The organism is Erysipelothrix aquatica, assembly GCF_009828775.2.
Lineage (GTDB): Bacteria > Bacillota_I > Bacilli_A > Erysipelotrichales > Erysipelotrichaceae > Erysipelothrix > Erysipelothrix aquatica.
Genome location: NZ_WTSY02000017.1, coordinates 1 through 46196, shown reverse-complemented (window position 1 = coordinate 46196; position 46196 = coordinate 1). Strand labels below are relative to the sequence as shown.

Genomic DNA, 46196 nt, shown 5'->3' with positions numbered 1-46196 from the left:
TGGTCTTTTATTTTTTTATTTAATTGCTTATACTTCATATGGGAGCTCCTTTTAGTCGGGTGGGCTCCTTTTATTATACAAAAACAACCGCACCTTGGTGGTGCGGTTGAGATTTGAATTTAGGAAAAAGTAAGTGTCCAAAAGGCACTTACTTTTTTTAGTCGTGAAAACGAACAATTGTTGCTGTGAGTGGATCAAGAATCAAGGTTTGACCCTTAAGTAAAACGCCATCAATAAAATCCAAACCGTTGAGGTTAACGTTTGTACGGTCTGCAATTATGGTTCCATTCGAAAGATTTCGAGCATACCCTGACAAATCAATATAACGTTCAATACTGTCTGCATTTACAACAACAAGATACTCACAAAGACATTTAGGATCATATGCTGAGTAGGCAATAACGAGGTCATTTAGACCAATGCAGTTCGAACTGATGAGCCGCACGTTTTCATGAATGGCTTCTTTGGTCGCGTGTGTAAATGCATGTGTGCTCTTTCGAAGTGCAACCAGTCCAGCTGTATAATTCATGGTTTTGACGTGCTCAGGGTAATTGACGAAGTCTGTCACCTTACGCCACTCAAAACGATTAATGAGGTCACTGGCTTGATAAGAATCATGTACAAAATAAGGATTCTCGAAGGGAGTACCATCTTCGTTATGCATCATGGTAGATTTATAGGGAATTTCTGAAACGGTATCAAGAATTTGTTTCGTACGTCCGTACTCTTGACCAGCATGTAGAAATGCGGTTCCTTGAGCGGTAAGAATCATAAGATTGCCAAGTCGTTGTCGTTGCAAGATTTCGTTCTCGTAGAATTTTGGATCTTTCCGTATTGATTGGGCGAGGACATCGTGCAACGTGAGGTTATCATGGGCTGCGATGTAGTTAACAACATCCCCTGGATCATCGGCATAAAAATTACTAGGATTCGCAATAAGATTGTCATAAATAGTGTGAATATTACGAGCGCCACCTGTGAGGAAACGTGGTTGCCCTTCACTCCCATATCCTGACTTTAATTCATTTCGCATTTCATCGGAGAAAGATCCAACTGCTTGGGTGTATTGCATCCATTGCTGATCCGCGGCATGGTCAATACGGATGCCCTCATCACCTGCATAGGAAAGCCAACCTTCACCAATCATTAAAACATTCGGGTTGATGACTTTTGCTGCGTCAAAGGCATTTTGGATGGTGGTGGCATCATGGTCACCCATCATATCGAATCGGAATCCATCAATTTTAAAAACTTCTGTAAAATAACAAATTGAATCGATTAAGAGGCGTCGGCTCATTGCGTGAGTCGTTCCAAGACGACCACCACCGAAACTCTCTCGAGGTGATGCATCCAGATTCATAAAATGATAGTAATTGGGTTCAATGTCCTCGAGGATGTGCATTTGGGCTGTATGGTTGTAGACAACATCCATGGTAACGCCCATGCCACGATTGTGGATCTCTTGAATAAGATTCTTGAATTCGATGATGCGTAGCTCGGGGTTGCGAGGGTCTTGCGAGTACATTCCGCTTAGTGAGAAATAACTATGTGGATCATAACCCCAATTATAATTGTTGTTGGCAGATGTGTAGTTTAAAATTCGATCGCGGTTAAGTTCGTCAATGAAGTAGTAACTCATAACAGGTAAGAGTTGAATGTGAGTTACACCTAGATTTTTAATATAATCAAGCTTCTCAATGAAGGCTGCGAATGTTCCGAACTCGGCTTGAAGTGTTTCCGAAATATCAGGGTCTGAAGTAAAGTCGCGAACATGGATCTCATAAATGATGGCATCCTCACGTGTTTCATATCCTTGAATGGACGCAAAATCAAGTTTTGGACCTAACTGCTTGGCATTTACAATGGCGCCTTTACCAATAGTAGAATCGGTATCGCTCGCCCATGCTGCCATGGATTGAGCATAAGGATCTAAAGTGAGATAGGTTTGTCCATCACGAAGGATTTCAAACTGATAAAAGAACCCACGAACTGAGGGGAGTGATGTATTTTCGCTATTCAGAAGACTATGCCATACCCCATGCGTTCTTCTAGCCATTTCAAAACGTCCAATGACAATCTCTGGGTTATCTTTATCGTAAAGAACAAGCGTAACCGTTTCTGCACTTGGTGCCCATAAGTAAAAATCTGCGGTTCCGTCAGGGTACAAGAAAGCCCCCAAAGGTCCATCATATTGATAAAGTTCGTCTTTGAGCTGCCAAGCCATGATAACGGGATATGTCGCGCCACCAAGGGAAATATGTGTTGGATAGTTAATATCATAATCGCCGATCAAATACACAGTATGTTGATCATATTCGATTTGAACATCGACAGGTTTGAATTGCATAGATTTGTTTGTAAGCATAAGCTTCTCTAAAATATTGTCAGTGGTAAAACCTGCGGTCGTTGTGAACTGGAGAATAACAACACTGTCATTAACCAGTAGTGCACTTTTTATTATTGATTCAGAGTTGTGATCGGGTTCGGGATACATCATAAAATCACCCTTTCTAAATTATTCAACATGAAACATGTTACGGTTGAACAAAATTAAGCCTTTAAAGTATACGGCAAGAATTGCAATTCATGCAAGTTATGCCATAAAAAGAGAATCCAAAGTCATCAATAAAGCCTAAACGACTAATGTTGACTTTGGATTCGTGGTGAGATTAATAATTCTTGGTATCGGGGTCTGGTGCTGTTCCCGCAACGCCATGTAAAGCATCAATGCGTGCCATATCCTCGTTAGAAAGTTCAAAATCATGGATTTGGAAGTTTTCTTCGATGCGTGAAGGTGTTACCGATTTGGGCAACGGCAAGAATCCGTGCTGTAAGGACCAACGGAGTGTTACCTGTGCAACGGTGCGGTTATACTGTTTCGCTATCGCAATGAGTTCCGGAACTTCGAAAAGATTCCCAGTTCCCAATGGACTGTATGCTTCTGTAAGCATGCCGTGGTCAGTATTATACGCTACAAGCTCGGCCTGCATATCACTAGGGTTTAAGTAAATTTGATTAACCATAGGCTTGATCCGAGCTGTTTCGTACAATGCTTCAAGATGATGTTGGTGGAAATTAGAAACACCAATCGCACGAAGTTTGCCTTGATCGTATGCATCCTCAATAGCACGCCATGTTTCACTGTTAATGCCTTTCCAGTCATCACGATATGCGACAGGGTTGGGCCAATGGACTAAATACAAATCAATGACATCAATCTGTAATTTTTCTAAAGAGGCGTCAATCGCAGTCATAACCTCGTCATAATGACGCATATCATTCCATAACTTTGTAGTGATAAAAAGGTCGTTGCGATCAATGCCACTTTCTACAATTGCATCCCCAACACTTTGCTCGTTACCATAAATGGTTGCAGTATCGATGTGACGGTAACCGACATCCAGAGCTTTAAGCACAGATGCTTTAGCAACGTCGCCATCCGGGGTTTGCCAGGTTCCAAAACCGATTGCAGGTACTTCAACGCCATTCGTTAATGTATAGTTTTTCATGTGTGATCCTCCTACATGTAATTATACGTTATATTTAAACAGAGATAAATTAAAAGCCTCTTGGAAGAGGCTAAAAGTTGAAGAGGGTTTTAATGATATTTCCACCCGCAATAAATGTTCCAATTGAACTGAGCAAGTTGGTGAGTAACAATACGAGTAAAATACGTAAGACCTTATTTTGAAACCAGCGTTTCGGCTTTGAGATGTCGTCTGCCAAAGCGTTAAAATCCTTCGTGGTCGGTGGGCGTTGATAGGCTTCCATGAGACCTGCGAAAATTCCAACTGCAAGAAAGGGGCTTAACGTTCCGATTGGCGCAGTGACCAACGTGGTGAGGATAGTGAGTGGGTGTGCTCCGGCAATGATCGCCCCCAGTGTTGCTAGTCCGGCACTTAGACCCATCCACACAAGAAATTGCTGTAGTCCTACTTGTGGGTTTCTAAAAGTAAGCAGTGTCACAAGTAGAATCAAGATTCCAGGAACAAGCCATTGAACCCAAGAATTCTTTTTCTTAGGCGGCACAACATTGAGCTCGCTTAGCGAATGCGTTTCATACAAAGCTTCAATAATCCCCTCGGTATGAGCGGCACCAATCACAACAACTAATGTATCGCCATAAACGGCTTTAATCTTCTCGGCCATGTAGTAGTTGCGTTCGTGCAAAAGGCGCAACGAAACATCCGGCAGGTGCTCATCCATTTCCCGTACAGCTTCAAAAAGTAAGTCACTTTGTTTTAGGGCTTCAATATCGGCGCCATCAACAGTGTCATCTGTAAAGAAACTTGTGATTAACGTTGCAATTAAGTTAAGTTTCTTCCAGAATGTCAGATTACGCCATATGCGCTGAAATGTCACTTGAACATCACGGTCAATCATATGTGTTCGTGCACCAACCACTTGGGCACTTTCGATTGCCTGAAGCATTTCTTGACCAACTTGTGTGTCAAGGTCATCAGCCATGCGCTTCTGATAGGATGATAGAATCAAGTTGGTTACAAACGATCCGACTTTCTTATTTTTAATGACTTGTTTGATATCGATGTCTTTTTGTTCATCACGATGCTGTAGACTATGTGCACGTTGCGCATCGAGCTCAATACAGACGGCATCGGGTTGCGTTGTTTCAATCACCATTTTAACTTCTTCAACGGATTCTTTTGATACGTGGGCAGTAGAAACAAAATGGATCACTTTATTTTCAAAATTTATCGTTTTCATGCAATTACCTCTAGCCATATGATACCAAAAAATACTCTAAAATTGGAATTTTTAAATAAATTGCGAAAAGTATGAATAAACTTGTGAAAAAGCATATTAAAATGCGTAAAATCATGTATAATGAAACGCGGTGATGGAAAGATGTTACATTTTAATTTAAGAAAAATTAGAAAAGAACTCCGTCTAACACAGAATAAATTAGCTTCACGTATAAACTATTCGCAACAAGCTGTTGCGAAATGGGAAAGTGGGAACTCGAATCCTGATATGAGGAACCTCATTCGTCTTTCAAATGAATTGAAAGTAACGATTGATACCCTGGTTCGAGAGGTACCCGACGCAATCGATCAAAAGCATTGTGCAGTGAGTATTAAGAGAAATTTATTCCACGTTGTTAACAACGTGAGTTCACACGAAGAACTAGGTGTTGATTTATATAGCCTGGATGAAGCTGACAAGCTTTTACTTGTCGATGAATTGTTCGATTGTCTCGTCAATAGTTCGGTAATCGCAAGAAACACAGCAGAATAACAACATAAGTGTTTGATGGAAGGAGCGAAAGCTCCTTTGTTTGTGTTAAAATCGAGACAACAGAAACGAGGCAATATCTATGAAAGTTGCGGTAATTAGTGATATTCATTCGAATTTGAACGGATTAAAGTGGGCGATAAGTGATGCTCAAAGCCGAAATGTTGATCAGATTATTTTTCTCGGCGATTATATTACAGATGGCTATCAAGATAACGAAGTACTTGATTTGGTAATGAAATATGGAGGAATCCAAATTTCTGGGAATCGAGAGCGCATCTTTGAAACGTTTGACTTCAATCATGTTCCGATTAATCTGGAACCAATCGCATGGACGTATGCGAATTTAACCCAAGCAAATCGTAAATACATAAAAGCATTGCCTAAAGTTGAAGAAGTAAAATTGGGTAACTATCGCGTTCTTGTAGTCCATGGCGATGGCTTTGAACACTATCCGTCAATTGAAAAGGCGTTTGATAATCTCATAAGGGTTTATGACTTTGATATTTGTCTATTTGGTCACTCCCATGATGCTCAAAATTATTACTATGGCAATAAATACTTTATCAATCCTGGGTCTGTGGGGATTCCGATTACACAAGATGGGTACCAATACAAAATTGTGACCGTTTACCCAGAACTTTCGATAGCAACTTACAATAAACAAACATATCATCATTTATCGACGGTTGTGGAAGACTATAAACAGTCTGAATACTATCGCGATAATCCGCTATGGGCATCTCTCATCCTCCGAAATATAATAACGAGTGAGGATTTCGGTCCAAAGTTTTGGCGATGCTTCGATGAAATCGCAACAACATACAATCATCTAAGTCTGAGCGATCAATGGCAGCTCACGTTTGCACTCTATAATACACGCCATAATAAGTCGAAACACCGATGTATCCCTAAAATGCCTGATAATAGTCTCTAAAAAACAGCACATCAACAAATATGTAATACTTTCTAGAAATAAATGGAAAAAATGTCGCGATAAGATTGACATTCGCTCAAATGTTGGTAAAATACTAGTGTTATCAAAATATGCCAAAGACAGCAACGGCCTAGCGCTTAATCATGTTGCCGAGGTAAAAGTATAAAAAACTTTTAAACCTACGTCTTTGATGTGGGTTTATTTATTTGGTTATAATTTGATTTCCGCGAGATCGAATGGAGGTGAATCATTTGCGTAACGAAGTCTTAGAAAATAAGAAAGCAGTTGTTGCAGAGATTCAAGATAAGGTTAAAAATTCAGCATCATCAATTATTGTTGAGTATCACGGATTAGACGTTGTACAAATTACAACACTACGTCGCCAACTTCGTGAAGAAGGAATTGAGTTCAAAGTTTACAAGAACAAATTATTCCAACGAGCAGTTGAAGGTACAGAATTTGAAGGCTTAAAAGATGAATTAGTAGGACCTAACGCTGTAGCGTTTGGTACTGATGCAGTGGCACCTAGCCGTGTACTTGCACAATTTGCTAAGAAAAACAAAAAATTAGTCCTCAAGGCTGGTGTAGTTGACGGAAACATCGTTAACGCTGAAGAAATTAAAGAACTTTCAGCATTACCAAACCACGATGGCATGATTTCAATGTTACTTGGTATGTTCCAATCACCAATCCGAAGCTTTGCATATGCTGTGTCACAAGTGGCAGAACAACGTGCAGAAGCTGAAGGAGTTGTTGTTGAAGAAACAGCTGCTGAAGCAGTAGCTGAAGAAGCTACAGAAGAAGTAGCAGCAGAAGCAGTTGTTGAAGAAACAACTGAAGCTTAATTAGAAGGAGAAAATTTACAATGGCTAAATTAACATCAGAAGAATTAATCGCTTCCCTAAAGGAAATGACAATTCTTGAATTAAACGAATTAGTAAAAGCAATCGAAGAAGAGTTCGGAGTTAGCGCAGCAGCTCCAGTAGCAGTTGCAGCAGCAGGTGCTGAAGAAGAAGCAGAAGGACCAAGCGAAGTTTCAGTTTACATCAAAGAAATCAGCGGTTCAAAAGTTGGAGTCATCAAAGCACTTCGTGAAATCACAGGTCTTGGTATGATGGAAGCTAAAGCATTAGTTGACAGCGCACCAGCAGCAATCAAAGAAAACATCAAACCTGCAGAAGCTGAAGAGCTTAAAGCTAAGCTCATGGAAGCTGGCGCAGTTGTTGAAGTTAAATAATTCAAAACTGATTGAAGATAATCTGTGAGTCATTACTTTACAGACAATTCAGATCTAAAGCAAAACCGGAAAGAAGTTCCTTTCCGGTTTTTAGACATTGAATATGTCGTTCATTCAGATGATGGTGTGTTTTCTAAAAATGGTCTAGATCGAGGGACCGAAGTCCTTTTGAAAGTTGTGACAAATCAAGAATTAACGGGAAATGTTGCGGATTTAGGAAGTGGCATTGGTGTGATTGGCGTTATCTTGTCATCATACTTTGATATCAATATCACAGGGGTTGATGTTAACCCACGTGCAGTTGAACTCGCAAACTTAAATTTCAAACGGCATGATGTAAAAGGAAAAAATATCGTTCAAGATGGGTTGACGGGAACGTTTGATGCAGTCATAAGTAATCCCCCAATTCGTGTTGGAAAAGAAAAATTATACGAATTATTCGATTCGGCGTACGAATCACTTACTCGCGGTGGGTCATTCATATTTGTTATGAGAAAATCTCATGGTGCTAAAAGTGCGCAGGCAAAATGTGTCGAATTATTTGGTAATTGCGAACTACTAAAAAAAGACAAAGGTTTTTATGTCTATCAAGCCAAAAAAGATTGACTTATGGATCACGAAGTGATAACATATAAAATTGCATAATAGTGGATTTATGCGCGTTTTTTTGGTTGTTGTAAAAGTACAGGAAAGGATGGCATAAATGGGAAAAAACCAAGTATATAGTGTAAAGAAATTTGGTAACAAAGCGACACGTCGTGACTACTCACAAGTTAGTGGAACTTTGGAATTGCCAAATTTAGTAGAAATTCAAACGGAAGCGTATGAATGGTTTAAAAATGAAGGTCTCGATGAGGTTTTCAATGAAATCTATCCTATTCAAAGTTATAACGAAAATGTAAAACTGAAATTTGTTGGTTACTCATTCGGAGAACCGAAATATGATGTAGAAGAGAGTCGATCACGCGAGGCAAACTATGCCGCGCCTTTACGTGCTGTCATGCGTCTTGAAATAATTAACAAACAAACAGGTGAAGTTATCGAAAAAGAAGAAGAAGTCTTTTTAGGCGATCTTCCTTTAATGACAGATAACGGAACATTTATCATTAATGGTGCAGAACGTGTAATCGTATCACAAATTGTTCGTTCACCAGGGGCATACTTTAAGTCCGAAACAGATGATAAGACTGGCCGTGAGACATTCATGTCAGAACTTATCCCAAGCCGTGGTACATGGTTAGAATTTATGAGTGACGATCGTAAGGCTGCTAACGGACGTGTTTTAAACATGAAAGTTGACCGTAAACGTACAATCGTTTCTACAATTCTATTCAAAGCATTTGGTCTAAGTTTAGACTTACAAGAAGGTGAAGATACTTTTGATGTTTCATCATTCAAGACATTCTTACGAACATTGGACTTACCAGTTCATGATGAGTGGGAAGAGTTAGATAGTGAACGTCGTGAGTTCTTGACATTGTATGCACTACTTTATACTGCATACTTCGGAAACTATCCTGAACTTGTAAATACATTAGCATTAGACAAAACCGTAACATTCGAGGATTCATTACGATCAATGTACGAAAACCAACGTGCAGATGAGATTCCTACAACGGATGGTGCGATTAACTTGATGAACGCGAAGTTTTTAGATCCACGTCGTTATGACCTTAACAAAGCGGGACGTTTCAAACTTCATAAAAAACTTGAAATCTTTAACCGTATTAAAGACACATATCTAACAGAAGATTTAGTAGATCTTCAGGGAAATGTGATTTTTGCAAAAGGAACACACATCACACACCGTGATGATGTCAATAAAGTTCGTGATGTATTACGCCAAGGTGGATACATGAACGTGTTCCCACTTCGTAATATCTTCTCAGCTCCAGGTGTAGATACATTTGAAGTTACTGAAGACATTAACTTAGTAGGACGTATCCTTGCAAAAGATATCTACGAAGAAAATTTTGAGTTTGATCGTGGAACAGTTTTAACAGAGCAAGATATTGCAACTCTCAAAGGATTTGAAATCACAATCTATACAGGAATTGCAGCAAAACCTGTTCAAGTAACAGCTGATAACGTATGGTCAGTGTTAAACTACGGACAACGTCTCTTTACATTTGGTCGTCTACAAACGGCAACTGGAGAGACATTGATGTCAGCAAAAGGAACACCTGTTGTTGATTTATTTGTGCCAAATGTTAACCACCCACGTTTAAATAAAACAAATGAAAAATTGGTTACTGAATCATTAAGTGATGGACCATTAACACTTTGGTTAGTGGGTGCAGCAATGCAAGAAATGTACGTTTCGACATCAGAAGACCTTCAAGACCAAGTTAAAATTGTCGGAATGGATCCATTGTTAGATAAAACAACAATCGTGGCTTCTGACGTCTATTCAACATTCTCATACTTCTTAAACTTCTTAGATGGTTTAGGAAACGAAGATGACATTGACCAATTGGGAAACCGTCGTATTCGTACCGTTGGAGAATTAATCCAAAATCAATTCCGCATCGGGTTAAGCCGTATGGAACGTGTCGTTAAAGAGCGTATGTCAATCTCTTCAGATTCTGCGAACTTAACACCTAAAACACTTACAAACGTTCGTCCATTAACAGCAATGGTTAAAGAGTTCTTCTCTTCATCCCAATTGTCACAATTTATGGATCAATTAAACCCATTAGCGGAACTTACAAACAAACGTCGTATTTCAGCGTTAGGACCGGGTGGTCTTACGCGTGATCGTGCCGGATTCGAAGTTCGTGACGTTCATACATCACACTACGGCCGTATCTGTCCAATTGAAACACCTGAAGGACCAAACATTGGTTTGATTTCTAACTTAACATCATATGGTCGTCTTGACCGTTATGGATTCATCCAAACACCATACCGAATCGTTTCGGAAAATGGTGATGTATCTGAAGATGTTGTTTACTTATCAGCTGATGATGAATTCGAATATGTTATTGCGCAAGCGAACGAAATTGTTGACGGCAAACTTGTAAATGATGAAGTTGTTGTTCGTTACCAAGGAGAAAACATTCTTGCACGTCGTGAGACTGTTGAATTGGTTGACGTCTCACCAAAACAAATTGTTTCTGTTGCGACTGCAGCGATTCCATTCCTTGAAAATGATGATGCGTCTCGTGCGCTCATGGGTGCCAACATGCAACGTCAAGCGGTGCCACTCTTAATTCCGAATTCACCTTATGTTGGAACAGGTATTGAACACCGTATTGCGAAAGACTCTGGATCTGCTGTCATCTGTAAGACAGATGGTATGGTTTCATATGTTGACGCAAATAAAGTCATTGTGAATAGTGTTGAAGGAAAACCTCGCACATATACAATGCAAAAATTCCGTCGTTCAAACCAAGGAACTGCAATTAATCAAAAACCACTCGTTAAGATTGGTGAAAAAGTATTTGCAGGAGATATTCTTGCGGATGGACCTTCAATGCAAAATGGAGAGTTGGCATTAGGACAAAACGTTACTGTTGCCTTCATGACATGGAATGGATATAACTACGAGGATGCGATCATCATGAGTGAGCGCCTTGTTAAAGAAGATGTTTATACATCAATCCACATTGAAGAATATACAATTGAAGTCCGTGAAACAAAACTCGGACCTGAAGAAATTACACGCGATATACCAAACGTTAGTGAAGTAGCAAGTCGTCACCTTGATGCACGTGGAATCGTCATGATTGGTGCTGAAGTAAAAGAAGGCGATATTTTGGTCGGTAAGGTAACACCAAAAGGCCAAAGCGAAATTTCACCAGAAGAAAAACTCTTACTTGCTATCTTTGGAGAGAAATCACGAGAAGTTCGTGATAACTCACTTAAAGTTCCACATGGTGGATCAGGAATTGTTCAAGACATTCGTATCTTCCGTCGTGAAGATGGCCATGACTTGCCACCTGGAGTGAGTGAAGCTGTTAAAGTATATATTGTACAAAAACGTAAAATCTCTGAAGGAGATAAAATGGCGGGTCGTCACGGTAATAAAGGGGTTATCTCCCGTATCTTACCTGAAGAAGATATGCCATTCATGGAAGATGGAACACCAGTTGACATCATGCTTAACCCATTAGGGGTTCCGAGCCGTATGAATATTGGTCAAATTCTTGAGTTACACTTAGGTATTGCAGCGAAGAACTTAGGCGTTAAATTTGCGACAAGTGTCTTCGATGGTATCGAAACAGATGAGCTCTTCCGCATCATGGAAGAAGGAAATGTCGCACCTGACGGTAAGATGGTACTTTATGATGGACGTTCTGGTGAACGTTACGATGAACGTATTTCAGTCGGTGTTATGTACATGTTGAAACTATCACACATGATCGATGACAAATTACATGCACGTGCAACTGGTCCGTACTCACTTGTTACACAACAACCACTTGGTGGTAAGGCACAAAATGGTGGACAAAGATTTGGAGAAATGGAAGTTTGGGCACTTTATGCTTATGGTGCTGCAAACACACTTCAAGAAATCCTTACAATCAAGTCTGATGACGTCAATGGACGTACGAAGACCTATGCCGCAATCCAAAATGGTGAAGATATTCCTGAACCAGGAATGCCAGAATCATTCCGAGTGCTTAAACATGAGCTCCAAGCATTGGCGCTTGATGTTAAATTCTTAGATGAAAACCAAGAAGAAATCATTGAAAGTGAAGAACGTATTGAAGATGGAAAAATTGCTCCACAATACGGAACTGCACCTGAAGAAGAACCTGTAGCAGATACAGCAGATGAAATTTCAGAATACGAAACAAATGCTGAAGATGAAAACTTTAGCATAGAAGCTTAAGGAGGCTGATGTTGATGAGTAGTAATAAAGAGTTTGCCTCAATCCAATTGGCCTTGGCTTCACCAGAACGCATCCTTGAATGGTCACATGGTGAAGTTAAGAAACCTGAAACAATTAACTACCGTTCACAAAAACCAGAGCGTGACGGTTTATTCTGCGAGCGCATTTTCGGTCCTACAAAGGACTGGGAATGCTACTGTGGAAAATATAAAAAAGTACGTTACCGCGGTGTAATTTGTGATCGCTGTGGTGTTGAAGTAACAAAATCAGCTGTACGTCGTGAACGTATGGGTCATATTACTTTAGCAGCTCCAGTTGCTCACATTTGGTACCTACGTGGAATTCCTTCACGTATGAGTTTATTATTAAACATCACACCAAAAGTATTGGAAGAAGTTGTTTACTTTGTAAAATGGGTTGTTACAGATCCAAAGAATTCAACACTTCAATACAAACAAATTATTGATGACCGCGAATACCGCGATTATGTCAATGAATTTGGACACAATGGTTTTGTCGCACAAGCAGGAGCTGAAGCGGTAAAAACATTACTTGAAGAAATGGATTTAGAAGCAGAACGTAATGATGTTCTTGCGCAACTTGAATCCGCTAAAGGCGATAAACGTAAACGTTTAATTCGTCGTCTTGAAACTGTTGAAGCTTTTGTAAACTCAAACAACCAACCTGAATGGATGGTACTCACTGAGCTTCCAGTCATTCCACCAGATTTACGACCAATGTTACAACTTGATGGTGGCCGTTTTGCAGCATCTGATGCGAACGACCTTTACCGTCGTGTAATTACACGTAACAACCGTCTAAAACGTCTCTTAGAAATGGGAACACCACAAGTTATCGTTCAAAACGAAAAACGTATGCTTCAAGAAGCTGTGGATGCGCTTATTGATAACGGACGTCGTTCAAAACCTGTTACAGGTGCTGGTGGACGTGCATTAAAATCACTATCACACAGTCTAAAAGGGAAACAAGGACGTTTCCGTGCTAACTTGCTCGGAAAACGTGTTGACTTCTCGGGTCGTTCAGTTATCGCTGTTGGGCCAGACTTAAAAATGTACGAATGTGGTATTCCTAAAGAGATGGCAATTACACTCTTTAAACCATTTGTCGTCAATGAAATGAAAGTTCGTGGAATCAGCAACAACGCGAAAGCAGCTGAAAAACTCATCGAACGTCAAGACCCTCGTGTTTGGGATATTGTTGAAGAGGTTATTCAACATCACCCAGTTCTCTTGAACCGTGCCCCTACACTTCACCGTCTTGGTATTCAAGCCTTTAAGCCAAAAATGATCGAAGGTCGTGCAATTCGTCTTCACCCTCTTGTAACGCCTGCGTTCAACGCGGACTTTGATGGTGACCAAATGGCGGTTCACGTTCCATTGTCAGAAATGGCACAAGCTGAGGCAGAATTGCTCATGCTTGGATCACGTAATATCCTTGGACCAAAAGATGGTAAACCTATTGTTACACCATCACAAGATATGGTTCTTGGAAACTTCTACCTCAACATGGAACAATCTCCAGAAGAATTCTATGAAAAGGCAGACAAATTTGAAGCACGTGGTGACTTAACAGAAGCTGCTAAATGGCGTCGTTTCGGAGATAACCAAGGGAAATCATTCCGTAACACTTCAGAAGCACACCTCGCGTATGAAAACGAAGTAATTCACTTCCATACACGTATTAGTGTGCGTGCCTCATCGTTATCGAAGAAGACATTCAGTGCGAAACAAAACGACTTGTACTTAGTGACAACACTTGGAAAATTAATCTTTAATGAAATGTTCCCAAGTGACTTCCCATACCTCAATGAAGTTACAGCAGATAACTTCAAAGCTACACCCGATAAATTCTTTGTGCAGCCAGGTCAAGATGTTCGTGAAGTCATCGCAGCAATGCCTTTAAATAACGACTTTAAGAAAAAAGACTTAGAGAAAATCATCAAAGAAATCTTTGATCGTTACTCATTAACCAAAACATCTGAAATCCTAGATAACATCAAAGACCTCGGATTCAAATATTCAACGATTGCCGGTATTACAGTTTCACTTAGCGATATCAACGTTGCGCCGAATAAAGCGAAATACGTTGAAGAAGGTAAAGAAAAAGCTGCACGCCTCATGGTTCTCTACAAACGTGGACGTTTGACTGCCCAAGAATGGGAAGGAAAACTCATGTCATTGTGGGACGGAATCAAAAACCGTGTTGGTGCCGAGTTAATGGAAAACTTACCGCGTCAAAACCCTATCAACATGATGGCGACATCAGGAGCTCGTGGTAACGTTTCTAACTTTACGCAGCTTGCTGGTATGCGTGGTCTGATGGGTAAACCAACTCAATCGAAATCAAAAGCTGGATACCAACCATCAATTATTGAGGTTCCAATCTATTCATCATTCCGTGAAGGATTGAACGTGAGTGAATTCTTCGTTTCAACCCACGGTGTGCGTAAAGGACTAACCGATACAGCGCTTAAAACTGCTGAGTCAGGATACCTTACACGTCGTCTTGTCGATGTTGCTCAAGATGTTACAATCGTTGAGGAAGATTGCTACACAGATAACGGATATGTCGTTCAAGAAATTGTTGATCGTAAATCAAACTCAGTTGTTGAGTCATTACACGACCGTCTTGTCGGACGTTACATTAAAGAAACAATCGTTGATCCAATGACACGTGAAGTAATCATTGAAGAAGACGAATTTGTAGATGAATTAACTGCAAAACGCATTGTTAACGCAGGCGTTAAGCAAGTACGTATTCGTTCAGTATTTACATGTGAATCAAAACATGGATCATGTGTTAAATGTTATGGACGTAATATGGCTACAGGTGAAGATGTTGAAGTTGGAGAAGCAATTGGTATCGTTGCGGCGCAATCAATTGGGGAACCAGGAACTCAACTTACAATGCGTACCTTCCATACTGGTGGGGTTGCCGTTGCAGGTGGAGAAGATATCACTCAAGGTCTTCCTCGTGTTGAAGAATTGTTCGAAGCACGTTCACCGAAGTTACCTGCAGTTATCTCAGAAATTCATGGAAACATTACAGATATTCATCCAGCCGAAGATGGCTTGGGTTATGTCATTACTGTAACCAATGAAACTCGCACAGTAGAACACTTAACATTGCCACACCAACCTGCTCGTTCATGGTTGAAAGTCGGTTCTGAAGTTGAAGCTGGAGATAAATTGACAGAAGGATCTGTAGATCCTAAGAAACTTATGGAATATGCTGGACGTCTTGCAGTTCAACAATACATCCTTAAAGAAGTTAAGAAAGTTTACCAAAGTGGTGGTATTGAAATCTCAGATAAACATATCGAGGTTATGATTAACCAAATGATGCGTAAAATCATCGTTATCGACGGACAAGACACAGGAATCTCTCCTGGTGTACAAATGCACGTTGAACGTATGCAAGATATCAATACAGAAATCCTCATGGAAGGTAAAAACCCAGCCCGTTACCGTGCTGTCCTTCTCGGTATTTCAAAAGCCTCTGTTGAAACAGAAAGCTTCTTATCAGCTGCTTCATTCCAAGAAACTACAAAAGTTCTTACAGATGCAGCAATTAAATCAAAAATTGATCCACTTATGGGTCTTAAAGAGAATGTTATCATCGGTAAGAAAATTCCGGCTGGTACTGGTTCAGTTCTCTACCGTGAATCTACAGAGCGCGTCAAGGAATTGGCAGCACGCTTGAAAGAAGAACGTGAAGAAAGAAATGCAGTCCAAGAAGAAGATTCAATGATGAGCGAATTTATTCGTTAACAGAGTACAAAAAAGACAACTTCGGTTGTCTTTTTTACGTATTCGAATAAATAAGCCGGAAATTATGCTTTCTTGCGATAAGTTATATGAAAATTGCGATTGGAGCCTTGCAAAAGTGAAAGCGTTATCATATAATGTATGAGTAAACCGGTTTAGTGGACGCTAAGGAAGGGTTACAGGTAAAATATGAAAATCAAAAAATTAATGGCGATGTTTATCGCAATTCTTTTAGGTGTCACCATACTACAACCGATTCCTGTGAAAGCACAGGAACAATCTACTGGCGATTTAGATCAGATCGTAGAGAACTTTGAAATCTATCTCTTAGGAAATGCAACGATCAATAATGATCCAATGAGTAAAAATAAAATTAATGACATAATCAAAAAAGGGACAGCTAACCGTCCGTCTTTTGATAAATCACAAAATGCTGTTTATCCAGGAGTCGAATTAGACAACACTGGTGGGACGGAGCACGTCGTTGCGAAGTTATCAGCAAACTTAGAAACAACCTATAAAAACTTGTATGCAGTTGCTTTAGCTTATGGTACAGAAGCTGAAGGAAATACATTGTATAAAAATCCAGAAGTCTACGCTGAATTAGTTGATACGATGTCATGGATTCATGACAAGTATCTAAAAGATACGGACAGTGGATATTATGGAAACTGGTATAGCTGGGAAATCGGCGTACCGATGAACTTAACCAAAATTCTTTTCATTCTTCGTGATGAAATTGAACCTGAATTTATTACCGATTCAATTACCATGATGGATGCATATATCCGTGGAGATGAACAATTAGGTTCACCACTCATTGGAGATGTAAATCTTGATGCACGTCAACATACCGGTGCGAACCTTACGGACATTACATTTAACCGTATTATCCAAGGTGCAATTACAGGTGATGTAAAACGTGTTGATAAAGCCGTTAAAGATATGATGACTGTATTTAATACTATAGATCCAAATGATCTTCAACATGGCGTTACAGATGGGTTCTATGAAGATGGTTCATTTATCCAACATTCAACTGTTGCATATACAGGATCCTATGGAAAAGTACTTTTAGGTCGTATCGCACAATTGGTAACAGTCTTAAACAATACACAATGGCAAGATGATACACTGATGAACACTGTTGAAGAGTGGGTCTATCGTGGTTTTGGACCTGTTATGTACGAAGGGTACATGATGGAAATAGTTAAGGGGCGTGCAGTCTCTCGAACAGGTACGGGTTATGCCGATGGTGCAGGAGTCGTTGAGGCGCTTGTTCAATTATCATTAGGCATGAATGATGCATCAAAATCTAAGATGCAAAGTTACGTTAAATACTTAATTACAATTCCTGAGTTTAAAGTAAATACAAATAGTTTTGTATCGGTAAGTAACATTTTTGCCTATGAACACATTAAGCAAGATGGTTCAATTATTGGTATGAATCCTATCGATGCAAATTCACATTTTGCATTTAACTTGATGGATAAATCTGTTCATTTACGCGATGATTACGCATTCTCACTGGCACGTAGTTCAACACGTGTCTCCAAATATGAGTACATGTCTGGAGAAAACTTGCGTTCATGGTTCCAAGGGGATGGAGCATACTATCTCTATCAAAGCGGTGTTGACCAAACCGATGTTTATGGGATTGATTTCTTTGCTACGGTTGACCACTATAAACTTCCAGGAACCACAACTGTAAATGCAGAACGTAAAACAATGCCTGAACTTTATGGCACTGATTTCTATCTCCATGAACCTGAATTTACATCAGGGTCTGTAACACAGAATAAGTATGTCTACTTCCCCCTAGGAACCAATGAGTTTTCAGGAAGTGCAACATTAGATAATCTTGCAGTTTCTGGAATGCAGTTAGGTGATGAGGAATCTTACAAAGATCGAGATAGCTTACCGGCAGATTTTGTGACCTACAAAAATGCAGAAGCAAACAAATCATGGTTTATGTTTGATGATGAGATTGTTGTGTTAGGGTCAAACATTCATGATATCGAAGGTCGTGATATGAAAACTACAGTCGATAACAGAATGTATGACGTGAGTGATACGTTACAGGTTGATTCCAATAAAGGAGTCTTATCAAATGGATCTCACGAAGGACTTGAATGGATTAGTGTTGCATCAGATGATTCGAAACGTGATGTAACGTATAAATTCTATGATGATAATGCAGTATCATTTGATATTACAAACCGTACAGGGAAATACTCTGATGTTCGTAATAAAACAACAGGAACTGCTGATAAAGAAGTTACAAAGCAGTATGCGACAGTAATGTATAACCATGATGGTAGTGAAACATCATCATATGCTTATAGTATTCTGCCAAACGTTAATGCGGCAGCAATGCAAACACGTGCAAATAACGATGTGGTTCGTATTCTTGAAAATAGTGATAACGTCCATGCAGTAGCACATGATGGTTTAGGTGTTGAAGGATATGTATTCTTTGAAGCTGCAACATCGAATGATGTAACAGCAAACAACAAACTTATTATGATGCGTAAAGGTACTACATATGGAATTCAAGATCCTACGCAGGCACAAGCAGCGGTTTCATTTACAGTTAATGGCCACTTTGATGTAGCGAGTGGTGATGCAACTGCAGTCATTAATGGCGATACAACAACAGTCACAGTGAACACACATAACAAAAATGGTGTGACACAGACAATCAATTTAACTGAAGTAGAAGTCGCTCCGGAAACAGTGACTGAAATTGTAGATGCAGCAACAGGAGTTCGTGTTAAATTCACAACACCTCAAGTTAAAGAAGGGCTAGAGCTCATTGTCTCAAAAGAAGCAGGAACTTATGAAGGGCTCAATGATGTCACAACCTATGCAATCTCACTCCGACGTGATGGTGTTGATGTTGTATTGAATGAAGCAGTCACTGTAGTATTGCCTACTGATGGTCAAGCAAAATCGCTAAAAGTGTTGGGTGGTCAAGACTTTAAAGACATCATTGCCTTTGAAGTTAATGAGCAAACAATTCAATTTACAGCTAATGAGCTTGGAAACTTCCTTGTGGGAACGATAATAGATCCGATTGAACCTGTTGACCCAGTCGATCCTACGACTCCAGAAGGTCCAGAAACAGGTCCTAAGGAAGAAGGAAACCTTCCTGGAACTGGAGTTGGTAATAATGGTTTAGTAATGATTGGTGCGGTTCTGGTGGTAACAGGAGCACTAGCAGTTATTCTGAATCGTAGAAAACAAATGAAACACTAATATAACGAAAAAGAAACCTCTTATCTGAAAGGATAGGAGGTTTTATGTTAACAAAAAAAAGAGAGCGATGCTCTCTTTTCATTATGATATTTTTTCAAGGAACGCGCCAACTTTTGTGAATTGCGTAAATTCAAAACGTGATGTCAGGAAGTCTACAAAGATTTGAGACAACTTCCCAGTGAATAAGAACCCAAGGACGGTTCCAATTCCGATTCCATCTAAATGTTTGATAAAGAACAGTGTGACCACTAGGGAAATGGTCAAGGATACACCATCATAACGCATACGAACGAAGTGAACTGACTTCTTGGAGGCGTCAACAACTTCGCGTACAAATAAATCAAAAGGTTGGATAGGTAGCTTGCAGAGTAGGAAGAATGCAGCCCCTATAGCGGTTCCCACAAGCCCCACTCCCAGGCATAACACGCGAAACGGAAGTGAAGTAGGGATGAGTGCAATTAATGGCGCTGTTAGATCAACAGAATAACCAAATAGAATTGCAACAAAGAAGGAGAGAATATACCCAATCTTAAAGCGTCGTGTAATCACCATCATCACAAGCAGTGTGAGACTTTGGATTATGATTGTCCAAGTCCCAAGTGATGTAATTGGAAACGCAACGGATAAGACATAAGGTACGGAGGAAAGGGTGGAAATCCCAAACCCTCCGTGTACTAATAAGTTTAAGTTAATACTATTGTAAACAATCGCAATTAAGAGTGCGAGTTCACCACTAAATTTCTTTTTAGACATGAGCGCTTACGATTTTCATTAATCTAAAATTGATTTAAGGTAATCAGAGATTTCTTGATCTTGTGATGCTGCAAAGAAGTATTCTTTGAATTCAGGATAGTCGATTGCTGATTTAAGGAAGTCTTGATCGATTTCTTTAAGAATTGTAATTAAAGGACGGTGTGTCACAGCCTTAACGCCATCAAGAATCTTTTTGTTGCGTTGTTCAGGAATAACACGGTCTTTTGGATATCCACCTCCAAAAGGCTCTGAGAATAATTTTTCGAAGGTGTAGTTTAGATTTACTTCGCCACCCCATCCGAAACCTTGCGCGAATGGCATTGCAATACAGTTTCCGTCGTTTACTTGACCAAAGAGGTACGCATCAAGTGGTGATGTTACATGACCACATAAGACGTTTGGGAATGAGTTGGCTGCAAGCATGGCACCCTGACCCGTTCCACATCCTGTAACGACGAAATCAACAGCTTTAGTAGTAAGTAGGATTGATGCAAGAAGACCGTTTTGTACATAAGTGAGTTGGTGATCTTGTTCGTTTGAGTACATACCATAGTTTACGACAGTATGTCCTTTTTTCTCTGCTTCTTGTTTGAGAGAAGTATAAATAATTTCATTTTTTGATGCTTGTGAATTTTCATTAATTAATGCGATTTTCATTGAATCCTCCTAGATATTTTAATGACGAATACTATTCGGGTTGTTTACCGATATACGCTAAGATACCACCATCAACGTATAATACATGACCGTTAACAAAGTCTGAAGCATTAGATGCTAAGAATACTGCAGGTCCCATTAAATCTTCAGGTGTTCCCCAACGTGCTGCTGGTGTTTTTGAAATAATGAAGCTGTTGAATGGATGTCCATCAACGCGTAATGGTGCAGTTTGTGGTGTTTCGATATAACCAGGGCCAATTCCATTACATTGGATATTATGTTCACCGTATTCGGAAGCAATATTACGTGTTAACATTTTCAGACCACCTTTAGCAGCTGCATATGCAGAAACTGTTTCACGGCCTAATTCACTCATCATTGAGCAAATGTTGATAATTTTACCAGCGTTTTTTTCAATCATGCTTGGTAAGACGGCTTTTGCCATGATAAATGGACCCGTTAAGTCGATATCAATAACTTGACGCCAGTCTTGAACACTCATTTCTACCATAGGAATACGTTTGATGATTCCTGCGTTGTTTACAAGAATGTCAACAGAACCAACTTCTGCTTCAATTTGTTTGATCATTGCTTGAACTTGTTCTTCGTTTGTAACGTCGCATACATATCCATGTGCTTTGATTCCAATAGCTTCGTATTCTGCAAGTCCTTTGTTTACTAAGTCTTGGTTAATGTCGTTAAAGACGATTGTTGCACCAGCTTCAGCAAATCCTGTAGCTAATGCTAAACCAATACCATATGAAGCACCTGTTACAAGTGCTACTTTTCCGTCTAAACGGAAGTTATCCATTTTAAATGTTGTCATAATAATTGTCCTGTCCTTTTTAGCGTTGTACGCGTCCTGATCCGTCACCTTGAACTAAAGTCATGACTTCTTCAACGGTAACGCGGTTGAAGTCGCCTTCAATTGAATGTTTGAGGCAGCTTGCTGCTGTCGCAAAATTGATTGCATCTTGATTGCTCATATCGTGTGTTAGAGCATAGATGAGACCAGCACCGAAGCTGTCTCCGCCTCCAACACGATCGACAATATGCATGTTATAACGTGGTGTGAAATATGCAGTACCATCAGCATAAAGCATGGTTGACCAAATGTTGTCGTTTGCTGTAATGGATTCACGAAGTGTAATTGCTACCTTCTTGAAGTTAAAGCGCTCTGTGAGTTGTTTTGCAACACTAATGTAGTTTTCATGGTCAATTTCACCTTGATCAACGTTCGTTGCATCAGCATGGATGCCGAATACTTTTTCTGCGTCTTCTTCGTTAGCAATCAAAACATCAACATATTCCATAAGCGTTGACATCGTGTCGTTTGCTTCTTGTTGTGTCCATAATTTTTTGCGGTAGTTTAAGTCACAGCTAACGGTAATGCCTAAAGCTTTTGCCGCTTTAAGTGCTTCCAAAGTAATTGCTGCAACTTCAGGGTTTAATGCGGGAGTAATCCCAGTAAAATGAAACCAATCATGTCCTTTTAAAATTTCTGGCCAGTTGAAATCTTCGGGTTGTGCTTCTGCGATTGCGGAATGGGCACGGTCGTAGATAACTTGGCTTGGACGTTGTGATGCTCCTTTTTCAAGATAGTAGATTCCGATGCGGTCACCACCGCGAACGATGGATGATGTATCTACGCCAAAGTAGCGTAGGGAATTTACGGCGTTTTGTCCCATTGCATGCGCTGGAAGTTTTGTAACGAAGGAAGCATCCATACCAAAGTTTGCTAGGGAAACTGCAACGTTTGCTTCACCACCGCCATAAGTTGCTTCTAAGACATCCGCTTGTGAGAAGCGGTAGTAGCCTTGTGGTGCTAAACGAAGCATAATCTCACCAAATGTAATTACTTTTTTCATAAATCCTCCTAAGCTTAAATTTCTGATTTTACAAGACGAATGTTGAAGCCAGCAATGTCACGGTTTAGAGCGACACTTGTAATTGCTTGTGTTTTATTGCGTACGATTGTTGCTTCATTGGCATGAATGCCTTGTTTCGCAAGTTGGTAAAGTGCGCGTTCGGGATAACGTGTTTGAATACCGAAGTATCCTAGGTTCTCATTTGGCGCATGTAGAAATTCAAAACCTGCGTCAGATTTTGAACCAACTGCTGTCTCATAAAATTTAAAATTAAAGAATGTTGCTAAATCATGAGCAAGTGTTTGTGCTTGTTCTTTTGATTCGCTGTTGACGCCGATATGCATAAGTTTATACTCAAGCATGAATTTGATTGCTTCTTTCGAAAGGGCTTCAATTCCGTCCCAATCACCTGCAGCAATTAAATCGTTCGGGAGCATAAAGCTACCGCCAATTGCAGCAACATTAGGGAGATCCAAATAGTTGTGCATGTTCGATTTGTTGATGCCACCTGAGGGCATAAATTTAATATGACTGTAAGGTCCACTAAAATCTTTGAGCTTTTTTACACCGCCACTTGATTCGGCAGGGAAGAACTTAAGTGTTGTAAGACCGAATGCCATTGCAGCTTCAATTTCTGATGCTGTTTGTACTCCAGGAACAATGAGAATGTTGTGATCAACAGCCCATTTTACAACTTCAGGGTTGAATCCAGGTGTCACAAGAAATTGTGCGCCAGCTTCTAGTGCCTGTTGTGCATAGTCAACGGATGTGACAGTTCCTGCACCAATAATCATATCTGGGTAAGCATTGCGAATTTCATGAATTGCTTGAACTGCAAATTCGCTGCGGAAGGTAATTTCCATGCAGTTGATGCCGCCTTCATTGAGGGCGTGTGCCATGGGTAGAATATCTTCCGTTTTTTGAATCTTAACAACCGGTACAATTCCAATATTTTGTATTGCGTTTAAAATATCATTCATAAGAAATCTCCTTAATAACTTTGTCCAGTGAAACTGTGTATTTAAGTACCAGTGAACCCATAATATCGCAGTAAACCGGTTTTGTCAACCGGTTTACTGAACCAAAATTAAGCGATAATAATTTCGCCATTATATAAGGTTGATAATTTTCTATCTTGTGAAAAAATGGATTTTCATCACTTGTAAGCGTTTAACATTTTTTCGAAAATCTATTGACTTTCGTTTATTTCAGGTCTAGTATGTGGGTGTCCAGTAAACCAGTTTATATGAATTTGGAGGAATTATGTTTAACACAGTAAAGCACGTAAATGTTGAGTCAATTTCAAGACGCGACGAATACCTAAATGCACCTAAATTGACAGAGGCAGAGCTGAAAAAAGCAATCGAAGATTCAATCGCAAAGATTGATAAAAACATTGCTTACTTCGATGGGAAGTTCCCATGGAGTGCTACAAAAGACCTCAAATATCCGATCATTGAAAACACTGATTGGACTGAAGGATTTTGGACCGGACAACTCTGGCTCGCTTATGAATACACTCAAGATGAGAAGTATAAAAATCTTGCGTTGGAGCATGTTGTGTCATTCAGACATCGTCTTGATAACAATATCGAACTTGAACATCATGATTTGGGTTTCTTATATTCACTATCATGCGTTGCCGGCTATAAATTAACAGGCAATGAGCTCGCAAAAGAAACAGCGGTTCTTGCAGCTGAAAAATTGATTACACGTTGGCAAGAAAAGGGTGAATTCATCCAAGCTTGGGGTGAATATAACAATCCTGAACATTATCGTTTTATTATCGATTGCTTGCTAAACATTCCCTTGCTCTATTGGGCAACAGAAGTCACAAACGATCCAAAGTTTGCAGACATGGCACAACGCCATTTCCAAACAAGTATCAAGTATGTTGTTCGCGATGATGCGAGTGCTTATCATACGTATTACATGGATCCTGAAACCGGAGCACCTGTTCGTGGTGCAACCCGTCAAGGATACAATGATGATTCGTCATGGGCACGTGGTCAAGCATGGGGTGTTTATGGAATTCCATTAAACATTCGATATACAAAAACAAATGATGTTACCGAACTGTATAAAGGCATGACCCACTACTTCCTCAATCGTTTACCGAAAGATAATGTTCCATTCTGGGACCTCATCTTTAATGACGGTGATGATCAATCTCGTGATTCCAGTGCAGCTGCAATTGCAATTTGTGGTATGGATGAGATGAATAAATACCTACCAGACGATGCTGATAAAGCCGTTTATGAAGGTGCTATTCAAACGATAATGCGATCATTGATTGATAACTATACAGAGGAAACTCACGAACCGGGAAATCCAGTGCTTTACCATGGTGTTTATTCATGGCATAGCGGTAAAGGTGTTGATGAAGGCAATATCTGGGGAGATTATTTCTACCTTGAAGCCCTCATGCGCTTATACAAAGATTGGAACCCATATTGGTAGATAAGAGGAGAATATTATGACACAACCAAATATTGTAATGACACGTATTGATGAACGTCTTGTACACGGACAAGGTCAATTATGGATTAAAACACTCGGTGTAAACACTGTTATTGTTGCGAACGATGAAGCAAGCAATGATCCAATGGCACAAACACTGATGAAAGCTGTCATTCCAAGCGGAATTGCAATGCGTTTCTTTACTGTTGAAAAAACAATTGAAGTAATTCACAAAGCGGCTCCAGCACAATCAATCTTTATTATTATTAAAGATTGTAAGGACGCATTACGTCTTGTGGAAGGTGGCGTTCCCATCAAAACCATCAACATTGGTAATATCCACAACACCGAAGGAAAAGAAAAGATTACACGCTCAATTTTCTTAGGTGCTGACGATAAAGCACATTTAAATAAACTCGTTAACGAATATAACATTGAATTTAATACTAAAACGACACCTCGTGGAGACGATGGATCCGTTGAAGTAGACATTAGAAAACACATCTAAATAGGAGAAAGAAAATGGAAATAACATTTATTCAAGCCGTCTTAATCGGTCTATGGACAGCAGCATGTTATGCAGGGATGCTCTGGGGTGTATATACAAACCGCGCAATTTTCCTCGCATTTGGTGTTGGTGTTATCTTAGGAGATATTCAAACAGCATTACAAGTTGGTGCTATCGCTGAGTTAGCATTTATGGGATTCGGAGTTGGTGCTGGTGGAACAGTTCCACCTAACCCAATTGGTCCTGGTATTATTGGTACATTAATGGCAATTACAAACCCAGCAGTTACACCAGAAAGTGCATTAGCATTGTCAATGCCATTTGCTGTTGCAATTCAATTCTTACAAACTGCAATCTATACAGTACGTGCGGGAGCTCCTGAAGGTGCTACACGTGCATTAGACAAACAAGATTTCCGTGGATTCAAGTTACATGCAAATATGACAATTTGGTTGTTTGCATTAGTAGGTTTCCTTCTTGGATTCTTAGGTGCATACAGCATGGAAATGTTAACAACGCTTGTTGGCTACATCCCAGCATGGTTACTAACAGGATTAAACGTAGCCGGTGGAATGTTACCTGCAATTGGATTTGCAATGATCTTATCTGTCATGGTTAAGAAAGAATTAGTACCATTTGTCTTAATGGGATATGTTCTTGCTGCTTACTTCAAATTACCAGTTATTGGTATCGCACTCTTTGCAACAATTTTCGCACTACAACAATACAATCAAGCATCAAACAAATCAGTTGCTGCAGCTAATACGGAGGTAGGAAACGATGACTGGATCTAATACACAACTAACAAAAAAAGATTATTTTAAAACAACATTGCGTTCATACTATCTACAAAATGGATTCAACTACAGTAACTATCAAGGGTTAGGTTATGCATTAGTGCTGTACCCTGGATTACGTAAAATTCATAAAGATGACGCTGACTTTGCAGAAGCATTGAAAGCAAATACAGAGTTCTATAACACAAACCCACAATTACTACCATTTATTACATCATTACACTTAGTAATGGCTGATGAAGGTCGTCCTGAATCAGAAATTCGTGGTATTAAGATGGCACTTATGGGGCCACTTGCTGGTATCGGTGATTCTTTATCACAATTTGCGATTGCACCGCTCTTCTCAACAATCTTTGCATCCCTTGCAATGGAAGGTGTTTCAATTGCTCCAGTATTGTTCTTAATTACAATTAATGCTGTACTATTCTCAATTCGTTATTTCATGGGATACTACGGTCATAAAGTTGGTACTTCAATCATTGATAAACTCAGTGAAAAAATGGAAGTTATCTCAAATGCCGCAAACATTATCGGTGTTACTGTTATCGCAGGTCTTGCAGCGACATTCGTAAAAATGAATGTTAAAATTTCATTCGCAGCGGGTGAAGTTATTGAAGGTGGAAAACAGTCAACCGTTAATATTCAAGCCCTTTTAGATAAAGTTGCACCAGCGTTACTTCCAATGTTATATACTGGTTTAATGTACTACTTAATCAAGAAAAAAGGTTGGAATACATACAAACTTGTTATCTTAACAGTTGTCATCGGAGTTGTCTTTAGCTTCTTTGGTATTTTAGGATAATTATACAAAGGAACTACCACGGTAGTTCCTTTTATCACTGGAGGATTTATGGAAAAACTTACAGAAAAACGACTCACGCAATATCGTTCGTTATTGATGCACCATCGAGAATCAATTCTTACACAAGCTGAAGATATCCTAGATGATATTTATTATTTTGTGGGAACATGGGATATGGAACGTTGTGCGACGCCATATCAGTTAAAAGGCATCGATTGGGATGCTACTCCCAATGGCGATGGTGAATGGACGTTTATGCTGAATCGCATGACATTTATGCCAACACTCATTAATGCCACGGTATTGACGGATGATCGTCGTTTCATCACCAAAGCATGGGATCTAATCCGTGATTGGATAGTAGCACATCCTCAAATTGATGAACGTCCAAGCACCCGTACATTGGATACAGCTATGCGTCTTGTTCACTGGTATGATGCTCAAAAATTCTTTGAATACTATGGTTTTATTGATGAAAACCAAGCGATTGAAGAAAGTATGACACTGCAATTAGAATCACTACGAACCCGCTACATTCCCAAATATACACTCAGTAACTGGGGAAGTATCCAAACCGCTACGATAATCTACCTTTTAGGTCAAAAAAATCGTAAAGATGATGCACTATTTCAATGGGCATTGTCTGAACTTGAAACCCAAGTCGCAATTCAAATTTACGATGATGGCTTACATTGGGAACAATCAACCATGTACCATGTCGAAGTCATGATGTACCTCATGAAAGCCTATAAGGGACATCAAGAACCCTGGCTCTATGAAGGTATTGTAAAAATGGCAGATGCTTTATTAATGCAACGGACGCCAGAAAATAAAATGGAGATGTTTGGAGACAGTGACAATAGCACACTAACCGGAATGTTTACATATTGTGGATTGTATCTTCAAGATGGACGATTCTTGAGGTTTGGTGATATTGAGACAGAAACGTATTCGTATTTCTACGAGCATCTGGAGTTGGATGGATTGCACATCAGTCCCATTGATCCACAATCAATGCATTTTGATGGTGTTGCGAGTGGCATGTTTACATCCCGATCCAGTTGGGATACTGATGCTAACTTTACACTGTTTACCAACGGTTCCTTAGGGAGTGCACACGGTCATGCGGATAATTTACATGTATCTATGATTTATAAAGGCGATCCCGTTCTTATTGACTCAGGCCGTTATACATATCGCGAAGACGATTCCAAGCGTATGGAACTTAAAGCGATGGCTGCTCATAATAGCGTCATCCTTGATGGACACGAAGCGTCGATACCGACGGGGTCCTGGACCTACTCGAAGTTTGTGAATCCACAAAAAACCTATGTAAATCATATCGATAACGTTCATTACTATGAGAGTGGCTATGATGCAAAAGGGTACAGTCATACACGGAAACTGCAGATACACGATTCAGGAATTTGGCAAATTGTGGATGAATTACATGCTAAAGGAACTCACACTGCTACCATTCGTTGGCATCTTGACCCAACGTGTACCTATCAGGATGGTATGATCACAACCAAGCATCACCATTCCTTAGCAATTCAAAGCGATATCCCGCTCCAAATCGAAAGAACTGAAATGTCATATCACTACAACGAACTTACCATGCATGATGTGCTAATAGGCAGTGTTGCGTTTGTAGATCACTGTATTCTTACAACGTTCCTGTATCCAAGTGATCAGACATTTGAACAATCGGAAATCATACAAGGTGCTGGTACCATTGCGGATGCCACCGTTATTTCAGCGTATCAAATTGGTGATTTAACGTTTGTGATGGGTCATCAAGAGATTATTAAGGGCAATAAAATACTTTATAGTGCGGGAAGACCATTCCATGCAAAAGCGATAGTATTCACTCCAGATAAACACTATCGCATGAAAACGTAGGTGGGGATATGAAATCAAATGTACGACTAACGATTAATGATATTGCGAAATTGGCAAACACTTCCAAAACAACAGTATCATTCTATCTAAATAATAAAACAGAAAAAATGAGTGATGAAACGCGCGAGCGTATTCGAAAAGTCATCGAAGAAACAAACTACACACCAAACCCTGTTGCACGGTCATTGAACTCCAAGAGTACGAAACTTATTGGTGTTTTAATTGGGGATATTACCAACGATTTTGCAAACAAAATCGTTAAGGGAATCGATGATGTTGTGCAACAACATCATTATCAAGTTCTGATTGGTAACACGAACTATAACCATGAAACTGAAGTTGATTATGTATCGCGAATGCTTGAAATGGGTGTAGATGGTTTCATCGTCCAACCAACAGTCATGTTTGGCGATTTGATTGATAAAATCCACAAAAGTGGAAAGTTTTTAGTTTTTATTGACTCACAAGTTGAGACACTCAATCTCAATGTGATCAAAGCGAATCATAAGGAAGCAGTCTACGATACAACCAAAACCCTGGCAACCATGGGGTATGAGTCTTTTGTCATGATTACTGCCAATCCTAAAATCTTGAGTACACGAATCGAGCGGGTGGAAGGATTTACAGAGGCGGTCAAAGAACTTGGTGTAGACCATCAAATTCATATTATCGAAGAGTCCGAATATAGCCAAGATAAGCTAGAAACGGTAATAAAAAAATCTGTTGATACACGTAAGAAAACACTGCTCTTTGTAGCAAACTACTGGCTTCTTCCAGAAGTGTTTTTAGTCGCACGTGCCTTAGAATTACCGCTTGCGAAAAACGTTGGGTTAATCGGTTTTGATAATACAGAATGGACAGAATATGCAACGCCATCCATCACAACAATCGTACAACCAGCATATAAAGAGGGCCGTCGCGCTGCCGATTTGTTAATTGCATCGATTGAAAATAATACCCGTGGACGTGAACATACGACCTTACAATGTACCGTAAATTGGCAAGATTCCACAAAAATATGTGACTAAATGTACAAATATCGTGCATTAGAAGACATCAACTTGTTTCTCCCATTTTGAAACATTATAATTAAGCTAACTTATGTTTTATGGGAGGTGCCTATTTATGGCTAAAAAGCCAAAAGTTACCATTAATGATATTGCACGTTTAGCACAAACATCCAAAACAACCGTCTCATTTTATTTAAACGGCAAGTTTGACAAAATGAGCGTTGAAACCAAAGATCGTATTGCTACGGTTATTGAGGAACAACAATATCGACCAAGTGTCGCAGCCCGATCATTGAATGCGAAAAGTATGAAGCTCATTGGTGTTTTAATTGGAGATATCACCAATGATTTCGCAAACCAAATCGTCAAAGGTATTGATGAAATTGCGAAAACGCACAACTACCAACTTATTGTGGGGAATTCAAACTATACGTTTGAAAGTGAATCGGATTATATCGACCGGATGTTATCGATGGGTGTCGATGGTTTTATCGTGCAACCAACCATCCAATTTAAAGCCTTAATTCCCAAAATCAGAGCCAACGGTAAATCGTTAGTGTTTATTGATTCTCAAACAGATATGGAAAGCAATGCATGGGTTAAAACAAATAATTATGAGGCAGTACTCGAAACAACATTTGAACTGGTGGACAAAGGCTACAATGACTTTATCCTTCTTACAGCTGATCCCAGTGTCCTCAGTACACGAATGGAACGCAGTCGCGGCTTTACCGACGCACTGACAATCCGAGAACAACGCCACCGTACCCATATCGTCGATTACGATATGAGTGCTGAAGTCATTGAAGCATCACTCAATGAAATGATTGATCCCAATCGCAAAACATTAATCTTTGCAGCGAACTGTTGGTTACTAGGAAATGTCTTCATGGCGGTGAAAGCACAAAGAGAAAAGATTCCAGAACAAATTGGCTTGCTCGGATTTGATAATTTGGAATGGACCAAATTTGCTTCTCCCACTGTCACAACGATTGTGCAACCATCTTATGAAGAAGGGAAAGTTGCGGCATCGATTTTGATTGACAAGATTGAAGGTAAAAATGAAATGGTTCCTACCCAGATTCTCAAATGTGATGTGAATTGGGAAGAATCAACCCAACTGAAAGCATAATTTGAAACGAGATGCATCAATGCCATGGTGTATCTCGTTTTTTTTATGAAATGATATTTTGTGGATTTATGGTATTGCCTAAAATATCACATGATTGGTGGTATAATAAACTTACGGAGGTTCGTTTATGCAAGAAAATGTAAAATTCGCAATAGATGTCGTTTATGAGGCAGGTAAACGAATATGCCATATGATGCAAGAAGACATTAAAGTCGAAGAAAAAACGTCAAAAAGTGATCTTGTCACCAATGTGGATAAACAAACAGAAGCTTTTATCGTTGCAAAGATTCAGGAACGGTATGAAGGCCAAAACTTTTTAACCGAAGAATCAACAGTAGATATGCACGGATCAGATCATTTGTGGATCATTGACCCTATTGATGGAACCACTAATTTCATTTATCAGAAACAGCATTTCTCGATTTCTGTCGCACATTATCATCAAGGGGAACCTATTTTTGGGATTGTCTATAATGTCATGGCAGATGAGATGTTTGTAGGCATAACAGGAGTCGGATCGTTCTTAAATGGGGAACGGTTACCACAACTCAATCAAGATCAATTGTTGTCGGATTCCGTTATTTTCGGGGACGTATACCGTCCAGACTTCTTTAAATTAAGTCCCGCGGAGTTAAAGAAAGAATTCATTACACACCGTTTTTACGGTTCAGGTGCAATTGAAATTGCGGAAGTTGGAGCCGGTCGTGCTCAAGCCTATGTCTTCCCTAAAATTAAGACATGGGATATCGCTGCAGCATTGATTATTCTAAAAGAGGCAGGGGGAACCTGGTATTTTGGAAATGAGATTGATCATCTGACGATTGATAAAAACCCTAAAGTTATTATTGCAGCAAGCAATCAGTATGTACGAGATAGATTGGTGAGTTTTTTATGATGGAAGTTCCAATAACAAAATTAGAATTTACGAAAGAGTTGGTTCGTGATACCGGACGTTTAATTCAAAGTTTGATGTCACAGAATTTAAACATTGATACCAAACAAAATGCGCATGACTTTGTCACCAATGTGGACAAACAAGCGGAAGAGTTTATGGTTGCAGCCATTCAAGCAATGTACCCAGACCAAGGCTTTATTACCGAAGAGAAAATGATTGATAACGAAGTAAAACACGATATGTGGATTATTGACCCGATCGATGGAACAACAAACTTTATCTTTCAAAAACGCAATTTTGCGATTTCTGTTGGTTATTATGAAGAAGGACAACCCAAATTCGGGATTGTCTATGATGTTGTGGGTGATGAAATGTATGTGGGAATCACAGGTGAAGGTGCTTATCTCAATGAGCAAAAGCTTGAGCCGTTGGATCCCAATGTTGCACTCAAAGATGCGATTGTGAATGCAGATAATCGCATGTTCAAAACTTTTAAAGTCGATTTGGATGAACACATTATGGTTCAACGTTATCTAGGTTCTGCAGCGCTTGAGATTATAGCAGTTGCAGCAGGACGTACCAATTCATACATGAGCCGCCGCCTAAAACCTTGGGATATAGCGGCAGCCGTCATTGTCTTAAAAGAAGTTGGTGGCACATGGTACTTTGGTGATTATCATGATGCGATTGCATACGATGACAAACATGAAGTATTTATCAGTGGTAGCAATGCCACGATTCTTGAATCACTCATTGCACTTCGTTAGGAGGTTAGTATATGTATTTAAAATTAGACAACACAGTAAGCTTGTGGTATCAAGTAGACGCTGTTGCAAATGCTAAAGCAGTGGTCGTTATTAATCATGGCTTTGCGGAACACACAGGCCGTTATGACTATGTTACACACCGTCTTAACAATGCAGGATACAGTGTGTATCGTTATGATCTTCGCGGTCACGGACGCACCCTTGGGCCGAAAGGTGATTTGGATTCATATCGTGATTTTATTAATGATGCGAATCGAATTGTTGGTATTGCGCGTACAGAGAATCCTGACTTACCGATATTCATGCTCGGTCATAGTATGGGAGGCCTAGTCACTGCCATGTACGGTATAACACACCCCGATACACTTCGCGGACAAATCTTTTCGGGACCTGCAGTGAATACGTTGCCGAAAGCAGAAGGCATCAATAATTATATTCTCAAGATGGCTGGAACCTTGTTCCCCAAACTTAAGATAGCGAATCCGGTTGAAGATGATGTGTGTTCAGTACCAGAAGTGGTGGAAGCGTATAAAAATGATCCAATGGTCTTAAAAAAAGCAACAACGCGTTTCTTGAAAGAATTCCTGATTGAAGCACCTAATTTTGTTCGTATGAATATTCATACGTATACATATCCTATGTTTTTAGCGCACGGTGAAGCGGATAAAATTGTTCCCGTAGCTGTTGGGGATTATCTATTCCAAAATATTGCGTCTGAAGATAAAACCCAGAAAATTTATCCGAATTTGTATCATGAAATTCTAAACGAGAATGAAAAAGATACTATCTTAGATGATATGATTCTATGGATGGATAAACATCTATAGTCACAGATATCGAAAAGGATCCACGAACGGTGGATCCTTTTTTGTTTACGGTTCATGAATCGCAAGATTCATGAGGGGTTGTTTATAATTTGTAATGCTTGCGGACAATTAATCGTGTGAGAAGCATGATGAGGGTGGGGATGTTCGCCATAAAAAAAGCAGAAAATGCAAACGTAAGCATAACCTCAATAGGGCCACCAAAGGTGATGAAAATCATGAACAGGGTCACAATTATGGCAGAAATGAAAAATAACAAGGGTAACATCAAACTGTACCGGCCATTGTCTTCTTTCGCTAACTTACTTTGAAGAAAGATTGCTGCACACATGACGATAACACTGAGAATTGGAATTAACATATTAAGGTTTTCTCACTTTCACGACAAGGGTATGAATTCCCAATAGTATTAATGAAGGAAGATTTGTAATAAAGAATAATTTAACTAAATCAAAATATTGAAAGTTTGCACGATCGGCTGCCGACATGGAAGGTAAGACAAGGGTTAAAACTAATAAAATCCAAAAGATGCTCATGCTGGAAATAATTCCAGGGAGAATATACCCCATCTTCGGATTACTACCTTTCGACAATAATACTTGTACCCAAATTAAGAAGGCAACAGCCCCAAAAGGAATGAGAATATCTTTAATGAGTGTAATCATATGCAACTCCTAGTATTTCAACAATTTCTGTCTGTTGAGAACTTCGAGGTTTTTCATGCGGTTCGGACCTTTAACATTCATGCGTGCAGTCATTTGATTGGTAAAGGAATCAACACGCGTATTGCTATCGCGTAAGTCATAGTATGTTGTGACTATGGCATCATAATCCTTCAGTGCCTCGTGGTAATTTTCGAATGTTGTATAGCTGTTTTCAAAGTGCATGAAGGCTTCAGGAAGCTTTGGTTTAAGTTGCGGTTCTTGATCTGGTTCACCAATCGCAATGCCTAAAAGTGGGAAAGTATACTCGGGGAGTTTCAATAAATCAATCATTGTTTGAGCGTCGTTTTGGATACTTCCAAGGTAAACTGTACCCAAACCAAGACTTTCAGCAGCAGTCACAATATTTTGGGCCATCAAGCCACAATCCATAGCTGCCCCTAAGAAACGATCAGTACTGCCTAAGACCTCCGTATCCGTATTTGCTTCTGTCGCAATTGCATGATTTCGGTACATGTCTAAGACAACGATAAATAGATGCGAAGCCTGTGCAACATACGGTTGTTTACACACACGTGCAATGTCGTCTTTTAATTTCGCATCAGTTACACTAATCAGCGTTGCAGATTGCGAAAAACTGCTCGTCGCAGTGTGACGTGCAACCTCCACAAGCGTATCAATTATTTCCTGGGAAATAGGTGTATCTTTGAATGCACGAATCGAGCGGTGTGATAATTGTTTTTGGATGGTTGAATTCATAAGTTGAAGCCTCTTTTCTATAGGGATTATATCATAGATACGAGCATAAGGTTTTCAATCAAAATTAAAAAGTCGTACAATGTCACCGAGGTGAATACTATGAAAATACAAGTATGGTCAGATTTCCGATGCCCATTTTGCTACATCGGGAAAAAACATTTAGAAGAAGCAATTCAAAAATCAGGTCGTGATGTCCAAATTGAAATGATGAGTTTTGAGTTGGATCCAGAACATGCACCAAATCCTGGTGAATCAATGGCGGAACACTTAGCCGCAAAATATGGTATTAGTGTTTCGGAAGCTGAGGAAAATAATGCGCGTGTTGTTTCAATGGCGAAATCTGCAGGCTTAAACTATGACTTTGATCGTTTAATTGATGTTAATACATTTGTTGCGCACAAAGTATTCCAACTTGCAAAACTCAAAGGTGTTGGCAATGAATTTGTAGAAGTCGCTATGTCAGGACATTTTGAAAAAGGAAAAGATCTTTCTGATCTCGAAACACTGATTGCGATGGGTGAATCTGTTGGGTTAGAACGTATCGCTATTGAAAATGCTGTCAATTCAGATGATTTTGCAATTTCGGTCCGTCAAGAAGAGCAGTTTGCTCAAATGGTTGGTGCCAAAGGTGTGCCACATTTTGTGTTCGACAACAAAGTATCGTTATCGGGAGCACAACCAGTAGATACATTTATGCAAGCGATGGATTATGTTGAAAATTTAGAACCAAAAGTTGAAGCAATGGATACATCTGATAATGACGATGTAACGTGCACGGATGGTTCATGCACAATCTAAATTTAAATTGCATCACGATCGTGATGCTTTTTTTATGAAATCCGGCATTAAAGGTCGTTTCGTGGTAAAATTGATTTATTTGGAGGGTTTATGGATAAAAAAGATAAAATTAAGTGGATAAGTGTTGTACTCCTTGCATTTGTCGCAATTGACCTATGGAATGGAAATACCTATCACTATACAAATGTGGCATCGATGCTTTATCTAGCATTTGTGGTCTTGGTCATTTTAGGCATTCTCTTTCTTGACCGACAAAATTATAAAAAATTTACAACGTCATTTAGTGTGATTGCGATTGGCTTCGTAATTGTCTTTATCATTGGAGGCTTGATGTCATCCAAGATATTTAACTCGAAATCCTATGCTAATGTCATTGGACCGGTTAAACAAGTAGAGTTTGCGGATTTATACAGCAGTGACCATCAAATTGAAATGTCTTATGTTGATAAGGAATCTGCGATTCTTGCAGCTGAAAAGAAAGTCGGAGAACTTTCGGATCTATCATCGCGATTTGAGCTGGATGTAGCAGAGTTCTCGCAGATTAACTATCAGGGCGAAATGGTTCGAATTGCACCATTCCAGTATACTGATATCTTTAAAGAATACATAAATTTTGGTGCAGGTGTACCGTACTATGTCATTGTGAATACCGGTGAAGGGAATCTCAATGCTCAAGCAGAAATTGTAACGTTAGATGAACCGATGAAGTATTATCCAGGGGCACCGCTTCAATATGACCTACACCGTCATGTCGCGATGCGTCATAAGTTTAGTTATATTGATGACTGGTTCTTTGAAATTGATGATGCCGGACATCCTTACTGGGTTGTCCAAGGGATTACCAAACGCGTGGGTCTTTGGGGTGCCAAAGACATGAATAATCTAATTGTCGTCGATGCTGTTACCGGTGAAACAACAAACTATGGTCTTGATGAAATTCCCGATTGGGTCGATTCAGTGTATCCGACGGATATGTTGATGGACCAAGCGAAATCTCATTATACGTTGAAAGGGGGTTACTTCAATTCCATATTCCAACAGCAGGGTGTGATGGCAGTTGATAGTGATGAAGGAGCCTATAACTACGTCTCGATTGATGATGAAATCTATATTTTTGCAGGAATTCGTCCCATCAAACTTGATTCATCATCTACGACTGGATTGCTGTTTATGAACCGTCGAACAGGTGAAGCGATGGAGTTATCCCTTCCAGGTGTCTCACTCACAAGTGCTCAAGATACAGCGGTCGGATCAATTCAAGAAAAAGGATATGTTCCTACAACCCCGACTTTGCAAAACGTAGGGGGCTTCCCAACCTATGTCATGTCATTGAAAGACCAATCTGGTGTGGTTCGTGGTTTAGCCTATGTCAATTATCAAGATTATACCAAATCGGCTGTTGGTGATACACCAGCACAAACTGAGAAGCTTTATCTCAGTGTGATGGGTTCACAAACAGGATTAGTGCCAAGTGATGTGGAGACAATCACAGGTACACTGACGGATGTACGTCAAGTTATGATTGACGGCAATACACAATATTTATTCAAAGTTGAAGGGAAAGACACAATCTATCAAGCAAGTTTAATTCTTGATGATCGTCTTGCTTTTATGAATTCTGGAACAGTCATTACGTTCGAAGCAACCCAAACAAAAGTTACAAAAGTTATATCCCTTCAATAAGTGCAAACAGTGTCCATTAAGGGCACTGTGTTTTTTTTTTTAGGTTTGCTAAATTTACACAATCTTAATCCATGCTTATTGGATTGCAAACATAGTGTTGGTAAACTGTGTAAAATTGGAGGACTGTCTGTGAAATCGATGAGTTTGTTGTTTTTAAAATTGGGAATCGTGGCATTTGGAGGACCCGCAGCACATACGGCCATGCTTGAGACAGAGGTTGTGGCAAAACGGAATTGGCTCAGTGCCGATTCATTTCTTGAACTAATGTCGATTACGAATCTTATACCAGGACCTAATTCAAGTGAGTTGGTTATGGCAATTGGATACCGACGGTATGGCATTAAGGGACTTTTTGTCGCAGGAATATCATTTTTACTTCCGGCCATGATGATGGTCATTGCAATTACTGTGTCACTATCGTGGTTTGATTTTGATTTACTGACAACCATTGGCGTAGCACTCACGCCTGTGATTGCGATTATAATCTTAAAAGCACTATTCAATTTGATTAAAAAACAAGAAATGGATGTCAAAGGATTTACGATACTTGTCGCTGCATTGATTTTAAAATATTTTAATGTTGATGAGTTTTTAATTATTATTGTGGGTGCCATCATCTATATTGCATGGAATCAGTTAGGAGCAAAACTATACAGTGTGGAACCGTTTAGTCTGGGAATGCTAACGCTTGCGTTCTTAAAAATAGGTGCAACTTTATATGGCAGTGGTTATGTGCTTTTATCGTACTTAGAGACAACGTTTGTCCATCAATTGGGATGGTTGACGTATCCTCAAATAATTCAAGCCTTCACAATCGGTGAGTTAACACCCGGACCGGTCTTCACGACAGCAACGTCAGTCGGAACGATGCTAGGTGGGATACCTGGTGGAATTCTTGCTACCCTAGGAATTTTTGCACCTTCATTTTTGCTTATGATTCTTATCATGCCGATAAGTCATCGTCTTCTAGCAAACACCTGGGTGAAACAAGCACTTAAAGGTATTGCATTTGCATCTTTGGGCTTAATGTTCTATGTTGCCTTAACACTCGCATATCAAAGTATGGGATCACTAGCACTTATCATAGTGTTTGTAGTAAGTGCTATCGCAATCTTAAGGTTTCAAGTGAATACGATGTATCTGATTCTTGCTATGCCTATCTTATATAGTGTACTCAAGATGATAAGTCTATAAAAAAAGTAGTGCATCATGCACTACTTTTCTATGTCAATGTTGGAACTAGAGTCCCATTTCCAATTGTGCTTCCTCACGAAGTTCCTCAGCAGCGAGGTTTGTGAGCCATTTTTCTTTACTTACAAAGCGATACGCGATGAACATCTTGAAGATATCTGTTGATTGACCAACAAGGTAAAGACCAATGATACCAAGACTTGTAAAGTGTGTTGCGAGACCAACAGCGACTAAGTTAACCGTCCACATGTAACCAGAATCGAGCATGAGTGTCGAACGAGTATCGCCACCTGCACGAAGGATAAAGTAACAGGTTGTGTTCATAACATAAATGCTAAATAACGGTGCCTGGATTCGTAGGAATGACTGCGCTGTCCACATTGCGTTATCAGACACAGAATAGATATGGGGTATTACAAATGTTGATAACATCAATAAGGTTCCAAACACAATACTCAATACGACACCAAAACCCATGAGATGATAGCCGTTTTCTCGTGCTTCATCCAAACGGTTTGCGCCAAGTGCCTGTGATACGAGAATCGTTGTTGCGACAGACATTCCTGCGTTCATTGTAAAGAACATATCAGAAACGGTGGTTGCAATTGAATATCCAGATATAACGTCTGCACCACGTGTTGCGTAAAATTTGAGCAAGAGTGCCATTCCGCTAGCCCATAATACTTCGTTAAGTGCGAGAGGTAACGCTTTTTCAACAATACGTTTAACAAGCGTTTTAGAAATTTGAAATAATTCGCGAATTCGAGTTTTAAATGCGTAGCTTCCCGTAGCTAAGAAATAACCGATAAACGCTAATTCAACAATTCGTGCGATGAGTGTCCCTAAAGCACCACCAGCAACGCCCAATGCTGGAAAACCCATGTTTCCATAGATAAATCCATAGTTGAAGAATGCATTGGTAAACATTGAGATAACACTCGCAACTAAAGGTGTTCTTGAATCACCGGTAGCACGCATTGAACCTGCAATTGCTAATGTAATCATATTTGGTATAAAAGTCAGTGCAGCAATATAAATATAGCTAAGACCTTCTTGGATGACCAAATCATCCTTAACAAAAAATCTTATAATATTCTCAGGGAATAGTAATGCAATAACCACAAAAGTTGTCATGATAACACTGGAGGCGATCAGCACAAACCGGAAGGTTTGTTGCATATGTTTCTTATCATCTGCGCCATAGAATTGCGCCATAAATACTGACGCGGCAGCAATCACTCCATTTGTTCCAAAAACTGCAATCATAAAGTAACGGTTAACCGTTGCGACACCTGCTAATGAGTGATCTCCCAGTTGTCCAATCATAAGATTGTCCAAGAGGTTAACAGATGTACTGATGAGTTGTTGAAGCATCAAAGGAACTGCAATCCAAAGCGCTTTTTTGAAGAAATCACGATCGCCAAAAAACTTACTTAAAACCATGGCAATTTCTCCTCCTTAAACCACTACGATAATATTATAGAAATTGGTGTCAATAAGCAATTCAAACGCGATTAAATATATTTAATGCGGGTCATAAATAATGCAATTATCGATTTATTCGTTATAATAATTGACAGGAGGCTAGAAATGATAAATCTGAAAATTATGGTGGGTTCAATCAGTGAGAAGAATAGCAGTAAGAGTTTCGCACATCATATTCAAAAACGATATGCAGATACACTTCATGTTACGATTATTGATTTGGACTTACCTTTGTACAATGGTGATGTCGACAACGACGCCAAACGTCCTGAAAAAATCCAAGCATTTTACAACGAATTGGAAAGTGCTGATGCATTCATGATGATTACCCCAGAGTACAATAACTCCGTTTCAGGTGTGCTTAAAAATGCCATTGATTGGGCGAGCCGTTCTCCACATTTTCCAGAAAAAGTGGGTTTGCTTGCGACGACATCAATGGGAATGACAGGTGGTGCACGGGCTTATACCCACTTGCACGAAATTCTCCAACGCATTCCAATGCATGTGTTACCAGGACATGAGATTTTGGTATCACGCATACACCAAAAAATAAATGATAAGGGAGTCTTAACGGATCAAGAAACAATTGAGCTTGTTGATAGCGTTATGGATGCCTTTATCGCACATTATCATATGGTCAAAGCATAAGATGCCAGCGAAAGCTGGCTTTTTCATAAAAGCATAAGTAAAGACAACATTCATAGGCATGGTATAATGTAAATGAATTGAAGGAGGCATAATATGATTAAAGTAGCAATGTTAGTAGGAAGTTTGCGAAAGGATTCATCATCGCTCAAACTTGGAAAGTATATTCAAAATGCGCACCGCGATAAATTGGATATCGAGATTGTAGATATTAATTTGCCGCATTATAATGGCGACTTTGATACTCCTGACACACGTCCAGAAGCAGTGACGGAATTTTTGGAAACAATGAAAAGTGCAGATGCTGTATTCTTTATTACACCAGAATACAACAACTCAACTTCTGGTGTTCTAAAAAATGCCATTGACTGGGCAAGCCGTTCTCCTTATTTAGCGAACAAACCAGGTTTGATTGCGGCGCAATCAATGGGGATGACTGGAGGAGCACGTGGATTCTTGAGCTTACATAGTATTTTGAATCGTTTACCAATGCGTATTCTTCCGGGTAATGACATTCTGTTGGCTGCATCACATACAAAATTTGATGAGAATGGCAACTTGAATGACGAAGGAACCGTAAAGTTTATCAACATGGTTATGGATAACTTTATCGAATACTATAATAAGGTTAAATAGTCTAAAAAGGTCAGCGAAGCTGGTCTTTTTTTTAGGGGTATGAAAATGTTGTGCGTATTTAGTGTTGAGAAGTCAGTCTCAAGAAAGGTTTGATTTAATGGAACTCGCTTTACCACAACACTGCACGATGTTGGATGAATTAGAAACAAACGATCTGAATGGAGGAAGTTGGGAGCGCGCAGCTTTGTACGGTGCAGTCATTGCAGGTTCAATTGCACTAGGAGCGGCCCTAGTTTATGGGCAGTATTGGCTTGCTGCCCGAATGTTAGGACATTCTGTGCGTTATGTTGTTCGAAAGCACGGTATCAACTCAGTAATGCGTGTTATTGCTGCCGCAAGTGGTGTTTCAATGGGGGTCGCGTGGAAGTTTCTCGACTACATCACTTAAATGAGTTTGCGATTTTAGTTGCTCAAGTTGCAGTATATACCCTGCTAAGCGTCCTTGCGGTTTTGATAAATTGGACGCAGTACCAAGAAGGACATTGTTTTGGGTTATCAATGTTTGGTTCAATCCAGATCTATATTTTATGGATCTATACGTTAATTCGATTAATCCGCTTTCCCAAAAAGGAAGTGTTTCAACATGATTGAACAGAAACTGCCGCTCCATTACCCTGCGCGTCTTAGCCTTAAAAGTGGCATCAAAGAAACACATTTAGGTTTAGATGTGAACGATCTTCAGGGTGTTATTTACCGTTTTCTAAGTCGCTTGAAAGCATTGAAGGTAGTGGTCGATGGTCCGTTGTGGGTCAAATCATGTGGTAACGTTACTGCAGAAAATGACACAGTATATATGGACTACGTTTTTTATGTAGAAACAACGATGGCAACAGCTTTTAAATCCCAATTTCAACAATTTGAAAAATTTGAAGTTTCACCGTGTGTACAAGTTGACTATGTCGGTTCGGTTGATACGTCACATTTAGCGCAAAGTAAGATGGATGTGTTTAGTTTTGAACGCAAACTTATGGAAAGTGGGGACATGTATACCGCAATTCATTTTGACGATGGGAAATACATCAAGGCCACCTATTTTAGAAAAATCTATGTACAGTAAGAGGACGAACTATCGTCCTTTTTGGTGCATAGTACGAAATAGACCATTTCAATGACGTTTTGATCCTGAATATGGACAAGTTAAACCGGATCTCATCATCTACAGTTTTGCTTTCATATAATAGGATAAGGAGGACTTGATATGGATGCAGTGATTTTTGGAGCAGTCTTTGGCATTATCGTTACCGTTATTAGTTACTTAGTTAAAATTGAACGTGACCTTCAGAAGGTTCGCAAAGAACTGAGTGACCTGAGACAGCAGATTCAAGTAAAAACAATTACAGAGTAAATATGAGTTCATTATAAAAAAGCGTGAACCACTTACGTTCACGCCTTCTTAATATTTAGAAATACTTCTAGTTTAATGCAGCAATTGCAGCATCGTAATTTGGCTCAGTTGCCATATCTGGAACAATTTCGACATATGTAATGGTTCCTGTTTCGTCAAAGACGAAAATTGATCGTGCTAAGACATTAAATTCAGGCATGAAGAGTCCGTATGCTTTCGCAAATTCAAGATTTGCATCACTGAGCATTTCAGCTTCGATTCCTTCAGTTGCACACCAACCACCGAGTTGATCAATTGTATTGTTTGAAATATTCACGATATTTACGTTTGGTAGATCTTTCGCAATTTGGAAGAAACGACGCGTTTGTAAATCGCAGACACGCGTATTGATATCTGGGAAAACCGAAACAATTGTTTTCTTACCTTTTAGAGCCTCGACAGTAACTGTTTGACCATTGAGGTTTGTTAGTGCGAATGCGGGAGCAGTATCACCAACTTTTGGCTGGACCCCTTCAATTGTTGTTGGGACGCCTTTACGAGTAATTTCCATATTTAATCACAACTCCTTTTCTAGTTTCATTATACGTTGAAAAGGGGGCTGCCTCAAAGCATATACATTAATCTTTTCGCTTTCGCTCGCTCATTTTTCCACAAAGTTTAATGAATGAACGATTGGGTTCATTATTTGATATAATGAAAACAGTGAGGCACATTATGACAAAACGTATTAAAACAACGAAGCAACAAATCGTAGATTACTGGGAAGCACAGATAGATTTTTCAGATACAAATGTAAGCTTGAAACAAGCCACAACCCATTGCTGGCGCTGTGGTGTAAAGCGACGACTGGATCGTTGTCATATTCTTGCCCATGCGTTAGGTGGTTCGGATAGTCCCGAAAATTTTGTCTTACTGTGTAAGTTTTGTCATATCGATAATCCCAACATTGACGATAGCACAATCGTTTGGGATTGGATCAAGGCGTACAAATTGCCGGATGGTGTTGATTTTTGGTATCACCAAGGGCAACGTGAATTTACGTTCATTTATGGAAGTAGTTTGGATGCCATGCTTGAAACCAAAGGCTACTTTGATCGCAACGAATTTGATCTTGCATTTAAACACCAATTGACCTTAATGACGCACCATTTTGGTCAACCACGCTATAACCGTGCGACTGTTGCGGGTGCCATAAAGCGGGCACTCGATTCTCTTGAGAATAGAAGGTAAAATTTATGATTAAATTAAAAAAGAACGATACATATGATGTAGAAATTATCGACATCACTCATGAAGGTTTCGGTGTTGCGAAAATAGAAGGGTTCCCTATATTCATTGAAAATACGTTACCTGGTGAAAAAATAAAGATGAGTGTGACGAAAGTACTCAAGAAATTTGCATATGGTCGTGTTATTAATTTCTATGAAACGTCGAAGCATCGTGTCGAGATCACTGATAAAGTAGGGACTCGAATCGGTACAATGCCCCTGCAGCATATGTCTTACGAATATCAACTTGAATTTAAACGCAAACTTGTTCATGACACGTTGTCGAAGATGGTTGATATTTCACATCTCGAAGTAAAACCAACACTGGGGATGGAGAATCCTTGGGGATATCGCAATAAAGCGCAAATACCGGTTCGTGAAATTAATGGAATACTCGAAACAGGATTCTTCAAACGAGGATCTCACGATTTGATTCCAATTGAAAATTTCCACATCCAAGATCCAAAAATTGACGAGGCAATCGTTACCGTGCGGGATATTCTCCGTAAGCATAAGAGTGTCGCTTACGATGAAGAAGCACACACAGGTCTCATCCGTCATGTTATTGTCCGACGTGGACAAATAACGAACGATATGATGATTATCTTGGTAACGAATGGTCGTGAGTTTCCACAAGGGGAAGTAATAGTTCAAGATATTGTGGAAAATATTGATAATGTCGTAAGCGTTGTCCAAAACATAAACGATCAAAAGACGAACACGATTATGGGGCGAGAAAATAATGTTCTTTATGGTAATGATTTTTATACCGATAAATTGATGGGGAAAACTTTTAGTATTTCATCACAGTCTTTTTATCAGGTCAATTCAAAACAAACGGAAGTCCTTTACCAAACTGCAATTGAACTTGCGAATGTAACCAATAAAGATCATGTGATTGATGCTTATTGCGGAATTGGATCAATCTCGCTCAATCTTGCGGACCACGCAAAGCATGTTTATGCCGTAGAAATCGTTCCCGATGCCATTGTAATGGCTAAGTTTAATGCGATGGAAAATGGCATTGATAATGTTGATTTTGAAGTTGGAAAAGCAGAAGATGTCATGCAAGAGTGGGTTGGTGATGGCTTAAACATTGATGTGTTAGTTGTTGATCCACCACGAAAAGGCTTGGACGACCAGTTCATTCAAGCATCCATAAAATCAAATCCAGAGCGAATTGTATATGTAAGCTGCAATCCTACGACACTCGCACGTGACCTTGTGAGTTATACGAATGCGGGGTATAAGATAGAAGAGGTGCAACCCGTGGATATGTTTCCGCAGACGGTGCATATAGAAAATGTGGTGTTGCTACAAGTAGTAGAATAGCGAGAATTTTGATTGATTCTGAAAGGAGAATAATACTATGTGGGATGTTTTTATATCACATGCGTCAGAAGACAAAGATAAAATAGTAAAACCTCTAGCTAATACATTGAGAAATTTTGGTGTTAGTGTTTGGTATGATGAATTCGAGTTGAAATTAGGCGATAGTCTTTCAAAATCTATTGACAAAGGATTGATTAATTCAAAATTTGGTGTAATTGTACTTAGTCCAAGTTTTTTCGAAAAGGGATGGACTGATTACGAACTTCGTAGTCTTACAAATAAAGAAATTGGAAATAAAAAAGTGATTTTACCAGTTTGGCATGATATTACTAGAGAAGAAATTTCAGCACACAGTTTATTTTTGGCAGATAAATTTGCTATACCTACAAATTTAGGTTTAAATGAACTATCCCAAAAGATTATTGAGATTGTAAGGCCGGATATTATTAATACTTTTGCACTTAAAGCGTTTGCAAGAACAGGCAATTTTACAAAAGAAAAAATTTCTCTTAACAACATATTACAGTCAGAAGTTGAGAGGCATAAAACTCTTCCTTCATATGTATCAATTTCAGTAAAGCTAATGTGTGATGTGATGGCAGATATCGGCCTTTCTGATTATAATTTTTTTCTTTCGAATTTAAAAAAAGATGCAGATTATGATTCTGAATATATTATTTGGAATGCAATAACTTGTTCATATATCT

41 protein-coding genes and 1 other annotated feature are annotated in these 46196 nt (G+C 39.4%); of the genes, 29 read left to right on the top strand and 12 right to left on the bottom strand.

Translation table 11 applies throughout. The features are described from left to right. Window positions 1-157 precede the first annotated feature (157 nt). The 3 genes from GVV20_RS06215 to GVV20_RS06205 form a co-directional block, all read right to left on the bottom strand. Window positions 158-2497, bottom strand: coding sequence for a pullulanase (locus tag GVV20_RS06215; RefSeq protein WP_159741543.1), 2340 nt, complete (start codon window positions 2495-2497; stop codon window positions 158-160). 172 nt (window positions 2498-2669) lie between these two features. Further along, on the bottom strand, window positions 2670-3509 hold the full coding sequence (locus tag GVV20_RS06210) for an aldo/keto reductase (RefSeq protein ID WP_159741544.1): 840 nt from the start codon (window positions 3507-3509) through the stop codon (window positions 2670-2672). Window positions 3510-3579: 70 nt separating this feature from the next. Then, the gene (locus GVV20_RS06205; protein WP_159741545.1) at window positions 3580-4725 is read right to left on the bottom strand and encodes a TraB/GumN family protein; all 1146 of its coding nucleotides are present in this window, start codon (window positions 4723-4725) and stop codon (window positions 3580-3582) included. A gap of 141 nt (window positions 4726-4866) precedes the next feature. Between GVV20_RS06205 and GVV20_RS06200 the strand changes: the two genes are divergently transcribed. From GVV20_RS06200 to GVV20_RS06165, 8 genes are all read left to right on the top strand, one after another. Beyond that, on the top strand, window positions 4867-5256 hold the full coding sequence (locus GVV20_RS06200) for a helix-turn-helix domain-containing protein (RefSeq protein WP_159634350.1): 390 nt from the start codon (window positions 4867-4869) through the stop codon (window positions 5254-5256). Window positions 5257-5335: 79 nt separating this feature from the next. After that, window positions 5336-6190, top strand: coding sequence for a metallophosphoesterase family protein (locus GVV20_RS06195; RefSeq protein ID WP_159741738.1), 855 nt, complete (start codon window positions 5336-5338; stop codon window positions 6188-6190). Window positions 6191-6285: 95 nt separating this feature from the next. After that, window positions 6286-6404, top strand: a sequence feature (ribosomal protein L10 leader region). Between the two features lie 37 nt (window positions 6405-6441). Then, window positions 6442-7035, top strand: a complete 594-nt coding sequence (gene rplJ, locus GVV20_RS06190; RefSeq protein WP_159741729.1) for a 50S ribosomal protein L10 — start codon at window positions 6442-6444, stop codon at window positions 7033-7035. Between the two features lie 20 nt (window positions 7036-7055). After that, on the top strand, window positions 7056-7427 hold the full coding sequence (rplL, locus tag GVV20_RS06185) for a 50S ribosomal protein L7/L12 (protein ID WP_159634339.1): 372 nt from the start codon (window positions 7056-7058) through the stop codon (window positions 7425-7427). A gap of 24 nt (window positions 7428-7451) precedes the next feature. Then, window positions 7452-8033, top strand: coding sequence for a class I SAM-dependent methyltransferase (locus GVV20_RS06180; protein WP_159812744.1), 582 nt, complete (start codon window positions 7452-7454; stop codon window positions 8031-8033). 97 nt (window positions 8034-8130) lie between these two features. Further along, window positions 8131-12264, top strand: a complete 4134-nt coding sequence (gene rpoB / locus GVV20_RS06175; protein WP_159812746.1) for a DNA-directed RNA polymerase subunit beta — start codon at window positions 8131-8133, stop codon at window positions 12262-12264. 14 nt (window positions 12265-12278) lie between these two features. Further along, the gene (rpoC, locus tag GVV20_RS06170; RefSeq protein ID WP_159648989.1) at window positions 12279-16055 is read left to right on the top strand and encodes a DNA-directed RNA polymerase subunit beta'; all 3777 of its coding nucleotides are present in this window, start codon (window positions 12279-12281) and stop codon (window positions 16053-16055) included. A 186-nt stretch (window positions 16056-16241) separates the two neighbouring features. Continuing rightward, window positions 16242-19310, top strand: a complete 3069-nt coding sequence (locus GVV20_RS06165; protein WP_159812748.1) for a polysaccharide lyase 8 family protein — start codon at window positions 16242-16244, stop codon at window positions 19308-19310. 81 nt (window positions 19311-19391) lie between these two features. On the opposite strand, the gene GVV20_RS06160 is transcribed toward GVV20_RS06165, so the two are convergent. Genes GVV20_RS06160 through GVV20_RS06140 form a run of 5 tightly spaced genes read right to left on the bottom strand, consistent with a single transcriptional unit; the run spans window position 19392 to window position 23568 of the window. After that, a complete protein-coding gene (locus tag GVV20_RS06160; RefSeq protein WP_159740471.1) occupies window positions 19392-20063 on the bottom strand; it encodes a DUF6198 family protein in 672 nt (223 codons plus the stop codon). 18 nt (window positions 20064-20081) lie between these two features. Beyond that, window positions 20082-20720 (bottom strand): RpiB/LacA/LacB family sugar-phosphate isomerase, encoded by a 639-nt coding sequence (locus GVV20_RS06155; protein ID WP_159740472.1) that lies wholly within the window; start codon window positions 20718-20720, stop codon window positions 20082-20084. A gap of 31 nt (window positions 20721-20751) precedes the next feature. Then, the gene (locus GVV20_RS06150; RefSeq protein WP_159639701.1) at window positions 20752-21546 is read right to left on the bottom strand and encodes a gluconate 5-dehydrogenase; all 795 of its coding nucleotides are present in this window, start codon (window positions 21544-21546) and stop codon (window positions 20752-20754) included. 19 nt (window positions 21547-21565) lie between these two features. Further along, window positions 21566-22588 carry a sugar kinase gene (locus GVV20_RS06145; RefSeq protein ID WP_159648985.1) on the bottom strand — a complete coding sequence of 341 codons (1023 nt, stop codon included), beginning with the start codon at window positions 22586-22588 and terminating at the stop codon, window positions 21566-21568. A gap of 14 nt (window positions 22589-22602) precedes the next feature. Continuing rightward, on the bottom strand, window positions 22603-23568 hold the full coding sequence (locus tag GVV20_RS06140; protein ID WP_159740473.1) for a bifunctional 4-hydroxy-2-oxoglutarate aldolase/2-dehydro-3-deoxy-phosphogluconate aldolase: 966 nt from the start codon (window positions 23566-23568) through the stop codon (window positions 22603-22605). Window positions 23569-23851: 283 nt separating this feature from the next. Between GVV20_RS06140 and GVV20_RS06135 the strand changes: the two genes are divergently transcribed. The 10 genes from GVV20_RS06135 (at window position 23852) to GVV20_RS06090 (ending at window position 33688) form a co-directional block, all read left to right on the top strand. Next, the gene (locus tag GVV20_RS06135) at window positions 23852-25048 is read left to right on the top strand and encodes a glycoside hydrolase family 88 protein (protein WP_159740474.1); all 1197 of its coding nucleotides are present in this window, start codon (window positions 23852-23854) and stop codon (window positions 25046-25048) included. Between the two features lie 16 nt (window positions 25049-25064). Then, on the top strand, window positions 25065-25556 hold the full coding sequence (locus GVV20_RS06130) for a PTS sugar transporter subunit IIB (RefSeq protein ID WP_159634307.1): 492 nt from the start codon (window positions 25065-25067) through the stop codon (window positions 25554-25556). A gap of 14 nt (window positions 25557-25570) precedes the next feature. Then, complete coding sequence (locus GVV20_RS06125; protein ID WP_159634305.1) at window positions 25571-26350, top strand: PTS mannose/fructose/sorbose/N-acetylgalactosamine transporter subunit IIC; 780 nt, start codon at window positions 25571-25573, stop codon at window positions 26348-26350. Beyond that, window positions 26337-27155 (top strand): PTS system mannose/fructose/sorbose family transporter subunit IID, encoded by an 819-nt coding sequence (locus GVV20_RS06120; RefSeq protein ID WP_159740475.1) that lies wholly within the window; start codon window positions 26337-26339, stop codon window positions 27153-27155. The genes GVV20_RS06125 and GVV20_RS06120 overlap by 14 nt, the downstream gene beginning before the upstream one ends. Window positions 27156-27203: 48 nt before the next feature. Next, complete coding sequence (locus GVV20_RS06115; protein WP_159740476.1) at window positions 27204-29057, top strand: heparinase II/III family protein; 1854 nt, start codon at window positions 27204-27206, stop codon at window positions 29055-29057. 8 nt (window positions 29058-29065) lie between these two features. Then, window positions 29066-30085, top strand: a complete 1020-nt coding sequence (locus tag GVV20_RS06110; protein ID WP_159740477.1) for a LacI family DNA-binding transcriptional regulator — start codon at window positions 29066-29068, stop codon at window positions 30083-30085. A gap of 97 nt (window positions 30086-30182) precedes the next feature. After that, complete coding sequence (locus tag GVV20_RS06105; protein WP_159740478.1) at window positions 30183-31199, top strand: LacI family DNA-binding transcriptional regulator; 1017 nt, start codon at window positions 30183-30185, stop codon at window positions 31197-31199. 127 nt (window positions 31200-31326) lie between these two features. Then, complete coding sequence (locus GVV20_RS06100; RefSeq protein ID WP_159740479.1) at window positions 31327-32094, top strand: inositol monophosphatase family protein; 768 nt, start codon at window positions 31327-31329, stop codon at window positions 32092-32094. After that, on the top strand, window positions 32091-32861 hold the full coding sequence (locus GVV20_RS06095) for an inositol monophosphatase family protein (protein WP_236261778.1): 771 nt from the start codon (window positions 32091-32093) through the stop codon (window positions 32859-32861). The genes GVV20_RS06100 and GVV20_RS06095 overlap by 4 nt, the downstream gene beginning before the upstream one ends. Window positions 32862-32872: 11 nt before the next feature. Next, entirely contained in the window at window positions 32873-33688 is an 816-nt protein-coding gene (locus GVV20_RS06090; RefSeq protein ID WP_159740480.1) for an alpha/beta hydrolase, read from the top strand. 359 nt (window positions 33689-34047) lie between these two features. On the opposite strand, the gene GVV20_RS06085 is transcribed toward GVV20_RS06090, so the two are convergent. Further along, a complete protein-coding gene (locus GVV20_RS06085) occupies window positions 34048-34350 on the bottom strand; it encodes a hypothetical protein (RefSeq protein WP_159740481.1) in 303 nt (100 codons plus the stop codon). Window positions 34351-34359: 9 nt separating this feature from the next. Further along, a complete protein-coding gene (locus GVV20_RS06080) occupies window positions 34360-35106 on the bottom strand; it encodes an NADPH-dependent oxidoreductase (RefSeq protein WP_159740482.1) in 747 nt (248 codons plus the stop codon). A 99-nt stretch (window positions 35107-35205) separates the two neighbouring features. Between GVV20_RS06080 and GVV20_RS06075 the strand changes: the two genes are divergently transcribed. From GVV20_RS06075 to GVV20_RS06065, 3 genes are all read left to right on the top strand, one after another. Then, on the top strand, window positions 35206-35904 hold the full coding sequence (locus tag GVV20_RS06075) for a DsbA family oxidoreductase (protein ID WP_159740483.1): 699 nt from the start codon (window positions 35206-35208) through the stop codon (window positions 35902-35904). Window positions 35905-35994: 90 nt separating this feature from the next. After that, on the top strand, window positions 35995-37587 hold the full coding sequence (locus tag GVV20_RS06070; RefSeq protein WP_159740484.1) for a hypothetical protein: 1593 nt from the start codon (window positions 35995-35997) through the stop codon (window positions 37585-37587). A gap of 138 nt (window positions 37588-37725) precedes the next feature. Continuing rightward, window positions 37726-38781, top strand: a complete 1056-nt coding sequence (locus GVV20_RS06065) for a chromate transporter (protein ID WP_236261779.1) — start codon at window positions 37726-37728, stop codon at window positions 38779-38781. A 45-nt stretch (window positions 38782-38826) separates the two neighbouring features. On the opposite strand, the gene GVV20_RS06060 is transcribed toward GVV20_RS06065, so the two are convergent. Continuing rightward, window positions 38827-40221: an MATE family efflux transporter gene (locus tag GVV20_RS06060; protein WP_159740486.1), complete on the bottom strand. Its 1395-nt coding sequence runs from the start codon at window positions 40219-40221 to the stop codon at window positions 38827-38829. Window positions 40222-40368: 147 nt separating this feature from the next. Between GVV20_RS06060 and GVV20_RS06055 the strand changes: the two genes are divergently transcribed. The 5 genes from GVV20_RS06055 (at window position 40369) to GVV20_RS06035 (ending at window position 42889) form a co-directional block, all read left to right on the top strand. Continuing rightward, a complete protein-coding gene (locus GVV20_RS06055) occupies window positions 40369-40911 on the top strand; it encodes an NADPH-dependent FMN reductase (RefSeq protein WP_159740487.1) in 543 nt (180 codons plus the stop codon). Between the two features lie 93 nt (window positions 40912-41004). Next, window positions 41005-41544: an NADPH-dependent FMN reductase gene (locus GVV20_RS06050; RefSeq protein WP_159740488.1), complete on the top strand. Its 540-nt coding sequence runs from the start codon at window positions 41005-41007 to the stop codon at window positions 41542-41544. A gap of 97 nt (window positions 41545-41641) precedes the next feature. Next, window positions 41642-41932 (top strand): hypothetical protein, encoded by a 291-nt coding sequence (locus GVV20_RS06045; protein WP_159740489.1) that lies wholly within the window; start codon window positions 41642-41644, stop codon window positions 41930-41932. Window positions 41933-42127: 195 nt separating this feature from the next. Further along, window positions 42128-42601 (top strand): hypothetical protein, encoded by a 474-nt coding sequence (locus GVV20_RS06040; protein WP_159740490.1) that lies wholly within the window; start codon window positions 42128-42130, stop codon window positions 42599-42601. A 141-nt stretch (window positions 42602-42742) separates the two neighbouring features. Next, a complete protein-coding gene (locus tag GVV20_RS06035) occupies window positions 42743-42889 on the top strand; it encodes a hypothetical protein (protein WP_159740491.1) in 147 nt (48 codons plus the stop codon). A gap of 67 nt (window positions 42890-42956) precedes the next feature. Here GVV20_RS06035 and tpx read toward each other — a convergent pair whose 3' ends face one another. Further along, complete coding sequence (tpx, locus tag GVV20_RS06030) at window positions 42957-43439, bottom strand: thiol peroxidase (protein WP_159740492.1); 483 nt, start codon at window positions 43437-43439, stop codon at window positions 42957-42959. Between the two features lie 164 nt (window positions 43440-43603). On the opposite strand from tpx, the gene GVV20_RS06025 reads away from it, so the two are divergent. The 3 genes from GVV20_RS06025 to GVV20_RS06015 form a co-directional block, all read left to right on the top strand. Beyond that, the gene (locus tag GVV20_RS06025) at window positions 43604-44119 is read left to right on the top strand and encodes an HNH endonuclease (RefSeq protein WP_159740493.1); all 516 of its coding nucleotides are present in this window, start codon (window positions 43604-43606) and stop codon (window positions 44117-44119) included. Window positions 44120-44124: 5 nt separating this feature from the next. Continuing rightward, window positions 44125-45489, top strand: a complete 1365-nt coding sequence (rlmD, locus tag GVV20_RS06020; protein ID WP_159740494.1) for a 23S rRNA (uracil(1939)-C(5))-methyltransferase RlmD — start codon at window positions 44125-44127, stop codon at window positions 45487-45489. Between the two features lie 37 nt (window positions 45490-45526). Continuing rightward, window positions 45527-46196, top strand: a 670-nt coding sequence (locus GVV20_RS06015; protein ID WP_250690175.1) for a toll/interleukin-1 receptor domain-containing protein, incomplete at its 3' end; no start/stop codon positions are given.

Bases quoted from the DNA above. Each gene is read 5' to 3' on its own strand.
- GVV20_RS06130 (WP_159634307.1), top strand. From the start codon at position 25,065: ATGACACAACCAAATATTGTAATGACACGTATTGATGAACGTCTTGTA.
- GVV20_RS06115 (WP_159740476.1), top strand. From the start codon at position 27,204: ATGGAAAAACTTACAGAAAAACGACTCACGCAATATCGTTCGTTATTG.
- GVV20_RS06075 (WP_159740483.1), top strand. From the start codon at position 35,206: ATGAAAATACAAGTATGGTCAGATTTCCGATGCCCATTTTGCTACATC.
- GVV20_RS06125 (WP_159634305.1), top strand. From the start codon at position 25,571: ATGGAAATAACATTTATTCAAGCCGTCTTAATCGGTCTATGGACAGCA.
- GVV20_RS06205 (WP_159741545.1), bottom strand. From the start codon at position 4,725: ATGAAAACGATAAATTTTGAAAATAAAGTGATCCATTTTGTTTCTACT.
- GVV20_RS06120 (WP_159740475.1), top strand. From the start codon at position 26,337: ATGACTGGATCTAATACACAACTAACAAAAAAAGATTATTTTAAAACA.
- GVV20_RS06060 (WP_159740486.1), bottom strand. From the start codon at position 40,221: ATGGTTTTAAGTAAGTTTTTTGGCGATCGTGATTTCTTCAAAAAAGCG.
- GVV20_RS06215 (WP_159741543.1), bottom strand. From the start codon at position 2,497: ATGATGTATCCCGAACCCGATCACAACTCTGAATCAATAATAAAAAGT.
- GVV20_RS06135 (WP_159740474.1), top strand. From the start codon at position 23,852: ATGTTTAACACAGTAAAGCACGTAAATGTTGAGTCAATTTCAAGACGC.
- GVV20_RS06055 (WP_159740487.1), top strand. From the start codon at position 40,369: ATGATAAATCTGAAAATTATGGTGGGTTCAATCAGTGAGAAGAATAGC.
- rlmD (WP_159740494.1), top strand. From the start codon at position 44,125: ATGATTAAATTAAAAAAGAACGATACATATGATGTAGAAATTATCGAC.
- GVV20_RS06140 (WP_159740473.1), bottom strand. From the start codon at position 23,568: ATGAATGATATTTTAAACGCAATACAAAATATTGGAATTGTACCGGTT.
- GVV20_RS06065 (WP_236261779.1), top strand. From the start codon at position 37,726: ATGAGTTTGTTGTTTTTAAAATTGGGAATCGTGGCATTTGGAGGACCC.
- GVV20_RS06090 (WP_159740480.1), top strand. From the start codon at position 32,873: ATGTATTTAAAATTAGACAACACAGTAAGCTTGTGGTATCAAGTAGAC.
- GVV20_RS06155 (WP_159740472.1), bottom strand. From the start codon at position 20,720: ATGAAAATCGCATTAATTAATGAAAATTCACAAGCATCAAAAAATGAA.
- rpoC (WP_159648989.1), top strand. From the start codon at position 12,279: ATGAGTAGTAATAAAGAGTTTGCCTCAATCCAATTGGCCTTGGCTTCA.
- GVV20_RS06160 (WP_159740471.1), bottom strand. From the start codon at position 20,063: ATGTCTAAAAAGAAATTTAGTGGTGAACTCGCACTCTTAATTGCGATT.
- rpoB (WP_159812746.1), top strand. From the start codon at position 8,131: ATGGGAAAAAACCAAGTATATAGTGTAAAGAAATTTGGTAACAAAGCG.
- GVV20_RS06040 (WP_159740490.1), top strand. From the start codon at position 42,128: ATGATTGAACAGAAACTGCCGCTCCATTACCCTGCGCGTCTTAGCCTT.
- GVV20_RS06200 (WP_159634350.1), top strand. From the start codon at position 4,867: ATGTTACATTTTAATTTAAGAAAAATTAGAAAAGAACTCCGTCTAACA.
- GVV20_RS06210 (WP_159741544.1), bottom strand. From the start codon at position 3,509: ATGAAAAACTATACATTAACGAATGGCGTTGAAGTACCTGCAATCGGT.
- GVV20_RS06145 (WP_159648985.1), bottom strand. From the start codon at position 22,588: ATGAAAAAAGTAATTACATTTGGTGAGATTATGCTTCGTTTAGCACCA.
- GVV20_RS06080 (WP_159740482.1), bottom strand. From the start codon at position 35,106: ATGAATTCAACCATCCAAAAACAATTATCACACCGCTCGATTCGTGCA.
- GVV20_RS06095 (WP_236261778.1), top strand. From the start codon at position 32,091: ATGATGGAAGTTCCAATAACAAAATTAGAATTTACGAAAGAGTTGGTT.
- GVV20_RS06195 (WP_159741738.1), top strand. From the start codon at position 5,336: ATGAAAGTTGCGGTAATTAGTGATATTCATTCGAATTTGAACGGATTA.
- GVV20_RS06085 (WP_159740481.1), bottom strand. From the start codon at position 34,350: ATGATTACACTCATTAAAGATATTCTCATTCCTTTTGGGGCTGTTGCC.
- GVV20_RS06165 (WP_159812748.1), top strand. From the start codon at position 16,242: ATGAAAATCAAAAAATTAATGGCGATGTTTATCGCAATTCTTTTAGGT.
- GVV20_RS06150 (WP_159639701.1), bottom strand. From the start codon at position 21,546: ATGACAACATTTAAAATGGATAACTTCCGTTTAGACGGAAAAGTAGCA.
- GVV20_RS06105 (WP_159740478.1), top strand. From the start codon at position 30,183: ATGGCTAAAAAGCCAAAAGTTACCATTAATGATATTGCACGTTTAGCA.
- tpx (WP_159740492.1), bottom strand. From the start codon at position 43,439: ATGGAAATTACTCGTAAAGGCGTCCCAACAACAATTGAAGGGGTCCAG.
- GVV20_RS06045 (WP_159740489.1), top strand. From the start codon at position 41,642: ATGGAACTCGCTTTACCACAACACTGCACGATGTTGGATGAATTAGAA.
- rplL (WP_159634339.1), top strand. From the start codon at position 7,056: ATGGCTAAATTAACATCAGAAGAATTAATCGCTTCCCTAAAGGAAATG.
- GVV20_RS06050 (WP_159740488.1), top strand. From the start codon at position 41,005: ATGATTAAAGTAGCAATGTTAGTAGGAAGTTTGCGAAAGGATTCATCA.
- GVV20_RS06100 (WP_159740479.1), top strand. From the start codon at position 31,327: ATGCAAGAAAATGTAAAATTCGCAATAGATGTCGTTTATGAGGCAGGT.
- GVV20_RS06070 (WP_159740484.1), top strand. From the start codon at position 35,995: ATGGATAAAAAAGATAAAATTAAGTGGATAAGTGTTGTACTCCTTGCA.
- GVV20_RS06110 (WP_159740477.1), top strand. From the start codon at position 29,066: ATGAAATCAAATGTACGACTAACGATTAATGATATTGCGAAATTGGCA.
- GVV20_RS06035 (WP_159740491.1), top strand. From the start codon at position 42,743: ATGGATGCAGTGATTTTTGGAGCAGTCTTTGGCATTATCGTTACCGTT.
- GVV20_RS06025 (WP_159740493.1), top strand. From the start codon at position 43,604: ATGACAAAACGTATTAAAACAACGAAGCAACAAATCGTAGATTACTGG.